The following is a 57,671-nucleotide window of genomic DNA, read 5'->3' as shown; positions in this document are numbered from 1 at the left end:
TCATGACCTGGATGGCCGCTGAAAATTACTTCTTCCGCCCGACGGATTACAGCTTCTCACTCATGGTCGGTGCCGCATTGCTGCTGCTGGCGAATATCGTCTGGTTTATCACCCACTATCGTCGTCGTTACAGCCCGGATAGCGCCATCGTTGCCGCCTGCTACTTTGCCGGTCATTTTATGATCGTGCGTTCTTTGTGGCTCAATTGAAGAAAAAGTAAGCTCCAACGCTTGACTCTGGAGTGCACTCCAGAGTGTAGCATCAGGGTACGGACCTTTGTCCGTCCCTGAATCCGGAGGTTACATGCATCAACATTCCCACGCCTGTCGTTGTGGTAAAAGCCATAGCAAACCGCAGCCACTTTGTGGCATTAGCCGCGCGCGCCCGGTGACATTACAGATTTCCGCCGCACAGCCGGTCACGCCAGACAGCAACTGTAGCTGCTGCGATAACGGCAGTCCCGGCGGTGGCGACGCCGACGAAGAGAGCGACAGGTCCGGCCCTGACACCCAACAATTCCGCTGGCAAATTGCCGGGATGGATTGCCCGAGCTGCGCACGCAAAATCGAAACTGCCGTACAAAAACTGCCGCAGGTGCGCAACGCCCGTGTCATCTTCGCCAGCGAGAAACTGGTGGTTGACGCTGAAAATGATATCCGTCCGGCGATCGAACAGGCGGTAAAAAACGCCGGTTTCCGCCTGACCTCCACCGAGCCACAACCTCAACCAGGCCGTTTACGGGAAAATGCCGGATTGCTGCTGCTGGCGCTATTGATGCTCGCCAGTTGGCTCCTCAGCTTGGTTGCTCCGGTCTGGGGCGATCGCCTGTTTATTGTGACCACCTTAGTCGGCCTGCTGCCGGTGGCCCGCAGCGCATGGCGTCTGCTACGTAGCGGTTCCCCTTTCAGTATCGAAACCCTGATGACCCTCGCCGCTGGCGGTGCGCTGGTGATTGGCGCCCATGCCGAAGCCGCGATGGTCTTGCTGCTGTTCCTGCTGGGTGAACGGCTGGAAGCCTATGCCGCCACTCGCGCCCGTCGTGGTGTGACCGCGCTGATGGCGCTGCGCCCGGATACCGCTACCCGCGTGCGTGGTGCACAGCGTGAACAAGTCGCGCTGGCGGATTTACGCCCCGGCGATGTCATTGAAGTGGCTGCGGGTGGCCGTTTGCCTGCCGATGGCGAGTTACTTGCCAGCGCGGCCAGCTTTGACGAAAGCGCATTGACCGGCGAATCGTTGCCGGTAGCACGCCAACCCGGTGAGACAGTGATGGCCGGAGCCACCAGCGTCGACCGTCTGGTAACGCTACAAGTGATCTCGGAACCCGGCCACAGCGCTATTGATCGTATCCTGCAACTGATCGAGGAATCAGAAAGCCACCGCGCACCGATCGAACGTTTTATCGATCGCTTTAGCCGCCTTTACACCCCGGCGATTATGTTGCTGGCGGTGCTGGTGATGACGTTGCCGCCGCTGTTGGGTGGCGCTGACTGGCTGTCATGGATTTACAAAGGTTTGACGCTGCTGCTGATTGGGTGCCCCTGTGCACTGGTGATCTCTACCCCGGCAGCCATTACCTCTGGGCTGGCTGCTGCGGCACGTCAGGGAGCGCTGATTAAAGGGGGAGCCGCGCTGGAAAGACTCAGCCGCGTCACCATCATGGCGTTTGATAAAACCGGCACCCTGACCGAGGGTAAGCCGCAGGTGACCGACGTGGTACCCTTTGGTGACGCCCAACCTGAAACCTTGCTAACATCAGGCGCAGCGGTAGAACTTGGCTCCAGTCACCCATTGGCAATGGCGATCGTCGCGGAAGCCAGCCGTCGCCAGCTTTCCCTGCCTGAGGCCCGCGATCAGCGCACGTTGCCCGGTGGCGGCATTGCAGCGCAGATTGCGAGCATCAGCTATCAATTGCTGGCCCCGCGCGAAGTGAAAAACCTGCTTGAGGATCAGCAGCAAACCATCGCGCAGCTTGAAGCCGAAGGAAAAACCGTGGTGGTGCTGTTGCAGGATGCCCGCCCGCTGGGTGTGCTGGCGTTGCAGGATAAGTTACGAAGCGAGGCCGCGAGCGCCGTAGCGGCGCTACAACAACTCGATGTCAGCAGCCTGATGCTAACCGGTGATAATCCGCGTGCCGCCGCCGCCATCGCCGCAGACCTGGGGATTGATTATCGCGCGGGCCTGCTGCCTGCTGATAAGGTTGCCGCGGTACGCGATCTGGATGCACAACAATCGCTGGCAATGATTGGCGATGGCATCAATGATGCCCCGGCGATGAAAGCCGCTACCATAGGGATTGCGATGGGCAGCGGCACCGATGTTGCACTGGAAGCAGCCGATGCGGCCCTGACGCAAAACCGGCTGGCGATTCTGCCGCGCACCGTGGCGCTGGCACGCCGTACCCGCCGCATTATCCGTCAGAATATCGCGCTGGCGCTGGGGCTGAAGGCCTTGTTCCTCATCACCACGCTACTCGGCATTACCGGCTTGTGGCTGGCAGTGCTGGCGGATTCCGGTGCCACCGCGTTGGTGACTGCCAATGCGCTGCGGTTGCTGCGTTCACGTTAAGCTGCGCGCGGATGCCCTCAGGCGTCCGCGCCTTTCTGGATCAGGTACTGATACGGCAGGCTTTCCGTCTGCTGTGCCAGCAACGTATGCTCCATAAAACGGCAAAAGCCGGGAATATCACGCGTGGTCGCCGGATCGTCGGCGATAATCAGCAGGGTTTCACCCGCCTGCATCTGGCGCACGGTTTTGCGCACCATCATCACCGGCTCCGGACAGCGCAGGCCAAGGGCATCCAGGGTGTGGTCCGGCGCGGAAAAGGGATCGCTCATGATTCTCTGTCTGTTTTCAAGGGAGGGCGCTCATTCTAGCGCGCTAAATCATCAGCGCAAGGCGATAACGATTGCGTTAATATTAACCATTGCATAAATCGCACAACGCGATAAGATGCCGCCGATTTTTTATTAACCACCGCAGCAAACTGCGGTACTGGGTTCCCTCACCCCAACACTAAAAAGGCTCAACATGATCGCTTTTTCTCCGCGTCAGCGCATGCATGCGCTGTTCTGGCTGTCGCTGTTTCATCTGCTGGTGATCACTTCCAGTAACTATCTGGTGCAGTTGCCGGTGGCCATTTTTGGCTTCCACACCACCTGGGGTGCGTTCAGCTTTCCGTTTATTTTCCTCGCGACCGATCTCACCGTGCGTATTTTTGGCGCGCCACTGGCGCGACGCATTATTCTGGCGGTGATGGTGCCGGCGTTGTTTATCTCTTACATCGTCTCCTGCGTGTTTTATCAGGGCGAATGGCAGGGTTGGGCGTCATTGGAGCAAGTGAACCTGTTCGTGGCCCGAATCGCCAGTGCCAGCTTTATGGCCTATGCATTGGGACAGATTCTGGATGTGCATGTATTTAACCGTCTGCGTCGTCTGCCGCAGTGGTGGATTGCACCCGGCGCAGCCATGTTCCTCGGTAATATCAGCGATACGCTGGCGTTCTTCTTTATCGCCTTCTACAAAAGTCCGGACCCGTTTATGGCTCAGCACTGGGTGGAAATCGCGCTGGTGGATTACAGCTTCAAAGTAATGATCTGCATGCTTTTCTTCCTGCCAGCCTATGGCGTACTGCTGAACGCAACCCTGAAGCGTCTGGCTGAGCGTTCGGCCCAGCGTCAGCTCAATTTCGGTTAATTCTACGTAGTACCCTCGCCGCACCCACGCTAAGATTTCCTGACAAACCGGCGGTTGCTTTTGACCGCCGATTCCGATTTGATAATCGCGGACTGGAATCTTGTTATAGGGAAAAGAATGCGTAACTTAGTGAAATATGCGGGCATTGGCCTGCTGGTGCTTGGCCTCGCGGCCTGTGACCAGAAAAAAGATGACGCGGCAGCGGCGGACAACGGCGCCACTGCCAGCCAGTCAACCCAGACGGTGAGTCTGCTGGATGGCAAACTGAGCTTTACCCTGCCTGCGGGGATGTCGGATAAGAGCGGCAAATTGGGTACAGAATCCACCAACATGCATGTCTACGCCGATCAAACCGGTGCGCGCGCGATTATCGTGATTGCCGGTGACCCAACCAATGAAGCGCTGGATTCTCTCTCCCAGCGTCTGGAACAGCAGCAACGCAACCGCGATCCGCAGTTGCAGGTGGTATCGAACAAAGCGGTAACGCTGAGCGATCAACCGGCCCAGCAGCTGGATACGGTGATTTCTGCCAACCACCAGACCTCCTGGTCTTCGGTGATTCTGGCGAAGGTCGATGGCAAACTGCTGACCCTGCAAATTACCCTGCCAGCGGATAATCAGCAGCAGGCGCAGAGCGATGCCGACAGCATCGTGAAAAGCATCACGCTGAAATAGTTTTTGCGGCCTGGTGCCCTCACCCCGGCCCTCTCCCGCAAGACGGGAGAGGGTGGCGTCCAGCCTTCGTTACAATCTCACTGGCGAAATATGCCAGATCTCATCGGCATACTCCTGAATGGTACGATCCGCCGAAAAATAGCCCATATTAGCGATATTCAGCGCCGCACGTCGTTGCCACTCATCTGGCTGACGATAGAGTTTGTCCACCTTATCCTGGGTATCCACATAGCTGCGATAATCTGCCAGCAATTGATAGTGGTCGCCAAAGTTCACCAGCGCATCGAACAGATTACGATAGCGACCCGGATCTTGCGGGCTAAACAGACCACTGGCAATCTGCGTCAGCGCCTGATGCAGCTCCTCATCCTCTTCGTAGTATTTACGTGGGTTGTAGCCATCTTTGCGCAACTGCTCGACCTGCGGCGTGGTGTTACCGAAGATAAAGATATTCTCCGCACCGACATGTTCGCGCATCTCGACGTTGGCCCCATCCAGCGTACCAATCGTTAACGCGCCGTTGAGCGCAAACTTCATATTACTGGTGCCGGAAGCCTCCGTACCCGCCGTGGAGATCTGCTCGGAGAGATCCGCCGCCGGAATAATGATCTGCGCCAGGCTAACCCCGTAGTTAGGGATAAACACCACCTTCAGCTTGTTTTTCACCTGCGGATCGTTGTTGATCACCTTCGCTACATCGTTGATCAGATGAATGATGTGCTTCGCCATGTAATAGGCGGAGGCCGCTTTACCGGCAAAAATATTCACCCGAGGTACCCAATCTGCATCGGGATCGGCCTTGATGCGGTTGTAGCGGGTGATAACGTGCAACACGTTCAGCAGCTGGCGTTTGTACTCATGAATGCGTTTGATTTGCACATCAAACAGCGCATGTGGGTCCAGCACAATATCGAGGTTTTTTGCTACCCAATCCGCCAGGCGTTTTTTGTTGGCAAATTTGGCATCGGCGATCTGCTCAATAAACGCCGGGAAATCGATTTGCGGCGTCAGGTCGCTGAGTTGGCTAAGGTCGGTGCGCCAGTTGCGGCCAATCGCCTCATCCAGGACTTCTGAAAGTGCCGGGTTAGCCAGAGCCAGCCAACGGCGTGGTGTGACGCCATTGGTTTTATTACAGAAACGTCCCGGGAACAGACGAGAAAAATCGGCAAACAGCGACTGCACCATCAGGTTGGAGTGGAGTTCGGAAACACCGTTAACCTTATGACTGACCACCACCGCCAGCCATGCCATACGGACCTTGCGGCCATTGTTCTCATCAATGATTGAGATACGTGACATCAGATCCCAGTCATCCGGATAGTATTCCTGAATGGTTTTCAGGAAATAATCATTAATTTCAAAGATGATGCTGAGATGGCGCGGCAGGATCTTGCCGATCATATCCACCGGCCAGGTTTCCAGCGCCTCGGTCATCAGCGTGTGGTTGGTGTAGGAGAACACCTGGCAGGTGACTTCAAACGCATCGTCCCAGGAAAATTTCTGCTCATCAATCAACAACCGCATCAGTTCGGGGATCGCCAGCACCGGGTGGGTATCGTTGAGATGGATGGCGATTTTATCCGCCAGGTTTTCCCAGGTTTGGTGCATCTGCCAGTGACGGTTCAGGATGTCCTGCACCGTAGAGGAGACGAGAAAATATTCCTGGCGCAGACGCAGCTCGCGACCGGAATAAGTGGAGTCGTCGGGATAAAGCACACGCGACACGTTTTCCGAATGGTTTTTATCTTCCACGGCGGCAAAGTAATCGCCCTGATTGAACTTACCCAGGTTGATTTCGTTACTGGCCTGCGCGCCCCACAACCGCAGCGTATTGGTGGCATCGGTATCAAAACCGGGCACGATCTGATCATACGCAATGGCCAGGATCTCTTCGGTTTCGATCCAGCGCACCCGGCTGCCTTCGTGTTGCAAACGGCCACCAAAACGCACTTTGTAGCGGGTGTTAAAACGCTGGAATTCCCACGGGTTACCATATTCCAGCCAGTAATCCGGCGATTCGCGCTGCTGGCCATCGACAATATTCTGCTTGAACATACCGTAATCGTAACGGATGCCGTAGCCACGCCCCGGCAGGCCGAGGGTCGCCAGTGAATCGAGGAAACAGGCGGCGAGACGTCCCAGACCACCGTTGCCAAGGCCGGGATCGTTCTCTTCTTCCATCAGTTCGCTGAGATCCAGCCCCATCTCATCCAGCGCCTGATTGAGATCGTCGTAAATACCCATCGCCAGCAGCGCGTTGCCCAGGGTGCGGCCCATCAGGAATTCCATCGACAGGTAATACACCTGACGTACATCCTGCGACAATTGCGCCCGGCTGGAACGTAGCCAACGTTCCACCATGCGGTCGCGCACTGCCAGCAGCGCGGCGTTGAGCCACTCATGCTTATTGGCGATGGAAGGGTCTTTACCGATGGTAAACATCAGTTTATAGGCTATCGAGTGCTTCAGCGCATCAACCGTCAGGGTGGGTGAGGCATAGGTGAAAGGTGCGTTCATATCAAGTATCCCAATCTCTCATTACAGCAAACGTTGATAAAGATCGCGGTAGGCTTGTGCTGCCACCTGCCAACTAAAATCCATCCCCATCGCCTGACGCTGAACATAACGCCAGAGGGAAGGACGGGACCACAGTACAAAAGCGCGCCGAATCGCTCTGAGCAGCGACCAGGCATTACTGTCTTCAAAGCTGAAACCACTGGCGATCCCATCTGCCAGGTTTTCCAGCGAACTGTCATTCACCGTATCCGCCAGACCACCGGTACGACGTACCAGCGGCAGCGTGCCGTATTTCAGACCATAAAGTTGTGTCAGGCCACAGGGTTCAAAGCGGCTGGGCACCAGAATCACATCCGCACCGCCGACAATGCGGTGCGAGAAAGCCTCGTGATAGCCAATCTGCACGCCAACGCTGCCGGGGTGCTCGGCCGCCGCCGCCAGAAATCCCTGCTGTAATTCGGCATCTCCCTGCCCCAACAATACCAACTGGCCGCCCTGCGCCAGTAAACCGGGCAGCGCTTCCAGCACCAAATCCAGACCTTTCTGCCGGGTTAAGCGGCTGATTACACAAAATACCGGTACTTTGTCATCGACCTTCAAGCCCATGGCAATTTGCAGCTGACGTTTGTTCTCCGCCTTGCTCTCCAGCGTGTCCCGGTCGTAACGCGCGGTCAGCAGCAGGTCATGCGTCGGGTCCCAGATCGCCGGATCAACACCATTCAACACGCCACTTAACCGTCCTTCACGCAGACGCTGCGCCAGCAGCGCTTCCATACCATAGCCAAACTCCGGGCGGGTGATCTCCAGCGCGTAAGTTGGGCTGACCGCCGTAATATGATCTGCATAAAACAGGCCAGCTTTGAGATAAGAAATTTGCCCATAAAACTCCAGGCCATGCATGTTGAAGAATGATCGCGGTAACTGGATCTCCTCCATATGACGCGCCGAAAACAGCCCCTGATACGCCAGGTTATGCACGGTAAACACCGATTTCGCCGGGCGGCCTCGCGCCTCCAGATAGGCGCAGGTTAACCCGGCATGCCAGTCATGCGCATGCACGATATCTGGCCGCCAGAAGGTGTCCAGTCCACAGGCGATTTCACAGCCCATCCAGCCGAGCAGCGCAAAGCGCAGATAGTTATCGACGTAGGCAAACTGTGATTCATCGTGGTACGGGCTTCCCGGACGTTCATACAATCCCGGTGCATCAATTAAATAAATGCCAACACCGTTGAAATGTCCAAAAAGTAAGCGAACAAACCCAGCAAAGGTTGGCAGCTCCGCCACCACTTCCGTATCCGGAATCCCTCTACGCAGGTCGGGATACGCGGGAAGTAAGACCCGCGTATCCGTACCACCGGCAATTTGTGCCTGCGGTAAAGCGCCGACAACATCAGCCAACCCGCCGGTTTTCAACAACGGGAAAAGTTCTGAACAGACATGTAAAACCTGCATCCTGGACCCCTTTTGTGATATCGCTCGCGTTCCACGCGTCGATTGTCTGTGTGCTTTTTCGTCACCGCCCGACGGCACCCGCCAGTTTGGCTAACATGGCGCGCGTCACCAGCACGATGCCCTCTTCTGAACGGTAAAAACGGCGGCTGTCTTCATCGGGATTTTCGCCAATCACAATGCCTTCAGGCAGCACGCAGGCGCGGTCAATGACGCAGCGGCGCAGACGGCAGGAGCGGCCAATCACCACATCGGGCAGCAGTACCGAAGAATCGATGTTGCAAAAAGAGTTCACACGTACGCGCGGAAACAGTACCGAGTTCACCACCACGGAGCCGGAGATAATGCATCCGCCAGAAACCAGCGAGTTCATCGTCATACCATGACTACCGGAACGATCCTGCACAAACTTCGCCGGTGGTAGCGGCTCCATATGGGTACGAATCGGCCAGCCGTGGTCATACATGTCCAGTTCCGGTGTGACGGAGGCCAAATCCAGATTGGCGCGCCAGTAGGCTTCGAGCGTTCCGACATCGCGCCAGTAGGGTTCGGCAGCTTCGTCGCTTTGCACGCAGGACAGGGTGAAGGAGTGCGCGTAGGCGTCGCCGCTGGCCACAATTTTCGGCAGCAAATCTTTACCGAAATCGTGATTGGACTCAGGTATCTGGGCGTCTTCTTCCAGCAGCTGGTAGAGATAATCGGCGTTAAAGACATAAATCCCCATGCTGGCCAGCGCCTTGCTGTCATCGCCGGGCATTGAGGGGGGAACAGGCGGTTTTTCTACAAAATCGACCACGTTGTTCTCGGTATCCACCGCCATCACGCCAAAGGCAGTAGCTTCCTCCAACGGCACCGGCAAGCAGGCGATGGTGCATTTGGCACCACGATCGACGTGATCCAGCAGCATGCGCGAATAATCCATTTTGTAGATATGATCCCCGGCGAGGATCACGATGTACTGGGCGTTATACCGACGAATGATGTCGAGGTTTTGCGTTACCGCATCCGCCGTCCCACGATACCAGTGCTCAGTGGAGAAGCGCTGTTGTGCGGGCAACAGATCAACAAACTCGTTCATCTCTTCGTTGAAAATCGACCAGCCGCGCTGGATATGCTGCACCAGCGTGTGTGACTGATATTGCGTGATCACGCCAATGCGCCGGATGCCCGAGTTGAGACAATTGGAGAGCGCAAAGTCGATGATGCGGAACTTCCCACCAAAGTGCACCGCCGGTTTGGCGCGTTTGGCGGTCAGGTCTTTCAGGCGTGTGCCACGTCCTCCGGCGAGGATCAGCGCCACCGTCTGCGTAGGGAGCTGGCGTGCCAGCATCAGATGATCTGTTCTATCTAAATTCACCATGTCTGACTCCTTATGATTGTTTCAGGAACACACACACACCGTGTGCGGGCCCGTGCCAGACAGTTGTCAAAATGGGGTTATCTTCCCCGGCGAAAGGAGGAATGGCACGCCACTCTCCGTCTGGTAAGGCGAGGTCACTCACCGCATCCGTGGCGTTAATTGTTATTAACCAGCGGCCGGAGAGCAGGATCTGCATTCTGTGCGTCCCCTGTTCCCACTCCTCATTCCCCAGTGGTTTGCCGCTGGCATTGAACCACCGTACGTTGCCATCGCCCTCCTGCCACCAGCGATCTGCCGTGAGCGCGGGAATGCGCTTACGCAGATGGATTAACGTGGCAGTGAAGTCGACCAGTCCAGAATCATCCTGTTGCCAGTCCAGCCAGGTCAGCGGGTTGTCCTGACAATACGCATTGTTGTTGCCATGCTGGCTGTGACCACGTTCATCACCCGCCAGCAGCATCGGCGTACCCTGCGCCAGCAGCAACGTCGTGAGCAGCGCATGCACACTGAGCCGCCGTCGCTCGACAACATCGAAACTGACATGCAGCCCTTCATGACCGTGGTTATTGCTGAAATTGTTGTTGCTGCCGTCGCGATTGTCTTCGCCGTTAGCCTGATTGTGTTTATGGTTGAAGCTCACCACATCGCGCAGCGTAAAACCGTCGTGTGCGGTGATCAGATTGATACTGGCGTGCGGCAGACGTGGCGCACGCTGAAAAACATCGCTGGAGGCGGCAAAGCGTCGGGCAAAATCACCGTTGCTCAGCCCGCCGTGTAACCAGAAGCACCGCGTTGCATCGCGAAAGTGGTCGTTCCACTCGGCAAAGGTAGGCGGATAGTTACCGACCTGATAGCCGCCGGGACCGACATCCCAGGGTTCGGCGATCAGTTTCACTTTTGACAAAATCGGACAGGCTTTGATGGCTGCGAATAGCGGCGCATCCTGGCGGAAATCCGGCGTACGCCCCAACACCGAGGCAAGGTCGAAACGAAAACCATCAATATGGCAATCGCGCACCCAGTGGCGCAGCCCTTCCAACACCCATTCCATCACCTGAGCATCGCTGAGATTCAGCGTATTGCCGCAGCCGGTCCAGTTATGGTATTCGCCCTGCGCGTTAAGCCAGTAATAACTGGCGTTATCAATGCCGCGCATCGCGATCACCGGGCCAAGCTCATCCAGTTCGGCGGTGTGGTTGAACACCACATCAAGAATCACCTCAATACCCGCCGCATGCAGCCTTTTTACCGCCTGCTGAAACTCCTGCAACGGCGTCAAACCGTCTTCGCCGGAGGCGTAACGGGGATCGACCGCCCAGAGTGCCACCGGGTTGTAGCCCCAGTAATTGCTGAGTCCCAACCGCAGTAAACGCGGCTCGCTGGCAAAATGGGCAATCGGCAGCAGCTCCAGCGCCGTGATACCAAGGTGGCGTAGATACTTCACCATAACAGGATGACCCAGTGCCGCATAAGTCCCGCGCAGTCTTTCCGGAATTTCCGGATGTAACTGAGTCAGCCCACGGACATGCGCTTCATAAATCACCGTTTTCCCCCAGGGGGTGCGCAACGGCGTGTCTTCATCCCAGTCAAAATCTTCGGCGATGACCAGTGATTTGGGCGCAATGCCAGCATTATCCTGCTTGTCCGGCAGGGTTGTGCCGTTGAAAAAGCGCGGATCGTCCGGCACATCGCCAACCACCGCTCTGGCGCAAGGATCAACCAGCAATTTCTTCGGATTAAAACGATGCCCCTCAGCAGGCGACCACGGGCCATGCACGCGGTAGCCATAGCGTTGACCCGGTTTCAGCCCAGGAAAGTAGCCGTGCCAGATATCGCCACTGCGTTGTGGCAGCGGGAAGCGACGCTCAACGCCGTGCTGATCAAACAGGCACAGCTCCACTTTTTCCGCATGGCGGGAAAACAGCGTGAAGTTGACACCATGACCATCGTAATTCGCGCCCAGCGGTGCGGGCTGCCCGCTCTCCAGCATTATTCTCCCTCCCGCACCAACCAGACTGTCGCCAGCGGCGGCAGGGATAGACTGAGGGATTGTCCCCGACCGTGACTCGGGATGTCGTCAGTGTGTACCTGATGATTACGCACATCGCTACCGTGGTAGTCATGCTGGTCGGTATTGAGTACTTCTTGCCAGCGGCCAGCCTGATTGACGCCAAAGCGGTAATGGGGACGCGGTACCGGCGTAAAATTGCTGATCACAATCACCTCATTGCCGTCACGATCGCGCCGCACGAAGGCAAACACCGAGTTTTCATGGTCGTCGACCACCAGCCACTCGAACCCCTGCGGGTCGAAATCCAGCTGATACAGCGGCGAATAGTGGCGATAGGTATGGTTAAGATCGCGTACCAGCCGCTGCACGCCGTGGTGCCAGTTATCCGCCCCTTCCAGCAGATGCCAGTCGAGGCTGGTGTCGTGGTTCCACTCTTTGCCCTGAGCAAATTCACCGCCCATAAACAGCAGCTTCTTGCCCGGGAAGGCCCACATCCAGCCGTAATAGGCGCGCAGGTTAGCGAATTTCTGCCACGGATCACCCGGCATGCGATCGAGAATCGAACGTTTACCGTGTACCACTTCATCATGCGACAGCGGCAGCACGAAGTTTTCCGTGTAGTTATAGAGCATGCCGAAGGTCATCAACTGGTGATGGTAGCGGCGATGCACCGGGTCGTGTTTCATGTAATCCAGCGTGTCGTGCATCCAACCGAGGTTCCACTTAAACCAGAAACCAAGACCACCCGCTTCCGGTGGACGTGAGACACCGGGATAGTCAGTGGACTCTTCGGCTATCGTGACAGCGCCCGGCGCTGCTCGCCCCAGGGTGCGGTTGGTATAACGCAGGAAGGAGATGGCCTCCAGATTATCGCGGCCTCCATATTGGTTGGGTATCCACTCACCTTCAGCCCGGCTGTAATCGCGGTAAATCATCGACGCCACCGCATCCACACGCAGCCCATCGATACCAAAGCGCTCCAGCCAGTACAGCGCATTGCCGGAGAGGTAATTACTCACTTCGCGGCGACCAAAGTTGTAGATCAGCGTGTTCCAGTCCTGATGGTAGCCTTCGCGCGGGTCGCTGTGTTCATACAGCTCGGTGCCATCAAACTTCGCCAGCCCAAAATCATCGCTGGGAAAATGGCCCGGTACCCAATCCAGCAGCACGTTGATGCCCGCAGCATGCGCACTGGCGATGAACTCGCGGAACTCATCGCGGGTGCCAAAGCGGCGAGTCGGCGCATACATGCCGAGTGGCTGATAACCCCAGCTACCGTCAAACGGGTGTTCATTAATCGGCAGCAGCTCAATATGGGTGAACCCCATCTCTTTGACATACGGGATCAACTGCTCCGACAGCTCCTTGTAGCTGAGCCAGAAGTTGTTCTCGGTATGCCGCCGCCAGGAACCCAGATGCACTTCGTAAATGGAAATCGGCGCATCGAAGGCATTCGCGGCTTTGCGCTGCGCCGTCATCTCGGTTTTTGGCGGCAGGCCGCAGATCATCGACGCCGTTTGCGGACGCATCTGCGCTTCAAAGGCAAAGGGATCGGCTTTGATACGCAGTTGGCCGAAGGCATCGATGATTTCGAATTTGTAGAGCTGCCCGTTGAACGCACCGGGGACAAACAGCTCCCAGATCCCCAGTTCACGGCGGAAACGCATCGGATGGCGCCGTCCATCCCAGTAATTAAATTCCCCCACTACCGACACGCGCCGCGCGTTGGGCGCCCAAACGGAAAAACGCGTACCGTTGACGCCATCAAGGGTGGTGCCGTGTGCCCCCAGGGTTTCATACGGACGTAAATGGGTGCCTTCAGCCAGCAGCCAGGCATCCATCTCTTGCAGCAATGGCCCGAAACGGTAGGCATCATCAATCAGATTTTGCTGGCCGTGCCAGTTCACCGCCAGTTGGTAACGAAACAGATTTTTTCGGCGCGGGATGACGCCACTGAAGAAGCCGCGTGAGTCAAAACACTCCAGCTGAGCGCATTTACGCCCGGTGTTGGTTTCTATCACCCACACCTCTGACGCGTCGGGCAACAAGGCCCGGACTTCCAGACCTTGCTCAGTCTGGTGCATTCCCAGCAGGGAAAAAGGATCGGAATAATTGCCCGCAAACAGGGCATTGATCGCCTGGCGATCGGGAAGCTCTGACATGATTTCTTCCTGTGACATTTGGCAGGCGAACTGCGTCAGACGTGAAAGCCTTATCAGATGCGCTGCTCTTCATTGAGCCATGAGTACACAGCAAGGAAGGAGACCGTCCGTGGAAAAAATCTTTGCTATGTACAACAACCATTCAGTACGGAAAGCAAAACAACCAACTACCGGCACATCATTGTTAAATCATAGCTTGGGGCTGGCAGAAGCCAGGGAGGATCGCAAAAAATTATTTTCGGGAGAGCAAAAAAGGGAAGCCGATCACTTGTCAGGCGAAATTTTGGTTAAGTGTTGCAGCCTGAAATGCAAAAAAGGCCGGGAAAATCCCGGCCATGTTTTAACGTTACGCTTAATCCACCAGCAGACGCAACATACGACGCAGCGGTTCTGCCGCGCCCCACAGTAACTGGTCGCCGACGGTGAAGGCCGACAGGTACTCCGGCCCCATATTCAGTTTGCGCAGACGCCCTACCGGCGTCGTGAGCGTGCCGGTTACCGCCGCCGGTGTCAGTTCACGCATGGTGATTTCACGGTCGTTCGGCACCACTTTGACCCACTCGTTGTGGGCGGCCAGCAGCTGCTCAATCTCCGCCAGCGGCACATCTTTTTTCAGTTTCAGCGTAAATGCCTGGCTGTGGCAACGCAGCGCACCGACGCGTACGCACAGGCCATCAACCGGGATGACTTTCTGCGTGCCGAGGATTTTGTTGGTTTCTGCCTGGCCTTTCCACTCTTCGCGGCTCTGGCCGTTTTCCAGTTGTTTGTCGATCCACGGAATCAGGCTGCCCGCCAGTGGCACACCGAAGTTATCGGTTGGCAACGTGCCTGAACGGGTGAAGTCGGTCACGCTACGTTCGATGTCGAGGATGGCAGAAGCCGGATTCTGCAACGATTTCGCCACATGATCATGCAGCATACCCATCTGCGTCAGCAGCTCGCGCATATGACGCGCACCGCCACCGGACGCCGCCTGATAAGTGGCCACGGAGGTCCACTCCACCAGATCGTTAGCAAACAGGCCACCGAGTGACATCAGCATCAGGCTGACGGTGCAGTTACCGCCGACAAAGGTTTTGATGCCGCTGTCGAGGCCCTGACGAATCACCTGATGGTTGACCGGATCAAGAATAATGATGGCGTCATCTTTCATGCGCAGCGTGGAAGCGGCGTCAATCCAGTAACCCTGCCAGCCGCTGGCGCGCAGCTTCGGATAGACTTCACTGGTGTAATCCCCGCCCTGGCAGGTGATAATGATGTCGAGCGCCTTCAGCGCATCAATATCAAAAGCATCCTGAAGCGCACCGGTCGACTTACTACCGAAGGTCGGTGCAGCCTGGCCAAGTTGCGAAGTGGAGAAGAAGACCGGATTGATCACATCAAAATCACGTTCTTCGCTCATGCGGGACATCAGCACGGAGCCGACCATACCACGCCAACCAATAAAACCTACATTCTTCATTTTCTGTCCGTCTCGGGCGCTTCTTCAGAGGCCCTGTCTGGTGCGAGGGAAAAAACCAACCGGATTAACCTGCTGGTCTGCGTAATAATCAGGTTTACCTATGACCTTCAACTCTACAAAATGCTGCACTTCTGGCAAGTGAATTAATTCGATTGCGCTAACTTTTTCAGCAGCGCAACTAATAACGGCGCATAACGCCGCAAAGGGATGGTTTAACACAAATGACTGAAATGATTTCCGCCACCATATTATTGCTGCTGATTATGGACCCGTTAGGTAACCTACCGATATTTATGTCGGTTTTGAAGCATCTGGAACCTAAACGCCGTCGCGTGGTGCTCATCCGGGAAATGTTGATTGCGCTGGTGTTAATGCTGCTTTTTTTATTCGCCGGTGAACGCATTCTGGCGTTTCTCAATCTGCGCACCGAGACGGTGTCGATTTCCGGCGGTATCATTTTGTTCCTGATCGCGATCCGCATGATTTTCCCGTCGACAGAGAGCAGCAGCACCGGTTTACCCGCCGGAGAAGAACCCTTCCTGGTGCCGCTGGCGATTCCGCTGGTGGCCGGACCGTCGCTGTTGGCAACCCTGATGCTGCTGTCGCATCAGTACCCAAATCAAATGACATATCTGGTCGGCGCGCTGTTGATCGCCTGGGGCGTGACAGTGGTGATTTTGTTGTTGTCCGGCTTGTTCTTGCGCCTGTTGGGCGATAAAGGTGTCAACGCGCTGGAACGTCTGATGGGATTGATTTTGATTATGCTGGCTACGCAGATGTTTCTGGATGGGATTCGCGCTTACCTGAAGATTTAACGTAGCGGCGCAATTTATCGCGCGGTTCGGTGCGCGATGCAGGAAAAACCTTGCGCGATAAATCGCGCCGCTACGGGTGCATGTTTTACTTTTTCTTTATGGGTTTGCCTGACCAGTAACCCGCCAGCAGGGAACCTGACAGGTTGTGCCATACCGAGAACAACGCGCCTGGCAGCGCAGCCAGCGGCGAGAAGTAGAGTTTGCCCAGCGTTGCCGCCAGACCGGAGTTTTGCATCCCCACTTCCAGCGCCAGGGTGCGACAGGTGGATTCGTCAAAGCCGAACAGCTTACCGCCCCAGTACCCGCCGAGCAGACCAATGGCGTTGTGCAGAATCACCGCCACAATCACCACCAGCCCTACCGAACCGATAAAGCCCTGGCTACCCGCCACCACCGCGCTGATGATCAACAGAATACACACCATAGAAAACGCCGGCAGATAAGGTTCTACGCGGCGCACCACGCTATTCATTGAGTGGTGGATAATCAGGCCCAGACCAATCGGGATCACCACGATTTTCACGATGCTGAGCAGCATCCCCACCACATCCACCTGGATATGCGTGTCGACATAGAAACGCGTCAGCAGCGGGGTGGCAAACACCCCCACCAGCGCCGAAACGGAGGAGATGGTCACCGACAAGGCCACATCTCCCTTCGCCAGATAGATCATCACGTTCGACGCGGTGCCACTGGCAACGCTGCCCACCAGAATCATGCCCGCGGCCAGGTCCGGCGGCATCTGGAACAGTTTCGCCAGACCCCATGCCGCCAGCGGCATCACCAGATAGTGCAGAAACGTACCGGCGATAACCGGAGCCGGACGCACCAGCACGCGTTTGAAATCATCAATATTTAGCGTTACGCCCATGCCAAACATAATCAGCATCAGCAGATACGTCACCCACGGACCAATGCCAAGGAACGTGGATGGAGAATAATAGGCAGCGACCGAGAGCAGTACAGCCCACAGTGGGAACAGGCGGGTAATTTTGCCGAGCATGGACGAACTTCCTTATGCAGGTTTTATTATGTCATTGCGGAGTATTGCCACAGATAAAGTGTCGCGCAGGAAACGGCTGCCACGACGGACGCGGGATCATAACATTTCGTTATCGTGAGGTAAGGCTGGAAGTGAAAATGCGGATCGGCTGCTGCCGATCCGGGTAAATTGGCCGAAATTACTCTGCTTTTTCCAGTAAAAAGCGGTAGATCGCACCACCAATTGCACCGCCGATGATGGGCATCAGCCAGAACATCCACAACTGAGACAACGCCCAACCGCCCTGGAACAACGCCACGCCGGTGCTGCGCGCCGGATTCACCGAAGTATTGGTCACCGGAATGCTCACCAGATGGATCAGCGTCAATGCCAGACCAATGGCAATCGGCGCGAACCCTGCCGGGGCGCGTTTATCAGTGGCCCCCATAATCACTATCAGAAACACCGCGCTGAGGACCGTTTCGCTAATCATCCCCGACAGCAAGTTAAAACCACCGGGTGAGTGCTCACCATAGCCGTTAGCGGCAAAGCCACTGGCGGCGACATCAAAATCGGCCTTGCCGCTGGCGATCAGATACAACACCGCCGCCGCTGCAACGGCCCCCAGCAGTTGCGAGACGATATAAGGCACCACCAGGCTGGCCGGAAAACGCCCGCCAATCATCACCCCAACGGTCACCGCCGGATTAAAATGCCCGCCCGAGATGTGCCCGACAGCGAACGCCATTACCAGCACCGTCAAACCAAATGCCAGCGCCACGCCTGCAAAGCCAATACCCAGTTGTGGAAACGCAGCGGCCAACACCGCACTGCCACAGCCCCCTAACACCAGAACAAAAGTACCGAAGAACTCTGCAACGAACTTTTGCATCGCGATTCCCTCAATAAGATTGATGATTTAGCGTCAGAATTGTCATTCTCGGTTGCGGAAGTGCAACCGTTCACAGTGAGCGTAGTGGGCTTTTTACACAATTCCAGTGCAAAACAGGCGCTTGCCGTGCGGGCTTAAGCGAAACGGGAGGAAAAAGTGGTACGGATACGGATAAATTTTGCGACTTAATTAATTATTTAGATTAATTAATCAATAAAAAAGCCGGACCTTGTCCGGCTCGATACATGCTTAAAAATTCTTTTAACAGCCAAAAAGATTTTTATGCAGCGCGCGCACCACTTCTTCTGCGTCGCCGCCCGGCACCAGGAAGCACAGGTTGTAGCTGCTGGCTCCGTAACAGATCATTCGCAGATTAAACGGTTCCAGGGCACCAAACACTTCTTTGCCCACACCGCAGGCTTTAGACAGGTTGTTACCGATAATCGCCACCAGCGCGAGGTTCTCTTCCACTTCGACGCGACACAGAGAAGAGAGTTCGGTCAGCAACGCCTGAGTCAGCAGGCTGTCGCCGGTGGAGGTGGAACCGGTGGTATCCAGCGTCAGCGCCACGCTCACTTCGGAGGTGGTGATCAGATCGACCGAGATACTGTGGCGCGCCAGAATCGCAAACACTTCGGCCAGGAAGCCGCGTGCATGCAACATGTTCAGGCTGTGCAGCGTCAGCAGAGTTTGCTTACGACGCAGCGCCAGTGCGCGGAACAACGGCGGGTTTTGCGTCTCGTTGCACACGCGTGTACCACCAGCCGCCGGATCTTTACTGGAACCGACGAACACCGGGATATCGCTGCGCACTGCGGGCAGCAACGTCGCCGGATGCAGCACTTTGGCACCAAAGGTCGCCATTTCAGCGGCTTCTTCGAAGGTGATTTCATCGATACGCTTGGCGGCAGGCACCACGCGCGGATCGGTGGTGTAGATACCCGGGACATCGGTCCAGATATCGACGCGTACTGCCTGCAACGCTTCACCCAGCAATGCAGCGGTATAGTCGCTACCGCCACGGCCCAGCGTGGTGGTGCGGCCTTTGCTTTCACTACCGATAAAGCCCTGGGTCACTACCAGCGCCTGGGTGGTGCGCGGGGCCAGCAACACAGCGGATTGTTCTTTCAATGCCGCCACATCCGGTTCCGCACGACCAAAGCGGTCGCTGGTGCGCATCACTTTGCGCACATCAAACCACTCGGCGTTGATTTGGCGCTCACGCAGAATTTCCACGAACAGCAGCGTCGACATCAGTTCGCCGTGGCTGACCAGTTCATCGGTCAGTGCATTGGACGTCGCCAGTGCCGCCGCTTCCGACAGCATGCCGATGTTTTCCAGCATGCGATCAATCTCTTCACGGATCACTTCCGGTGATTGCAGACGATCGATGATGGCGTATTGAATACGGCGGATTTCATCCAGCAGAGTCGCGCGCTGCGCTTGTTCTTTGCCTTCAGAGAGGGATACCAGCAGGTTGGTGACGCCAGCCGAGGCGGATAACACCACCAGACGGGTATTGGCATCGGACAGCACCACGTTGGCGCTGCGGTTCATGGCATCAAAATCGGCAACGCTGGTGCCACCAAATTTCGCCACGATCAGAGTTTGAGACATGTAACGAACCTCGTGTCAGGTTATCTTTCTCCCGCTTTGTTGGGACGGGAGACATTCTATCAGCCTTGGCACAAGAGAAGAGCAGAAATGGGCAGACAAGATCATGAGACGAGTCACCCAGAAGCGCTTCACCTTGCGAAACGTCCGACTGTGGACGTTTCTGGTGACAACCCAGAGGATTCAGCCCCTGCAGCCGACAGCACAACACACCGCGTGTTGTCCCACCTCGGCGTCGCACCCCCTGATGTGTTATCCCCGGATACGGTTCCTCCAACACACTGCCTGGGCGACGCGCCTCTTCTGGCTTACGCCCGGAGGCGTAAGTAGCGCGCACATAAATATAGGTTAATTGTTCCGCTGTCAACGCCTGATGTTTGAGGATTTTTCACATTCACGGCATGACGTGCGCATCGCAGAACAAACGGACAAGTGAACTCCCGCCTAAAGTAGTGGCGGGTGGCCAGTCATCTGCCCTTTTCCTGATACGGCACAGGGAATCCACAGCGGATTTTGCTGAAAATGTTTCAGAATCATCGCAGCCCCTCTGCCGGACGAGATGTGGGGACAGCGCGCGAAATCACAATTTTTTTCCTTTCAGTAGCAACTGTGGTCATACTGAAACCCGTCGCGGCAGCACAAGTCGCCGCCAGAATGCTAAACAAGCCGGGCCAGCTGGATGCGCCCGGTTGGAATGACAGTTCTTTTTATTTCAACAAGAGTGTTGCCATGAAAAATATCAATCCGACACAAACCGCAGCCTGGAAAGCGCTGCAGCAGCATTTTGACCAGATGAAATCGGTGCAGATCGCCGACCTGTTCGCTCAGGATGCCGATCGTTTTGCGAAATTCTCTGCCACCTTTGATGATCAGATGCTGGTGGATTTCTCAAAAAACCGCATTACCCAGGAAACCCTCGACAAACTTCAGGCGCTGGCAAAAGAAACCGATCTGGCGGGCGCCATTAAGTCCATGTTTTCTGGTGAGAAGATCAACCGCACCGAAGACCGTGCCGTGCTGCATGTCGCCCTGCGTAACCGCAGCAACACGCCGATCGTGGTCGATGGCAAAGATGTGATGCCGGAAGTAAATGCGGTGCTGGCGAAGATGAAAGGCTTCTCTGAGCGCATCATCAGCGGCGAGTGGAAGGGTTATACCGGCAAAGCCATCACCGACGTGGTCAACATCGGTATCGGCGGCTCTGACCTGGGTCCGTTCATGGTGACCGAAGCGCTGCGTCCGTACAAAAACCACCTGAACATGCACTTTGTTTCCAACGTCGATGGCACCCATATCGCTGAAACGCTGAAAGATCTCAGCCCGGAAACCACGCTGTTCCTCGTCGCCTCCAAAACCTTCACCACCCAGGAAACCATGACTAACGCCCACAGCGCGCGTGACTGGTTCCTGAAAGCCGCTGGCGATCAGCAGCATGTGGCGAAACACTTTGCGGCGCTCTCCACCAACGGCAAAGCGGTCGGTGAGTTCGGCATTGATACCGCCAATATGTTCGAGTTCTGGGACTGGGTCGGCGGTCGTTATTCCCTGTGGTCGGCGATTGGCCTGTCGATCATTCTGTCCATCGGCTTCGACAATTTCGAGCAGCTGCTGAGCGGCGCGCACGCGATGGACAAACACTTCTCCACCACACCCGCCGAGCAGAACCTGCCGGTACTGCTGGCGTTGATCGGGATCTGGTACAACAACTTCTTTGGTGCCGAAACCGAAGCCATTCTGCCGTACGACCAGTATATGCATCGCTTCGCTGCCTACTTCCAGCAGGGCAACATGGAATCCAACGGTAAATACGTCGATCGTGACGGCAACGCCGTGGATTACCAGACCGGCCCCATCATCTGGGGTGAACCCGGCACCAATGGTCAGCACGCGTTCTATCAGCTGATTCATCAGGGCACCAAACTGATTCCGTGTGACTTTATCGCTCCGGCGCAGACCCATAACGCTCTGGCGGATCATCATCAGAAACTGCTGTCGAACTTCTTCGCCCAGACCGAAGCACTGGCGTTTGGTAAGTCTCGCGATGTGGTTGAGAAAGAGTTTACCGATGCCGGTAAATCCGCTGAGTCAGTGGCGCATATCGTGCCGTTCAAGGTGTTCGAAGGTAACCGCCCGACCAACTCCATCCTGCTGCGCGAAATCACGCCGTTCAGCCTCGGCGCGTTGATTGCGCTGTACGAACACAAAATCTTCACCCAGGGCGCAATCCTGAATATCTTTACCTTTGACCAGTGGGGCGTTGAGCTGGGTAAACAGCTGGCAAACCGTATTCTGCCAGAGCTGGAGAACGACGCGAAAATTGCCAGCCACGACAGTTCCACCAATGGCTTAATTAATCGCTATAAGTCCTGGCGTTAATCTTTTTCGGGTTTTGTCATAAGGCGGCAATATGGCCGCCTTTTTTACGTCTAATATGCAATAACCCGGTAGAGTTTGTTATTAATTGGACTATTATTGGTTAGATAATTCTTAAAATGACTTAGGCAAATTCTGAAGATTTTGTGTGAGAATTGAACTAACCTCTAAAAAACATGGATCTATTTACGTTTGATTTTTTCCCTATCATCATGATTAATAGATTCTTTTTATTTACTCATATTAAGGGAATTCTGAATATTCCGATTCCGTACCAATTCTTAATGCAAAAGTGAAAAATCCTGCCCGCAATCTTGCAACCAAACAGTTGTTCCAGTTCAAATAAAAACCCCAATAAAAAAAAGCAGCTATCGCTAATTTGCCTTATTTTCCACCAGAACCGTTCGTTATTTTCGCCCCCTTCCCCTCGCGCTGAACTCTGGTAATTTGTTGCCCTATACTGAACGCGCCCTATAAAGGGTAAATCCTTCATTCATATAGATGCAGGAAAGCTGTTATGAAAAAACTTATGGTTGCCGGTGCAGCCTTACTTTACGTTGCCGTTTCTTCCGCTGCGATTGCCGCACCGGAAGAAGCTGGTGCCGCAGCAGGTGCGCAGGCGGGTGCTATGTCCGCTGGTGCATCAACCGCTGTGGGTATCGGTGCGCTCGGTGCGTTGGTAGGTCTCGGCATTGCCGCTTCCGGCGGTGGTGACGGTGCAAATACCGGTACAACAACCACGACCACAACGGGCACCACTCGTTGATGTAGCACCTTTAAACATAACCACACATCCGTGTGGTTATTTTTTGCTTTGATTCGATTTGATCAGGGACACACAGTGCGCCGACTTCCTTTGCTGCTTCTCTGCCTGTTGTTGCAGGCCTGTACTCAAACGCAAAAAGGTCTGGAACAGACCGTAATGCTGGCTATCAATGGGCCGGATGATGTCACGGTAACCAATGAGCAGGTTGCCAGCCTGCCTTACGCCAGCCTTTATGCCCGCATCAACGCTGGCCAGCGCATCTTTGTGGTGCTGGGCTACAACGAAAATGGTCAGCAGAAATGGATAACCCAGGACCGGGCGATGCTGGTGATGCAGCACGGCCGTCTGGTGAAAACCCTCGGCCTGACCGACAACCTGATTGATGTCAGCAATCTGGCGCAGGACCCGCTGGCCGACCCATTACACCTGCAAAACGGCGCCAGCTGGACCCGCGTGGTGCAGTGGCGTGAGAAAGATAAGCAACGCGCCGCTACCGCTGTCTCCCAATTTCAGCGCGGTGATGATGAAGTGCTGACTATTGCCGGTAAGGCCGTGCCCTGCCGGGTATGGCACGAGACGGTGCGTATCGACAGCATGGGTCGTGAGTGGCAGAACACCTTCTGGCTCGATAACCGCGACGGCACCGTGATGCAAGCCACGCAGATGCTGGCAGCAGGCGAATTCCCGATTGAAACCACCATTCTGAAACCGGCGAAATCATGAAAAAAATAACGTCTTTGCTGGCGGGACTGGCGCTGTTCACTGCGGGCAATGCGCTGGCCGATAGCCAGGTTATCGTCCACGACGGACAACAACGCGCGACCTTGCAGGTCGATCATGCACAAAACCTCAGCCAACTGGTGACCAATCCGGCTATCCACACCTGGTGGCCCGGTACGGTGATTGCCGAACGCGGCGCTACCGCTGTGGCAAAACAGCAGCAACAACAATTGCTGGCCGATTTGCGCGCCTGGCAGGCGGATAGCAGCGGCGATCGTGCCGCCGCCATTGGTACGGTTATCCAGCAGCTAGCCGCCGTCCCGGTGACGGGCCGTCAGTTTACTTCGCTCGACCCCGACTGGGTACGTATCCGCCCGGAAGCCAATCGTCGCTTGCAGGGCAGCTATGACCTCTACACGCTGGCACCGCCGACTCAGGTACTGGTGCTTGGTGCGCTGGCGCATCCCGGCAAAGTGAGCTGGCAACCTGGCCGCACGGTGCGCAGCTATCTGGCCGATCACGATCGTCTTTCCGGTGGTGAACGCAGCTTTGCCACGGTGATTGCCCCCTCCGGCGAGACGCAGCAGGTCCCGATTGCGTACTGGAATCATCGTCATGTGGAAGTGGAGCCTGGCAGCATTATCTGGCTCGGTTTTTCATCGTGGAGCCTGCCCTGGGGCCAGAGCGACCTGAATGACCGCATGATTTCTGTTCTGACTCACCGGATTCCAGACTGATGAAAAAACACTATCTTCTCAGCCTGCTGGCTGTTGCTGTTTCCGCGGCCTGTAACGTACAGGCGGCAAGCTATGACGATCCGATTGGCCCGTCACAATCTGACTTCGGCGGCGTCGGCCTGATGCAGGTGCCGACTGCGCGTATGTCGCGTGACGGGGAGTTCAGCCTCAACTATCGCAACAACGACCAGTACCGCTACTATTCGGCGTCGCTGCAACTGTTCCCGTGGCTCGAAAGCACCGTGCGTTATACCGACGTACGCACCCGTCGCTACAGCGCCAGCGAGAGTTTCAGTGGCGACCAGAGCTATAAAGACAAAGCCTTCGACCTGAAGCTGCGCCTGTGGCAAGAGAGCTACTGGCTGCCGGAAGTGTCGGTTGGCACGCGCGATTTGGGCGGTACCGGCCTGTTCGACAGCGAATATCTGGTGGGCACCAAAGCCTGGGGACCGTTTGATTTCACCTTCGGTATCGGCTGGGGCTATCTCGGTAACAGCGGCAGCATCAAAAACCCATTCTGTTCCTACAGCGCCAGTTTCTGTAGCCGTACCACAGGCGGCGAAGCCGGTTCGATCAACGGTTCGCAAATGTTCCACGGCCCGGCTGCGTTGTTTGGGGGTATCGAATATCAGACACCCTGGCAGCCGCTGCGTCTGAAAGTCGAATATGAAGGCAACAACTACCAGGATGACTTCGCCGGACGTCTGGAGCAGCGCAGCAAAGTTAACGTCGGGGCGATTTACCGTGTGACCGACTGGGCGGATATCAACGCCAGCTACGAGCGCGGCAATACCTTTATGTTTGGCTTCACCATTCGCACCAACTTTAACGATTTACGCCAGGAACATATCGACAGCGCCAAACCGGCTTACAATCCGCAGCCGCAGGGCGATTTGTTGCAATCGACCGTGGTGGCAAACCAGCTGACCGACCTGAAATATAACGCTGGCCTGGATGGCCCACGAATTCAGACCAAAGGCGATACCTTGTATGTCTCTGGCGAGCAGACCAAATACCGTGATACCGCCGAAGGCGTCGACCGTGCCAACCGCATTATCATGAATAATCTGCCGGACGGCATTAAGACGATTGATGTGACCGAGTCGCGCTTCAATATGCCACAGGTGACCACCCGCACCGACGTCGCCAGTCTGCACAACGATCTCGCCGGTTACCCGCTGGGTCAGGAAAAACCGTTGCAACAGCAGCGTATCGATCCGGTCGATCCGGGTGAAGCCGAACAGGGTTACTTCATCCGTAAAGATCGTCTGAACTACAGCCTGTCGCCGGTGCTGAATCAGTCGGTCGGTGGGCCGGAAAGTTTCTATATGTACCAGGTCGGCGTGATGGGTAACGTTGATTACTGGCTGACGGATCACCTGCTGGTCGGCGGTAGCCTGTTTGGCAACATCGCCAACAACTACGATAAGTTTAATTACAATGGCTTATCGGCCAGCAACGGCCTGCCGCGTGTACGTACCCATATTCGTCAGTACGTTGAGAACAACGTTTATATCAATGACCTGCAAGCCAACTACATGCATTACCTCGGCAATGGCTTCTACGGTCAGGTGTACGGCGGTTATCTGGAAACCATGTATGGCGGTGTCGGTGGCGAGGTGTTGTATCGTCCGGTCGACAGCAACTGGGCGTTTGGCGTCGATGCCAACTACGTCAAGCAGCGCGACTGGGACAACATGATGAAGTTCACCGATTACAAAGCGCCTGTGGGTAATCTGACCGCTTACTGGCGTCCGTGGTTTATGGAGAACGTGTTGGTGAAAGCCAGCGTAGGTCAGTATCTGGCGAAGGATAAAGGTGTGACGGTCGATATGTCGAAGCAGTTCGACAGCGGTGTGATCGTCGGCTTCTACGCCACCAAAACCAACGTTTCCGCAGAAGAGTATGGCGAAGGTAGCTTCACCAAAGGCTTCTATATCTCAATTCCGATGGACCTGTTTACCGTGACGCCAACGCGTGGTCGTGCGCAGGTGAACTGGGTACCGTTGACGCGTGATGGCGGTCAGATGCTGGGACGTAAATACCAGCTGTATGATATGACCTCTGATCGTGATGCGCGGTTTAATTAACCGCCATAAAAATGGGCGGCCCGGTGGGTCGCCCAAATATGCGCGATAAATCGCGCAGCAAAGACTAGTCTGCGTCGTAGCCGAGGTTCGGCGCTAGCCAGCGCTCCACCTCACTGATGCTCATCCCTTTACGCACCGCGTAATCTTCCACCTGGTCGCGCTGAATCTGCGCCACGGCGAAATAGCGGCTGTCAGGATGGCTGAAATACCAGCCGGACACTGATGCCCCCGGCCACATAGCGAAGGACTCGGTCAGCTTCATGCCGGTATGGGTTTCCACATCCAGCAGTTGCCAGATCTGCGCTTTTTCGGTGTGCTCCGGGCATGCGGGATAACCCGGTGCCGGACGGATACCCTGATAATTCTCACGAATCAGTTCGTCATTGCTGAGGTTTTCATGAGCAGCAAAGCCCCAGATCACCTTACGCACTCGCTCATGTAAATATTCCGCGAACGCTTCAGCCAGACGATCCGCCACCGCCTTGATCATGATTTTGTTGTAGTCGTCATGCTGCTGGTCATAGGCTTCGGCCAGTGCATCTTCTTCGAGGCCACCGGTGACCGCAAAAGCACCAAGGTAATCCGCCTTGCCGCTCGATTTCGGTGCCACGAAGTCAGCCAGACAATAGTTAGCAAAGTCGGTTTTTTCCGTCTGTTGACGTAAGTGATGACTCACACACAACACCTGGTTGCGGTTTTCATCAGTGTAAATTTCGATGTCATCGCCCACGCGGTTAGCCGGGAAAATCCCCACCACACCGCGTGGCTGAAGCGTACCTTTCTGGCTCAGCATATCGAGCATCGCGTTAGCATCATGGAACAGACGCTGTGCCTCTTCACCCACGACTTCATCTTGCAGAATGCGTGGGTATTTCCCGGCCAGTGACCAGGTCATAAAGAAGGGTGTCCAGTCGATGTAGTTACGCAGCGTTTCAATGCTAGCCTCTACCGGACTGGCGCCGAGACGGTGTGCCACCGGCGGCGTATAGCTTTCCCAGTCAAATGAGAAATCATTGTCACGCGCGATTTGCAGGCTGACCGGCGGAGTACGCGGCTTTTTGCGCGCATGCTGAATACGCACGGTGTCGTACTCTTTGCGCGTACGTGCCACAAAATCATCTTTCAGCGTCGGTGACAGCAGCGAAGAAACCACGCCAACGGTGCGCGAGGCGTTCTGTACGTACACCGTCGGGCCGCTGTAGTTCTGCTCGATTTTGACTGCGGTATGCGCTTTAGAGGTGGTTGCGCCGCCAATCAGCAGCGGCAGGGTGAAACCCTGACGCTCCATCTCTTTCGCCACGTTGACCATCTCATCCAACGATGGCGTGATCAGCCCGGAGAGGCCGATAATGTCGGCCTTCTGCTCAATCGCGGTTTTCAGAATTTTGTCACTCGGCACCATCACGCCAAGATCGATGATTTCGTAGTTGTTACATTGCAGCACCACGCCAACGATGTTTTTGCCGATGTCATGCACATCGCCCTTCACCGTCGCCAGCACAATTTTGCCGTTGCTGCTGCCCGCTTCTTTACTCGCCTGGATAAAAGGCTCGAGGTAAGCCACCGCCTGCTTCATCACGCGCGCGGATTTCACCACCTGCGGCAGGAACATCTTCCCTTCGCCAAACAGATCGCCCACCACGTTCATGCCGGACATCAGCGGCCCTTCAATCACCTCAATCGGCCGCGCAGATGCCTGGCGCGCTTCTTCGGTGTCCTGCTCGATAAACTCGGTGATACCTTTAACCAGCGAATATTCGAGACGTTTGACCACATCCCAGCTGCGCCATTCCGCCTGCTGTTTTTCCTGCTCGCCGTCGCCTTTGGCACCACGGTACTTCTCCGCCAGCTCCAGCAGACGCTCGGTGCCGTCGTCACGGCGGTTGAGGATCACATCCTCCACCGCATCGCGCAGTTCAGCGGGTAAGTCGTCATAAATCGCCAGCTGCCCGGCGTTGACAATACCCATGTCCATTCCGTTGCGAATTGCGTAGTAAAGGAACACCGCGTGGATCGCTTCACGCACCGGTTCGTTACCCCGGAACGAGAACGATACGTTGGAGACACCACCGGAGATCATCGCATGCGGCAGCTCGCGTTTGATGTCTTCACAAGCACCGATAAAGTCCATCGCGTAATTGTTGTGTTCTTCAATACCGGTAGCGACGGCAAAAATGTTCGGGTCGAAGATGATATCTTCCGGCGGGAAACCGACTTCTTCGGTGAGGATCTGGTAAGCACGACGGCAGATCTCAATTTTGCGTGCGCGGGTATCCGCCTGACCGACTTCGTCAAACGCCATCACCACCATCGCCGCACCGTAACGACGCACCTTACGTGCGTGATCGATAAACGGCTCAATCCCCTCTTTCATCGAGATCGAGTTGACGATGCCTTTGCCCTGGATGCATTGCAGCCCTTTCTCAATCACCTCCCATTTGGAGGAGTCGATCATGATCGGCACGCGCGCGATATCCGGTTCACCGGCAATCAGGTTGAGGAAGCGCACCATCGCCGCTTCCGCATCCAGCATACCTTCGTCCATGTTGATATCGATGATTTGCGCGCCGCTTTCCACCTGCTGACGCGCCACATCCAGCGCTTCGTTGTATTTCTCTTCTTTAATCAGACGCTTAAATTTCGCCGAACCGGTTACGTTGGTACGTTCGCCCACGTTAACGAACAGCGAGTCAGCGCTGATATTCAGCGGTTCCAGCCCGGACAAGCGACACGCCACCGGGATCTCCGGCAATTGACGTGGGGCAACGCCGTCCACTACCGCGGCCATCGCCGCAATATGCTCCGGCGTGGTGCCGCAGCAGCCACCGATAATATTCAGAAAGCCGGAACGCGCCCATTCACCAATCTGCTGTGCCATAGTGGCGGCATCGAGATCGTATTCGCCAAAGGCGTTGGGCAGACCGGCGTTAGGGTGTGCGGTGACGTAACCTTCGGCAATGCGCGACAATTCAGCGACATACTGACGGAGTTCATCGGGTCCCAATGCGCAGTTAAGACCGAAGGAGAGCGGCTCAGCATGGCGCAGCGAGTTATAAAAGGCCTCCGTCGTCTGACCGGACAGGGTACGGCCAGAGGCATCGGTGATGGTGCCGGAGATCATCAGCGGCAGCTTGACCCCCATCGCCTCCATCTCGGCCTGCACTGCGTAAATCGCGGCTTTGGCGTTCAGGGTATCGAACACCGTTTCGATCATGATCAGGTCAGAACCGCCTTTGATCAGCGCGTGGGTGGATTCACGGTAGGCGTCCACCAGCTGATTAAAGGTGATATTACGGAAAGCGGGATCGTTCACGTCCGGTGAGATGGAACAGGTGCGGTTGGTCGGGCCAAGCACCCCGGCCACGTAGCGTGGGCGCTCAGGGGTTTTTGCACTCCATTCGTCGGCACAGGCACGCGCCAGTTTCGCGGCCTCGAAGTTAATCTCCGCCGACAACGCCTCCATCTCGTAATCCGCCATCGCAATGGTGGTGGCATTGAAGGTATTGGTTTCCAGAATATCAGCACCTGCCGCGAGGTAAGCGTCATGGATCTCGCGGATCACCTCAGGCCTGGACAGCACCAGCAAATCGTTGTTGCCCTTCAGATCGCATGGCCAGTCGGCAAAACGGCTGCCACGAAAATCCTGCTCGTCCAGTTTATAACTCTGGATCATGGTGCCCATGCCACCGTCCAGAATCATGATGCGTCGCGCGAGCTGCTGATGCAGCGCTTCTATTCTGTTGCTCACTCTTGCCCCGTCCACGTCATTACGTTGGCTGAAATGCCAGCCAGACATACTGGCATAACTTTACGGTGGGTAAAAGTTATGCCAGTTGAGACATTTTCAGAGTGTGACTTTACAGATCCGACCAGTAAGCCAGCGTTTGCATTCACCAGACGAAAAACGAAAATGGTTTCCATATTTGGAGCAATTCTGGAGACGTCATGGTTACCCCTGCACCCGCCAAACGCGGCAAAAAACCCCGTACCGCTGCGGCCAGCTCGGCCCCGGCTGGCGGCCAGGTCCAATCCCTGACGCGCGGCCTGCGCTTGCTGGAACTGATTGCAGAATCACACGGCAGCGTGCCGTTGACTGAACTGGCACAACAGGCCGGTTTACCCAACTCCACCACCCATCGCCTGCTCACCACCATGCAGCAGCAGGGCTTCGTCCATCAGGTGGGTGATCTCGGTTTCTGGGCGATTGGTTCGCATGCGTTTGTTGTCGGCAGCAGCTTCCTGCAAAGTCGCAATCTGCTGGCGATTGTTCATCCAATTCTGCGCAAGTTAATGGAAGATGCCGGGGAAACCGTCAATCTGGCGGTGCTGGATCTCAGTGATTATCAGGCGGTGATTATCGACCAGGTGCAGTGCACTCAACTGATGCGTATGTCTGCACCGATTGGCGGTAAGCTGCCGATGCACGCTTCCGGCGCTGGCAAAGCCTTCCTCGCGCATCTGAGCGACGATCAGGTGACGGCGTTGCTGCATCAAAAAGGGCTGCATTACTACACACCGAAAACCCTGATGTCGCCGCATAGCCTGAAAGAGAATCTGGCGCTGATTCGCAAGATGGGTTTTTCTCACGATGATGAAGAACACGCGCTGGGTCTGCGTTGCGTGGCAGCACCGATTTATGACGAACATGGTGAACCCTTTGCGGCGATCTCCATTTCCGGCCCGATTGCGCGTATGACTGATGACCGCATCACCGAATTAGGTGCGCTGGTGATCCGCGCCGCGAAACAGGTGACTCAGGCTTACGCCGGACGTTAAGCAGGGAGCAGAGCATAGCGCACGCTAAAGCGCTGTGCCGCCCGCCACGCGATCACTTCCTCAATATGCCCCTGACGAATACGCGCTTGTTGGGCGCGCCACCAGCCCGCATCGAATAACTCAGGATGCAGCGCCAGCAGCAATTTCCCGGTGGCCGGTTCGCTACATAACGCATAGCGAAACGTTTCCGGGAACACATCATCTGGCCCGACGCTATACCACGGCTCGGCCTGGAGTTCATCCTCTTCGTAACGCGCGGGCGGTACGTCACGGAACTGTAACTCAGTCATCGGGCGGATTTCGTCGTAATCGTAAAACACCACCCGACCGTGGCGCGTCATGCCGAAGTTTTTAAATAACATGTCCCCCGGAAAAATGTTCGCTGCCGCCAACTGGCGTATGGCATCGCCATACTCTTCAATGGCATGGCGGCGCTGCGCAGCATCGGCCTGTGCCAGCCACAAGTTGAGCGGCTGCATACGGCGCTCCAGCCACAGATGCCGAATAATCACCACGTCATCTTCAATGCAGATTTTTTCCGGGATTTCACGTTCAAACTCGGCCATCAGCGCCGCCGGGATACGTGCACGCGGCAGCGCGAAGTGTTCAAACTCCTGGGTATCCGCCATGCGACCGACACGATCATGCTCTTTCACCCGTTGGTAGCAGTCGCGCACCTGCGCTTCCGTCACCTCCTTCTGCGGGGCAAAACGGTCTTTGATCACCTTAAAAACCCGATCAAATCCTGGCAGCGTGAACACCAACATCACCATGCCGCGAACGCCTGGGGCAATGGTGAACTCTTCCTCGCTGTGCGCCAGATAGTGCAGATATTCGCGATAACATTCGGTTTTGCCATGCTTCTGGCAGCCAATCGCCATATAACGTTCAGCGGTGGTTTTGCCGGGCAGAATGGGTGCCAGCCAGGCCACCAGCGCAGCAGGCACCGGGGCATAAACCATAAAGTAGGCGCGGGCGAAACCGAACACGATGCTGGCGTCGTTGCTGTCAGTCAGACAGGTATCAATCCACAACCGCCCGGCTTCATCACGCTGGATCGGTAACAGGCACGGGAAAGTGGCATCGGCCAGTCGCAGGCGCGCCACTATCCATGCGGTTTTATTGCGGTAAAACAGCTCGCAGGCCACATCCAACGTCGCCGTCGCTAACTGCGTTGCGCTGAATTGTTCGTGCAGATGGCGCACCACCCAACTGATATCACGCGCCTGATCCTGCCACGGCAGACGCAGCGGGATATCGTTGAGGATCTGCCGTAATGTCTCCTGCCACCCCTGCTGGGGCCGGTACAGACGCGACAGCGGGCGCGGTGATTCCGGGGCGGAGGCATACGGCTGCGACGGAAAGATAAACAGCCGCTCAGGCGACAGATGGCTATGGCCCTGTAAGCGGCAATACACCGAGTTAAAGAAGCTTTCGGCAATCTCATGGCGCGGATAACCCGGCAACAGCGTTTCGTAGTGGCTTTTCACCCGCAGCCAGAAGGCCTCATCCCAGTCTGCCGCACCGTTGATGATCCGTAGCTGGTTTGCCACCAGACCGACATGGTGATCGTAAAGGTGAATACGCGCCTTCATCGCCTGCTGTACCGCATGCCAGTCGGCCTGTTCAAAACGCTGCTGGGCACCGGCGGTAATGTCGAGAAAGCGGCCATACTGCGCGTCAAAACCTTGCAGGATGGTATGGGCGATCAGGGATTCTCTCGGCGGCATAGGCACGTCTCCCGGCAATATGGCCCCTCCGTGGGCCAGGGATCACAACTCAGAACTGTGCAGCTTCCGTGGAACCGGTCAGCGCCGTCACCGACGACTGGCCCCCCTGAATCACCGTGGTGATACGGTCGAAATAGCCGGTACCCACTTCCTGCTGATGGGACGAGAAGGTGTAGCCCTTCTCACGCGCCGCGAATTCTGGCTGCTGTACTTTCTCCACGTAGTGGCGCATCCCCTCGCCCTGCGCATAGGCGTGCGCCAGGTCGAACATGTTGAACCACATGCTGTGAATACCTGCCAGGGTGATGAACTGGAAGCGGTAACCCATCTCGCTCAACGCCTGCTGGAAGCGGGCGATGGTGCGATCATCGAGGTTTTTCTTCCAGTTAAACGACGGCGAGCAGTTGTAGGCCAGCAGCTTTCCGGGATATTGCGCATGGATCGCGTCGGCAAAACGCTGCGCCAGCGCCAGATCCGGCGTCGAGGTTTCGCACCACAACACATCCGCATAAGGGGCGTAGGCCAGACCGCGACTGATCGCCTGCTCAATCCCGGCGCGAGTGCGGAAGAACCCTTCCGAGGTGCGCTCACCAGTAATAAAGGCGCGATCATATTCATCGCAGTCCGAGGTGATCAGGTCAGCAGCATCCGCGTCGGTGCGGGCGATCAGCACCGTCGGGACATCCATCACATCTGCCGCCAGTCGTGCCGCCACCAGTTTTTGAATCGCCTCCTGCGTTGGCACCAGCACTTTGCCGCCCATATGGCCGCATTTCTTTACCGCCGCCAGTTGATCTTCAAAATGCACCGCCGCCGCACCTGCCTGGATCATCGACTTCATCAACTCAAACGCGTTGAGCACCCCGCCAAAGCCCGCTTCAGCATCCGCCACGATCGGCAGGTAGTAATCAATAAACCCTTCAACGTCCGGCGACATTCCGCTGGCCCACTGAATCTGATCGGCACGCTGGAAGCTTTGATTGATACGTTCCACTACCGCCGGTACCGAGTTCACCGGATACAGCGACTGATCCGGGTACATTTGCCCGGCAAGGTTGGCATCCGCCGCCACCTGCCAGCCGGAGAGATAAATCGCCTCAATACCCGCTTTCGCCTGTTGTACCGCCTGACCACCGGTCAATGCCCCCAGGCTATTGATGTAACCCTTTTGCGATTCGCCATTCAGCAGCGACCACAGCTTTTGCGCGCCGCGTTCGGCGAGGGTGCAAGCCGGATTCACCGAACCGCGTAAATTCACCACATCCTGCGCGCTGTAAGGACGGGTAATGCCCTGCCAGCGCGCGTCGCGCCAGGTGGTTTCCAGTTGTTTGATTTGTTGTGCACGAGTCGTCATGGCAATGTCTCCTGGGTCATGGCAGCAGGCGGTAACCTGGCAGGGTGAGGAAAGGAACCAGTTCATCATCGGTGGTGATTTGCGCCATCAGCGCAGCGGCATCAGCAAAACGTCCATGACGGAAGCGCTCTTCACCGAGGCTGTGCTGTAACGCATGTAACTCTTCATCCAGCAGTTGTTCAAACAATGCAGCCGTCACCAGCTGACCATCGCTGAGGATTTGCTTGTGGTGAATCCATTGCCAGATCGAGGTACGGGCAATTTCGGCAGTCGCGGCGTCTTCCATCAGACCATCAATGGGGACACAGCCGTTGCCACTGATCCACGACTCCAGATATTGCAGCGCCACCCGGATGTTGGCGCGCATCCCGGCTTCGGTACGTTTGCCGCGACAGGGAAGTAATAAGCGCTCGGCGGTGATCGGATTGTCTTGCTCGCGGCTGACATGCAACTGGTTAGGTCGATCGCCCAGTTGGCGATTAAATTCTGCCATCGCAATATCCGCCAGACCAGGATGTGCCACCCAGGTGCCGTCGTGGCCGTTTGCCGCTTCACGAGCCTTGTCCTCCCGTACCTTCTGCATCACCCAGGCATTACGCTCTTCATCCTTGCTTGGGATCAGCGCCGACATGCCACCCATTGCCAGCGCGCCGCGCCGATGGCAGGTTTTGATCAGCAGACGCGAGTAGGCATCCAGGAAAGGTTGATCCATGCTGATTTGCTGACGATCTGGCAGGATGCGTTCACCATGCTGCCCCAGCGTTTTGATGTAGCTGAAGATATAATCCCAGCGACCACAGTTCAGACCGACCACATGATCGCGCAGCTCCCACAGGATCTCATCCATCTGGAATACCGCCGGTAACGTCTCGATCAACACCGTGGCTTTAATGGTGCCGCGTGGCAGATCAAGCCGATCTTCGCTGAAACGGAAGATTTCACGCCACCACGCCACTTCCGAGGCATGTTCGGTTTTCGGCAGATAGAACCACGGCCCATGACCTTTCTCCAGCAGCGCATCGACGTTGTGAAACAGATACAACGCAAAATCGAACAACCCACCGGGGATGGCACGATCACGCCATTCCACATGCTTCTCATCCAGATGCAGACCGCGCACACGGCACATCAGCAATGCCGGATCGGATCGTAACTGGTAGATCTTGCCTGCTTCACTGGTGAAGCTCAGCGTACCTTTTACCGCATCACGCAGCGCCAGCTGACCATCAACCAATTTTTGCCAGGTGGGTGCCAGCGAATCCTCAAAATCCGCCATAAAGACTTTTACGTTCGCATTCAATGCGTTGATCACCATTTTGCGATCCGGTGGTCCGGTGATCTCAACGCGGCGATCGCGCAGTAACTCGGGAATGGGGCGCACCTGCCATGCATTTTCACGAATGGAAGCCGTTTCCGAATCAAAGCCTGGCAATGCGCCTTGGTCATAACGCTGCTGCCGTTGCTCGCGAGCTTTCAACAGGCGATCGCGTTCCGGGGCGAAACGTGCCACCAGGGAGTGCAGGAAGTCGATCGCTTCCGGGGTGAGCAGCTGCTTTTCCGCGTGGGTAAAGGGCTGGCTGAAGGTTAGCGTACTGCTGATAACCGAGTCTGTCATGCGGGCTGCCTCCTGTGTTGATCCCTGATTGCGTTGCGGGATCCGGCTGTAGGGTATTTTTTGACCTGCAAGATCAGAGCATAATGATTTTTATTTTATTTTCAAAAACAATTTCCATTTTTGATTGCAATGCAATTCAACCACATGATTTAAATGTAATTTAAAGTCTCGAATTAAAGGCAATAACTTCCACGACATCTCGCAGGCATAAAAAAGCCGTGGTTACACGAGGCAACCACGGCAAGGTCAAATGAGTTGGAACGGTTACTCGAGTGTCGGATTCATATGTCGTAGATCAAACGGCGTGATCTGGTAAACGTAATAGTTCAGCCAGTTTGAGAACAACAGGTTGCCATGACTGCGCCAGGTAGCGCGTGGCGGCAACTCCGGGTTGTCGTGAGGGAAATAGTTAAATGGCACCTCGGGATGCAGGCCGGCATCGTAATCACGATGGTATTCACCGGATAGCGTCAGCGCATCGTACTCCGGGTGTCCGGTAACAAACGCCAGGCGCTTATCTTTGCTCGCCATCAGGTAGGCCCCGGTGGTTTCCGATTCGGCAAACAGCTCCAGATCGGTGTAATCACGGATCAGCTGGCTGGGAAAGTCGGCATAGCGCGAATGCGGGGCGAGGAAGTTGTCATCAAAACCACGCGTCAGCAACGCATGCGGATGCAGGATTTGATGCTCATACACGCCAGACAGCTTGTGCTGGCGCGTCTGTTTAGGAATGCCGTAGAGAATATTCAACGCGGCCTGTACCGCCCAGCAGACAAATAACGTCGAGGTGACATGTTCCTTTGCCCAGTGCAGCACACGCTGAATCTGCGGCCAGTAGGCGACATCATTGAAATCAACCAGACCCAGCGGCGCGCCGGTAACAATCAGTCCATCGAAGTTATCATCCTGAATATCCTCAAAATTGCAGTAGAAATTATTCAGGTGCTCGGTGGGGGTATTACGTGACTCGCGGCTGTCGATACGCAGTAGCTGAATATCAATCTGCAATGGCGAGTTGGATAACAGGCGCAGGAACTGGTTTTCGGTCTCAATCTTTTTCGGCATCAGGTTGAGGACCAGCACTTTCAACGGACGGATCTCCTGAACACTGGCGCGCGACGAGGTCATCACAAAGACATTCTCGTTGCGCAAGAAATTCACTGCCGGTAACTCGTCGGGGATCCTGATTGGCATAACCTGCTTACCTCTTACAACCGTATAAACGTTTAGACATCCAGATGCCTGACATTAGCCTGGAGTATCGTGAATGTCGAGTCTTCATGCGATTTATGAAAATGTTTCAGCTTAATGTGTCTTAAGGATCTGGCGAAGAAAGAATCTCTGACAGCCTGAAATTAATTAACTGCGGGCCAATTTAAATAATCAAAGCGGAGGGAAAACATTCTACCCATATTTATTTGGTTTATAATCCAGACTTTTTAGGTTGTATAAATGCCAGCGATAAAAGTGAGGCAAATAATTAAATCCTTATGAAATTTAAATATAAATACGATTAAATTCATTATGTTATGAATTTTATTGTTCTCAATCAAAACCGCCAGATAAATATTTATAAAATTTAAATCACGTCAGGTGTATAAGTCACTTCTGTTATAAAAACAGACCACACTATTAATTCCAATTTTGAAATATCCCTTTATTTAACTTTTTGGCTCGGAAATTATATCTGTAAGGTTTTTTACTATGCATAAACTCAAAATTGCACACCTGATCGTACCAGGCATGCTGGTCATGGCGTCACCCTACGGGTTTGCGGCTGCCGCACCCTTCTCCAGTGATTCACCGTGGATGTTAGGTGACTGGGATGGTCAGCGTACCGCCCTTCAACAACAAGGCATTGATTTTAATGTTAATTATGTGATGGAGAGTGCCGCGAATCTGGCAGGTGGCTATCAATCCTCCACTACTGCACGTTATACCGATCAATGGATGTTCAGTACCCATCTCGATCTGGAAAAATTGCTGGGGTGGCAGGACACTGATTTCCAGGCCACAGTGACCGATCGTAATGGGCAGAACCTGTCGGAACAGGTGGCAAATCCTAAAGCCCCGATGCTTTCTTCTGTTCAGGAGGTTTATGGCCGCGGTCAGACATGGCGACTGACACAGTTCTGGTTGCGTAGCGGTTTTTTCAACGACCATGTCAATCTTAAGCTGGGTCGTGCAACGGTAGGGGAGGATTTTGGCACCATCGAGTCGCATTTCCAGAACCTGGCGCTCGGACCGGGTATTCCGGGTAAATCTCGTAGCGATCGCTGGATGAACTGGCCGGTATCTCAGTGGATGGGGCGTTTACAGCTGAATATCACGCCGGATGTCTATGTTAAGGTGGGATTTTATAATCAGAACGATGATAACGATAATCGCGGCAGCGGTTTTCATTTCTCGGTCAATCACTCCGATGGCAATCTGGTTCCGGTAGAAATTGGCTGGCAGCCAAAGCTTGGTGCTGATGCACTACAGGGAAATTATCGCCTGGGTGCTTACTACTCTTCGGCTCAGGGTGGGGTTTATCACAGCTGGCAACACGGTCAATATGGCGATACCGCGCATGGCTACGGCGCTTATGCCATTGTTCAGCAGCAATTATTTTCCCTGCAACATGATAATCATCGCAGCTTGTCTCTGACGCTGAGCCAGGTGATGCATGATAAGCGCACCTCAAAACTCGATTATACCCAAACGGTGGCACTGAGCTGGAAGGGGCTTTTTGCTACGCGTCCCCAGGATGAAATTGGTTTAGGTATGGCGCGTTTGCATGTGAATTCGGCATACAGCCGCATGCTCGAGCGGGAGAATGAAGAGAACGGTGCGCAAAGCGTGAATGATGCTACTTATCTACCAGTGATCAGAGGCTCTGAATACGACTATGAACTCTACTATTCCTGGAACGCCAGCTCATGGCTTACATTGCGTCCTAATCTGCAATATGTTGTCGCGCCAGGCGCAGACAGCAGCGTAAAAAATGCATTTGTTGGGGGAATTACAGCGAGCTTAACGTTCTAACAGTTAAGCTGTAATGGTGCGATTTATCGCATCATTACCCGTTGCGGTGCGATTTATCGCGCGGGTTTTATTGTTCCGGACGCAGAAAAATGCGCGATAAATCGCGCCGCGACGAAATGCGCAGACGTAAAAAAGCCCTGAACTTTCGTTCAGGGCTTCTTCACTTAATTGATGCCTGGCAGTTCCCTACTCTCGCATGGGGAGACCCCACACTACCATCGGCGCTACGGCGTTTCACTTCTGAGTTCGGCATGGGGTCAGGTGGGACCACCGCGCTACAGCCGCCAGGCAAATTCTGTTTATCCGTACCGCCCTCACAGGCCATACGAATCAATCCGTTCGAACAAAGCTGAAAATTCTCGCGTCTCTCAACCAAAACGCCTCTGGCGTTGTAAGGTTAAGCCTCACGGGTCATTAGTACCGGTTAGCTCAATGCATCGCTGCACTTACACATCCGGCCTATCAACGTCGTCGTCTTCAACGTCCCTTCAGGACTCTCAAAGAGTCAGGGAGAACTCATCTCGGGGCAAGTTTCGTGCTTAGATGCTTTCAGCACTTATCTTTTCCGCACTTAGCTACCGGGCAATGCCATTGGCATGACAACCCGAACACCAGTGGTGCGTTCACTCCGGTCCTCTCGTACTAGGAGCAACCCCCCTCAATTCTCCAGCGCCCACGGCAGATAGGGACCGAACTGTCTCACGACGTTCTAAACCCAGCTCGCGTACCACTTTAAACGGCGAACAGCCGTACCCTTGGGACCTACTTCAGCCCCAGGATGTGATGAGCCGACATCGAGGTGCCAAACACCGCCGTCGATATGAACTCTTGGGCGGTATCAGCCTGTTATCCCCGGAGTACCTTTTATCCGTTGAGCGATGGCCCTTCCATTCAGAACCACCGGATCACTATGACCTGCTTTCGCACCTGCTCGAGCCGTCACTCTCGCAGTCAAGCTGGCTTATGCCATTGCACTAACCTCCTGATGTCCGACCAGGATTAGCCAACCTTCGTGCTCCTCCGTTACACTTTGGGAGGAGACCGCCCCAGTCAAACTACCCACCAGACACTGTCCGCAGCCCGGATTACGGGCCTACGTTAGAACATCAAACATTAAAGGGTGGTATTTCAAGGTTGGCTCCATGCAGACTGGCGTCCACACTTCAAAGCCTCCCACCTATCCTACACATCAAGGCTCAATGTTCAGTGTCAAGCTATAGTAAAGGTTCACGGGGTCTTTCCGTCTTGCCGCGGGTACACTGCATCTTCACAGCGATTTCAATTTCACTGAGTCTCGGGTGGAGACAGCCTGGCCATCATTACGCCATTCGTGCAGGTCGGAACTTACCCGACAAGGAATTTCGCTACCTTAGGACCGTTATAGTTACGGCCGCCGTTTACCGGGGCTTCGATCAAGAGCTTCTCCTTACGGATAACCCCATCAATTAACCTTCCGGCACCGGGCAGGCGTCACACCGTATACGTCCACTTTCGTGTTTGCACAGTGCTGTGTTTTTAATAAACAGTTGCAGCCAGCTGGTATCTTCGACTGGCTTCAGCTCCGGGAGCAAGTCCCTTCACCTAATGCCAGCGTGCCTTCTCCCGAAGTTACGGCACCATTTTGCCTAGTTCCTTCACCCGAGTTCTCTCAAGCGCCTTGGTATTCTCTACCTGACCACCTGTGTCGGTTTGGGGTACGATTTCGTGTTACCTGGAGCTTAGAGGCTTTTCCTGGAAGCAGGGCATCAGTTACTTCACCACCGTAGTGGCTCGTCATCACGCCTCAGCCTTAAAGCATTCCGGATTTGCCTGGAATGCAAGCCTACACGCTTAAACCGGGACAACCGTCGCCCGGATAACCTAGCCTTCTCCGTCCCCCCTTCGCAGTAACACCAAGTACAGGAATATTAACCTGTTTCCCATCGACTACGCTTTTCAGCCTCGCCTTAGGGGTCGACTCACCCTGCCCCGATTAACGTTGGACAGGAACCCTTGGTCTTCCGGCGAGCGGGCTTTTCACCCGCTTTATCGTTACTTATGTCAGCATTCGCACTTCTGATACCTCCAGCAGACCTCACAGTCCACCTTCAGCGGCTTACAGAACGCTCCCCTACCCAACAACACATAGTGTCGCTGCCGCAGCTTCGGTGCATGGTTTAGCCCCGTTACATCTTCCGCGCAGGCCGACTCGACCAGTGAGCTATTACGCTTTCTTTAAATGATGGCTGCTTCTAAGCCAACATCCTGGCTGTCTGGGCCTTCCCACATCGTTTCCCACTTAACCATGACTTTGGGACCTTAGCTGGCGGTCTGGGTTGTTTCCCTCTTCACGACGGACGTTAGCACCCGCCGTGTGTCTCCCGTGATAACATTCTCCGGTATTCGTAGTTTGCATCGGGTTGGTAAGCCGGGATGGCCCCCTAGCCGAAACAGTGCTCTACCCCCGGAGATGAGTTCACGAGGCGCTACCTAAATAGCTTTCGGGGAGAACCAGCTATCTCCCGGTTTGATTGGCCTTTCACCCCCAGCCACAAGTCATCCGCTAATTTTTCAACATTAGTCGGTTCGGTCCTCCAGTTAGTGTTACCCAACCTTCAACCTGCCCATGGCTAGATCACCGGGTTTCGGGTCTATACCCTGCAACTTAACGCCCAATTAAGACTCGGTTTCCCTGCGGCTCCCCTATACGGTTAACCTTGCTACAGAATATAAGTCGCTGACCCATTATACAAAAGGTACGCAGTCACACCCGAAGGTGCTCCCACTGCTTGTACGTACACGGTTTCAGGTTCTGTTTCACTCCCCTCGCCGGGGTTCTTTTCGCCTTTCCCTCACGGTACTGGTTCACTATCGGTCAGTCAGGAGTATTTAGCCTTGGAGGATGGTCCCCCCATATTCAGACAGGATACCACGTGTCCCGCCCTACTCATCGGACTCACAGAATGTGCATTTTCATGTACGGGGCTGTCACCCTGTATCGCGCGACTTTCCAGACGCTTCCACTAACACACAAACTGATTCAGGTCCTGGGCTGTTCCCCGTTCGCTCGCCGCTACTGGGGGAATCTCGGTTGATTTCTTTTCCTCGGGGTACTTAGATGTTTCAGTTCCCCCGGTTCGCCTCGTTAACCTATGTATTCAGTTAACGATAGTGCACAAGTGCACTGGGTTTCCCCATTCGGACATCGTCGGCTGTTGCGGTTCATATCACCTTACCGACGCTTTTCGCAGATTAGCACGTCCTTCATCGCCTCTGACTGCCAGGGCATCCACCGTGTACGCTTAGTCGCTTAACCTCACAACCCACAGACGTTTTCACGCATGCAGACTGCAAGCATTTGAGAGACTCGAACACATCGCTTTCATTTCTTATTACGGAGAAATGAAACAACGTGTCGTTTCAAATTTTCAGCTTGTTCCGGATTGTTAAAGAGCAAATATCTCAAACATGACTCGTAAGCCAGTTTTGAGATACTGAGCAGCGACACCTTTCACCTGTCACCAAGCAAGTGGCGTCCCCTAGGGGATTCGAACCCCTGTTGCCGCCGTGAAAGGGCGGAGTCCTAACCGCTAGACGAAGGGGACACATGAAGTGTCACGACTTCGCAGCCGTCTTGCTCATTACGTTTTCATCAGACAATCTGTGTGAGCACTTCGAAGGAAAGTATCTTCAGGTAAGGAGGTGATCCAACCGCAGGTTCCCCTACGGTTACCTTGTTACGACTTCACCCCAGTCATGAATCACAAAGTGGTAAGCGCCCTCCCGAAGGTTAAGCTACCTACTTCTTTTGCAACCCACTCCCATGGTGTGACGGGCGGTGTGTACAAGGCCCGGGAACGTATTCACCGTAGCATTCTGATCTACGATTACTAGCGATTCCGACTTCATGGAGTCGAGTTGCAGACTCCAATCCGGACTACGACGCACTTTATGAGGTCCGCTTGCTCTCGCGAGGTCGCTTCTCTTTGTATGCGCCATTGTAGCACGTGTGTAGCCCTGGCCGTAAGGGCCATGATGACTTGACGTCATCCCCACCTTCCTCCGGTTTATCACCGGCAGTCTCCTTTGAGTTCCCGACCGAATCGCTGGCAACAAAGGATAAGGGTTGCGCTCGTTGCGGGACTTAACCCAACATTTCACAACACGAGCTGACGACAGCCATGCAGCACCTGTCTCAGAGTTCCCGAAGGCACCAAAGCATCTCTGCTAAGTTCTCTGGATGTCAAGGCCAGGTAAGGTTCTTCGCGTTGCATCGAATTAAACCACATGCTCCACCGCTTGTGCGGGCCCCCGTCAATTCATTTGAGTTTTAACCTTGCGGCCGTACTCCCCAGGCGGTCGACTTAACGCGTTAGCTCCGGAAGCCACGCCTCAAGGGCACAACCTCCAAGTCGACATCGTTTACAGCGTGGACTACCAGGGTATCTAATCCTGTTTGCTCCCCACGCTTTCGCACCTGAGCGTCAGTCTTTGTCCAGGGGGCCGCCTTCGCCACCGGTATTCCTCCAGATCTCTACGCATTTCACCGCTACACCTGGAATTCTACCCCCCTCTACAAGACTCTAGCCTGCCAGTTTCGAATGCAGTTCCCAGGTTAAGCCCGGGGATTTCACATCCGACTTGACAGACCGCCTGCGTGCGCTTTACGCCCAGTAATTCCGATTAACGCTTGCACCCTCCGTATTACCGCGGCTGCTGGCACGGAGTTAGCCGGTGCTTCTTCTGCGGGTAACGTCAATGATGATGCGTATTAAACATCATCCCTTCCTCCCCGCTGAAAGTACTTTACAACCCGAAGGCCTTCTTCATACACGCGGCATGGCTGCATCAGGCTTGCGCCCATTGTGCAATATTCCCCACTGCTGCCTCCCGTAGGAGTCTGGACCGTGTCTCAGTTCCAGTGTGGCTGGTCATCCTCTCAGACCAGCTAGGGATCGTCGCCTAGGTGAGCCGTTACCCCACCTACTAGCTAATCCCATCTGGGTTCATCCGATGGTGTGAGGCCCGAAGGTCCCCCACTTTGGTCTTGTGACGTTATGCGGTATTAGCTACCGTTTCCAGTAGTTATCCCCCTCCATCGGGCAGATCCCCAGACATTACTCACCCGTCCGCCACTCGTCACCCAAGGAGCAAGCTCCTCTGTGCTACCGTTCGACTTGCATGTGTTAGGCCTGCCGCCAGCGTTCAATCTGAGCCATGATCAAACTCTTCAATTTAAGTTTGATGCTCAAAGAATTAAACTTCGTAATGAATTACGTGTTCACTCTTGAGACTTGATATTTTTTAAGTCCGTAGACTTTTGATATCAATCCTGCGAGTGCCCACACAGATTGTCTGATAAATTGTTAAAGAGCAGTGCGAGCAGCGGGTTAACCGTCTGTCGCGAGGTGGCGTATATTACGCTTTCCTCCTTCAGAGTCAATCTCTTTTTTCAGCGATTTTCTCTGCCGAGAGTTCCTTCAGAACTTCTCTCTCAACACCGCACTTCGTAAACCGTTGTGCCGTGTCGATGGAGGCGCATTATAGGGAGTTGTTCGGCGCACGCAACCGCTAATTTCAATAAAAACAACCGTTCGCTGCATTCCACAGCAAAACCCCGCCTTATACCCACTTACACACAAAGTTATCCACATCTCACGACAGAAATGAATTTAGGCGAGCATCGCGCAAACGTTTTCGCTACAATGCCCCGCGACATGAAGGATGCCCCTTTTGGGGCGTTACCTGAGGCCAACGTTTCTTCTATATAGAAGAAAAACGCTAAGCTTGATGTAACGCTCTTATTTACGCGAAACAAAGCCAAGGGATAAAACCACCATGCAACAACGTCGTCCAGTACGCCGCGCTCTGCTGAGTGTCTCAGACAAAGCCGGTATCCTCGAATTTGCTCAGGCACTCTCCAGCCGTGGTGTTGAGCTGCTCTCCACAGGTGGCACTGCACGCCTGCTGGCAGATGCGGGCCTGCCGGTCACTGAAGTGTCTGACTACACCGGTTTTCCGGAAATGATGGATGGACGTGTCAAAACGCTGCACCCGAAAGTGCATGGCGGCATTCTTGGTCGTCGCGGCCAGGATGATGCCATCATGGCGCAGCACGCTATCAATCCTATCGACATGGTGGTCGTTAACCTTTATCCCTTCGCCCAAACCGTGGCGAAGTCGGGCTGTACGCTGGAAGATGCGGTTGAAAACATTGATATCGGCGGCCCGACCATGGTGCGCTCCGCCGCGAAGAACCATAAAGACGTGGCAATTGTCGTTAAGAGCAGCGATTACCACGCCATCATTGCCGAGCTGGACGCCAACGAAAACTCTCTGACGCTGGAAACCCGTTTCGACCTGGCGATTAAAGCCTTCGAACACACTGCCGCCTACGACAGCATGATTGCTAACTACTTTGGTAGCCTGGTGCCGGCCTATCACGGCGAGAGCAAAGAACCTGCTGGTCGTTTCCCGCGTACCCTGAACCTGAACTTCATTAAGAAGCAGGATATGCGTTACGGCGAGAACAGCCATCAGGATGCCGCTTTCTATATAGAAGAGAACGTGGCGGAAGCCTCGGTTGCCACTGCCCAGCAGGTGCAGGGTAAAGCGCTGTCCTACAACAATATCGCTGATACTGATGCTGCTCTGGAATGTGTCAAAGAGTTCAGCGAAGCCGCCTGCGTGATTGTGAAGCACGCCAACCCGTGCGGTGTGGCTGTGGGCAGCTCGATTCTGGACGCGTATGAGCGCGCATACAAAACCGATCCTACCTCCGCATTTGGCGGTATCATCGCTTTCAACCGTGAGCTGGACGAAGCCACCGCACAAGCCATCATCAGCCGTCAGTTCGTGGAAGTGATTATTGCCCCTTCCGCCTCTGAAGCCGCGCTGAAAGTCACCGCCAGCAAACAGAACGTCCGCGTTCTGGTGTGTGGTCAGTGGCAGGATCGCGTTGCCGGTCTGGATTTCAAACGTGTAAACGGTGGTTTGCTGGTACAGGACCGAGATCTGGGTATGGTCGATGCCAGCCAGCTGCGCGTAGTAAGCAAACGCCAGCCAACTGAACAGGAACTGCGTGATGCGCTGTTCTGCTGGAAAGTGGCGAAATTCGTTAAATCCAACGCCATTGTCTATGCGCGTGACAACATGACCATCGGTATTGGCGCAGGCCAGATGAGCCGCGTCTATTCCGCGAAAATCGCCGGTATTAAAGCAGGTGATGAAGGTCTGGAAGTAAAAGGTTCTGCAATGGCCTCTGACGCCTTCTTCCCGTTCCGCGATGGTATTGATGCTGCGGCTGCCGTCGGTGTCACCTGTGTGATTCAGCCAGGTGGTTCGATTCGCGATGATGAGGTGATTGCCGCCGCCGATGAGCACGGCATCGCGATGATCTTTACCGACATGCGTCATTTCCGCCATTAATCGTTGGGAGCGTAACAGATGAAAATTTTAGTCATTGGCAATGGTGGACGTGAGCACGCTCTGGCGTGGAAAGCTGCGCAGTCACCGCTGGCAGAAACCGTGTTTGTCGCACCTGGTAACGCAGGCACCGCACTGGAACCGGCATTGCAAAATGTCGCTATCAGCGCCACCGACGTTGCCGCGCTGCTGGCCTTTGCTCAGCAGGAGAAAATTGACCTGACCATCGTCGGCCCGGAAGCGCCGCTGGTGATTGGTGTCGTTGATGCGTTCCGTGCCGCGGGTCTGAAAATTTTTGGCCCGACGCAGGCAGCCGCACAGCTGGAAGGCTCCAAAGCCTTCACCAAAGATTTCCTCGCACGTCAGCAGATCCCAACCGCTGAATACCAGAACTTTACCGAGGTAGAACCGGCGCTGGCGTATCTGCGTGAGAAAGGCGCACCGATCGTCATCAAAGCCGATGGTCTGGCCGCCGGTAAAGGCGTGATCGTGGCGATGACGCTGCAAGAAGCGGAAGACGCGGTACAGGATATGCTGGCAGGCAACGCGTTCGGCGATGCCGGCCACCGTATCGTGATCGAAGAGTTCCTCGATGGCGAAGAAGCCAGCTTTATCGTGATGGTTGATGGCGACAACGTGCTGCCGATGGCCACCAGCCAGGATCATAAACGTGTCGGTGACGGCGATACCGGCCCGAATACCGGAGGCATGGGTGCCTACTCTCCGGCACCGGTGGTGACCGATGAGATCCACCAGCGCGTGATGGATCAGATCATTTGGCCAACCGTGAACGGCATGAAAGCCGAAGGTAACACCTACACCGGCTTCCTGTATGCCGGTCTGATGATCGATAAAGCCGGTCAGCCTAAAGTGATCGAGTTCAACTGCCGCTTTGGCGATCCGGAGACCCAGCCGATCATGCTGCGTTTGCAGTCCGATCTGGTGGCGCTGTGTCTGGCGGCCTGTGACGGCAAGTTGGATCAGCAGACGTCACAATGGGATCCGCGTCCGTCACTGGGTGTGGTGCTGGCTGCCGGTGGTTATCCGGGCAACTACAACACCGGCGACCAGATTCACGGCCTGCCGCTGGAAGAAGTTGCAGATGGTAAAGTGTTCCACGCCGGTACTACGCTGAAGGATGACCTGGTGGTCACCAATGGGGGTCGCGTACTTTGCGTCACCGCGCTGGGCGCAGATGTTGCTGCCGCACAGCAGCGAGCATACGAACTGGCGAAGTCTATCTCCTGGGAAGGCAGCTTCTGCCGCCACGATATCGGCTATCGCGCCATCAACCGCAAATAATCAGCAGGGGCACGCACAGTGCCCCTTCTTCATTCCCGGTCAGAAGTCGCTCTCTTTCGGCTGCCAACTACATTCGTCCGTGGGCGTGATATGCAATAGCTGCACCCCTTCAGGCGCTTCCAGCCAGGCCACCATCAACGGTGAGGATGTATTACGCTGCTGCTGTGCCAGCGTTGCCTGGATGCTGCTATCGAAAGGCGCATTCACCACCTTCCCTTCGCAGTTGCGCACCTGAGTATCGCCCAGCCAGTGCCCCTGGCTTAGCAATACACGGCCATTCAGCAAGGCATTGCTCTGCGCCAGCATGCGCTGCGCATCAAAGCGATACAGCTCGATACTGTCGCTACTTACCGCCTCACGACGCCCAGCCAGTTGTCGCTGCATAAAATTGAGGTTGCCCTGCTGATCAAAACGTAACGTAACGTCATCCGTCTGCTCGCCCGCGACCTGACGTTGCACGCTGATAAGATTGTTGTCCAGCCAGCTGTAGTCCGTTGTCTCCATTGCATCACCATTGAATGGCGTGAAGACCGTACGCATGTGAATTGATTGATGGTCGCTATTTTTGCGCCAGATACGCACCACGCCACGATCGGCAAGATAGCCGCTGGCGGTAAAGGCAGGAAGATCAGGAGTCGTGCTACAGCCCGTCAGCAGCGCACCACATAACAGGGCGCAGACGCGCTGATAATTACGTTTCAGCATGGCAGGCCCCGGAAACAAAAAGGGGCGATGTCGCCCCTCTTTTAAAGCTATACCGCGTCGCGGAAACTTACTTAACAGCGTCTTTCAGCGCTTTACCAGAGACGAACGCCGGTACGTTTGCCGCAGCGATTTTGATCTCTTTGCCAGTCTGCGGGTTGCGACCGGTACGCTCAGCGCGGTGGTTCACTTTAAAAGTACCAAAACCAACCAGTTGTACAGCATCACCATCTTTCAGAGACTCAGTGATCGCAGCCAGGGTAGATTCCAGAGCAGTTTTAGCCTGGGTTTTTGACAGGTCTGCTTTTTCCGCGATCACATCAATCAGTTGAGTCTTGTTCATAAGTTATCCTTAAAGTGTATTTATCGCTTGCTAAGCAACGAGTGCGAGGGAAAAGCCATATTCTGGCACTCTTCAGCCTGCACGCACCGATAGCCACAATTTTCAGCCCCCCAAATGTAGACCAGACAGGGGGCTGATGTGAAGCCTCCAGGCGCGCTAATTCGGGCCTGAAGTCACGTTTTCTCGCCTTATTGCTGAAAAATTATACCGATGTTACTGATTCCCGCTTCGCGCAGGTCAGAACGTAACCCTTTAATCAGCTCGAGGTCGCGCTCTTCGCATTCTGCCAACAGGCGGAAAATCTCCCACTGCATATCCCATTCGTCAATAATCGCCTGGTTTTCGCGCAGCTCTTCATCGCTCATTTCGCGTCCAGCCTGGGTCATTTCGAGGATAGCGACAGTGGTCACTGAGGTGCGGCTCACTTCAACCGCATGTTCCAGGGTTTCGCCACTGAGCTGAGCATGCAGCACTTCACTCAGTGCCACGCAGGCATCAATCGCCGGATGCACGCCATAGATATCGAAATCGTCGCCATTGGGAATGACCGCTTCCAGCTTCTCCAGTTGGCTGTCGAAATTGATTTTAGCGCCTTTGACCGTCAGGCTTTCCCAGACTAAATCGAGAATACGGCGATAAAGCTGCGGATCGGCGAATTCGGTCTGCTGACAGAAGGCCCAGTAGTTAGGGAACATACGTTCACACAGACAGGCCATAAAGGTGACGTGCTGCCAGCTTTCCAGCTTCGCCAGGCGCAAATGGACGGGGTTCTGTAACATCAAACTTGCTCTCAATAATTTAGCTGGCGGCAGTGTACCGCAAAAGCCGCGCGCAAACAGCGTTAACGCGCATTTTGCCTGCGCAGAAAGGCCGGACGACCAGAAGCTACCGCATCGGCCCAGCGTGTCGGCTCAGGCAGGCGATAACCCGCCATGCAATTTTCCACCCACTGCAATGCGCTGTCGGTACTGACACGATGGCCGGTGGAGATAAAAAGTGGGTTGCAGCGCGCCTTGCTGCGCCACACCCAACCCAACTGCTCGCCTTTATCCAGCAACGGCTGACGGCTGCCCGGCGCTTCATCCAGCGTATCAAACTGGCCACACAGGCGCCGCTTTGCCACACCAATGGTCGGTACATCCACCAGCAAGCCAAAATGCGCCGCCACACCGAGCCGACGCGGATGCGAGATGCCATGCCCATCGACAAATAACAGGTCCGGTTGATGCTGGAGTTGTTGCCAGGCAGCCACCAGAGCGGGCACTTCGCGGAATGATAAAAAACCGGGGATATAGGGCATGGTGGTGCTGATGCGGGCAATTTGATGCTCCACCAGTTGCAACGAGGGGTACTCAAGAATCACCAGCGCGGCGCGTGTCACTTCTCCGCCCTGTTCAAACCCGACATCGGCACCGGCAATCAAACGGGGCGGCAGCACCTCAAAATCGTCCTGCCGCACCACGTCAGCTGCGCGCTGTTGCTGTTCCGTGCGTAGCGCCGCTAAATCCATCGCTAGCCCTGATGATAAGGACGTGACAAACGATGCACCGCCTCAACAAAGGCACCGGCATGCTCTGGCGGTACATCCTGATGGATACCGTGGCCCAGATTGAAGACGTGGCCTTCACCCTTGCCAAACCCTTCAAGGATGCCAGCCACTTCCTGCTCGATACGGGCCGGTGGGGCGTAGAGCATTGACGGGTCCATATTGCCCTGCAACGCCACTTTGTGACCGACGCGACGACGGGCATCGGCAATATCGGTGCTCCAGTCCAGGCCCAGCGCATCACAGCCAGTTTCCGCAATCGCTTCCAGCCATTGCCCGCCACCTTTGGTGAACAGGGTGATCGGCACACGGCGACCTTCGTTCTCATGCAGCACGCTATCAACGATTTTGTGCATGTAGTAAAGCGAGAACTCGCGATAATCACGTCCGGTCAGCACGCCGCCCCAGGTGTCGAACACCATGATCGACTGCGCACCGGCTTTGATCTGCGCGTTCAGATAGAGGATCACGCTGTCGGCCAGCTTATCCAGCAACGCATGCAGCGTTTGTGGCTCGGCGTACATCATCTTTTTGATTTTGGTGAAGGCCTTGCTGCTACCCCCTTCAACCATGTAGGTAGCCAGCGTCCACGGGCTACCGGAGAAACCGATCAGCGGCACTTCGCCTTTCAGGTTATGGCGAATGGTACGCACCGCATTCATCACATAACCCAGCTCTTGCTCCGGGTCAGGTACCGGCAGTTTGTCGACGTCAGCGCGGCTGGTAATCGGGTGAGAGAAACGGGGGCCTTCACCGGTTTCAAAGTACAGGCCCAATCCCATGGCATCCGGGATGGTGAGAATATCGCTGAAGAGGATTGCCGCATCCAGCGCATAGCGACGCAGCGGTTGCAGCGTGACTTCACAGGCCAGCTCAGCATTTTTACACAGCGACATAAAGTCACCGGCCTCGGCGCGTGTGGCTTTATATTCCGGCAGATAACGCCCGGCTTGTCGCATCATCCAAACCGGGGTGACATCCACCGGCTGACGTAACAGGGCGCGCAGATAACGATCGTTCTTCAGTTCACTCATAATTGGCTCTCTCACTGACAGGGCGCCAGTGTAGCATTTTCACAGCGCGCTGGCGCGACAGTGGGCAACGGTATCTTCAATCAGACGTCGCGCGACGGTACCCGGCGGCGGTAATAAAGGTAACGCATCGTAGCGGAACCAGCCGGCATCCAGCAGTTCTTTGCCGTCATGCTGTAGCTCCCCGCCATCGTATTCCGCCATATAGGCCATCATCAGCGAATGGGGGAATGGCCAGGGTTGTGAGGTGACGTAACGTACGTTTTTCACTCGTACATTGCTCTCTTCCATCACCTCACGCGCCACTGCCTGTTCGAGGGTTTCCCCCACTTCAACAAAACCGGCCAGTACGGTGTAGACGTTGTTACGATGCTTTGCGTGGTTCGCCAGCAGGATCTCATCTCCGCGCCGAATCGCCACGATGATGCAGGGCGCGATTTGCGGGTAATAGCGTTCACGGCAGTGACCGCACAGGCAAGCAAACTCACGCTTGCTCAAATGCATTTCGTGGCCGCAATAGCCGCACCAGCGATGCGAACGAAAGAATTCCGCCAGTTGCACGCCACGTCCGGCAAGCTGGAACAGGCCGACATCTTCGTCGATCAACTGGCGTACTGAGCCCATATTGTCAGAACGTGATTCGCGCACCAGCCAGACGTTTTCACCCTGCCATTCGCCAATCACCATGCCGCTGCTGCCCGCCAGATCGAATTGTTCCGCCGTCCCGTGCGGCAGCTCACCCTGTGGCAGCCAAAGTTTTTGTTCATGGCTGACAATCCACCAGCCAGCGTCTACGCTTGAGATCTCACGTTGCATTTAAATCGTCATCCTTAGCGTCTATTCGCAGAATGAACCACTATAACCCACATGGAGCCTTGTATGCTTACTCAGTTAGATGACCTGACCGAGCGTGTAGGCCGCGGTAACGAATTGGTCGATTCATGGCTACACGCGCGTCGTCAGCTACTTGTGACTTACTACCAGTTGGTTGGCATGAAGCCCAAAAAAGATGCGTTGAGTGCCCTGGACGAACAGGCGCTGGATGCCTTTTGTCATAACCTGGTGGATTATCTCTCCGCCGGCCATTTCAGCATTTATGAACATATTATCAGTGAGATGCAAGGTGACAGCCCGATGATCGCCGCCGCGCAAATCTACCCGTCACTGGAAGCCAATACCGAACGAATGATGCAACTGTATGACGGCCATCTGCAACAGGCCATCACCGATGACAACTGCGTCACCTTCCAGCAGGCGCTGTCTGAAGTGGGTGAAGTGCTGGAGTCACGTTTTACGCTGGAAGATAAGCTCGTGCATCTGGCATGGGACAATCAGCTGGCGCATACGCCGGTAGCGAATGAAAGCATCATCGCCCGCCCTGCTTAGCCGCCCGCATTTGTAAAAGACTTGTTATTCGTAAAAAGCCCTTCTATGCTACGAGGGCTTTTTTACTTTACGGTTTAACACCGTAAATATTTTCTTGTCGGAGTGCCCATTTCGGGCTGAGACCGTTAATTCGGGATCCGCGGAACCTGATCAGGTTAGTACCTGCGAAGGGAACAAGAGTAAATATCACAGCCGGTGCGCGCGCCGTTTCTGTTACTCCTTCCGGACTCCGGACAAGCAACTTCCATCATTTACAGGAAACTTGCTATGTCTGTTGTAAAAACTTCTCGTCGTGAACAACGCGCCCAGGCGCAGGAATTTATTGATTCCCTCCAGGGCACTGCCTTCCCCAATTCTAAACGTATCTGGATCACCGGCAGTCGTGATGATATTCGTGTGCCGATGCGTGAGATTCAGCTCAGCCCGACCCTGACCGGCGGCAGTAAAGATAATCCGCAATACGAAGCCAACGAACCGGTGCCGGTGTATGACACGGCCGGGGCTTACGGCGATCCGCATGCATCGATTGATGTTCATCGGGGGTTGAGCAAACTGCGCGCCAACTGGATCGCGGAGCGCGGCGACAGTGAAACCATCGACCAGCTCAGCTCCAGCTATACACAGCAACGCCTGGCAGATGAGGGGCTGGATCACCTGCGTTTTGAACATCTGCCCCAACCGCGACGTGCCAAAGCAGGCCACCGTGTTACCCAGTTGCATTATGCGCGTCAGGGCGTCATTACCCCGGAAATGGAGTTTATTGCACTACGTGAAAACATGGGGCGCGAGCGCATCCGTGGCGAAGTGTTGCTACAACAACATCCTGGCCATAGCTTTGGTGCGCATCTGCCGGAAAATATCACCGCCGAGTTCGTGCGTCAGGAAGTCGCCGCAGGGCGAGCCATCATCCCATCCAACATTAACCACCCTGAATCTGAGCCGATGATCATTGGCCGCAATTTTCTGGTCAAAGTGAATGCCAACATCGGCAACTCGGCGGTCAGCTCCTCAATTGAAGAGGAAGTGGAGAAGCTGGTGTGGTCGACACGCTGGGGGGCTGACACGGTGATGGATCTCTCGACCGGCCGTTATATCCATGAAACACGCGAGTGGATTTTGCGTAACAGCCCGGTGCCGATTGGCACCGTACCGATTTATCAGGCGCTGGAGAAGGTAAACGGCATTGCGGAAGATCTGAATTGGGAAATTTTCCGCGACACCTTGCTTGAGCAAGCCGAACAAGGCGTTGACTACTTCACCATCCACGCCGGCGTGCTGCTGCGTTATGTGCCGATGACGGCGAAACGTCTGACCGGCATCGTTTCGCGTGGCGGTTCAATCATGGCGAAGTGGTGTTTGTCGCACCATCAGGAGAGTTTCCTGTATCTGCACTTCCGTGAGATTTGCGAAATCTGTGCTGCCTATGATGTTGCTCTGTCGCTGGGTGATGGACTGCGTCCGGGTTCGATTCAGGATGCCAACGATGAAGCGCAGTTTGCCGAGCTACATACGCTGGGTGAGCTGACCAAAATCGCCTGGGAATATGATGTGCAGGTGATGATCGAAGGTCCGGGGCATGTGCCGATGCAGATGATTCGCCGCAATATGACCGAACAACTGGAACATTGTCACGAAGCCCCGTTCTATACCCTCGGCCCACTGACCACCGATATCGCCCCCGGCTACGATCATTTCACTTCTGGCATCGGTGCCGCGATGATTGGCTGGTTCGGCTGTGCGATGCTGTGCTACGTCACCCCGAAAGAACATCTGGGTTTGCCGAATAAGGAAGATGTGAAACAGGGATTGATCACCTATAAAATTGCCGCTCATGCCGCCGATCTGGCGAAGGGCCATCCTGGCGCCCAGATCCGCGATAACGCCATGTCGAAAGCGCGTTTTGAGTTTCGCTGGGAGGACCAGTTCAATCTGGCGCTCGACCCACATACCGCGCGCGCTTATCACGATGAGACACTGCCGCAGGAGTCGGGCAAAGTGGCACATTTTTGTTCCATGTGCGGCCCGAAATTCTGCTCCATGAAAATCACCCAGGAAGTGCGTGACTTTGCCGCCCGTCAGCAGGCGGAAGCCCAGCCGATTGAAATCGGGATGGCGCAGATGTCAGATGCCTTCCGTAGCCGTGGCGGTGAGCTTTATCATGCCGCCGATGCCCTGAAAGAGGAAAATGTATGACCGCCGCCTTCCCCAGTACCGCCCCACGTTTAGGGCTTTACCCGGTTGTCGATAGCGTTGAGTGGATTGCCCGTTTGCTGGAAGCGGGAGTACGCACCATTCAGCTGCGTATTAAAGATTGCGAAGACCATGAAGTGGAAGAGGCGGTGCGGGAGGCTATCGCACTTGGCAAACAATATCGCGCCCGCCTGTTTATCAATGATTACTGGCGCCTGGCGATTCGCTACAACGCCTATGGCGTGCATCTCGGCCAGGAAGATCTGGATGTGGCCGATTTGGAGGCAATTCGTCAGGCGGGCTTGCGCCTCGGCTTATCCACCCATGATGATGCCGAACTGGATCGGGCACTGGCGCTGCGCCCCTCCTATATCGCGCTGGGGCATATTTTCCCGACACAAACTAAAGAGATGCCATCAGAACCGCAAGGCATTGCAGAGTTAACACGTCATCTGGCGCGGCTGGAAGGCATTTCAACGGTAGCCATTGGCGGTATTTCGTTGGCGCGCGCACCAGAGGTGCTGGCGACCGGCGTGGGTAGCATCGCGGTGGTTAGCGCCATCACTCAGGCACCCGACTGGCTGGCGGCCACGCGAGAGTTGCTGGCGCTGACGGAACCCACCGTCACGGCGTAAAACACGGCTGACGACGCGATTTATTACGCACTAAATTGCGCGATAAATCGCGCCGCTACCGATCAGGCACAGACCAACATCGCGCGTTCAATCGCAGCACCCACCAGCGCAATCGCCTGTTCGGTGGCATCGGTAATCGGCAGCGCATAGTTGAGACGCAGGCAGTTGCGATACTTACCCGATGCGGAAAACAGCGAGCCCACCGCCACCTGAATCTTCGAGGCGCGGAGTTCCGTGTTGAGGCGCACCGCGTCGAAGGCTTCCGGCAGTTCGATCCACATCAGAAAGCTACCCTGTGGGCGTGACACACAAATACCACACGGGAAATAGTGGCGTACCCAGCAGCTAAAGGTCTCGTAATTGCGTTGATAAACCTGGCGCATACGCCGCAAGTGCGGCCCGTAATGACCCAGACGAATAAACTCCGCCACCACATGCTGCGTCATGGTCGCGGAAGATCCGGTACCGATATATTTCATGTGCAGCACCCGCTCGCGATAACGCCCCGGTGCAACCCAGCCGACACGCAGGCCAGGCGAGAGCGTTTTGGAAAACGAGCTGCACAGCAGCACTCGCCCATCCATATCCAGCGACTTAATACTGATGGGGCGCGGATACTCCCACGCCAGCTCTCCATACACATCATCTTCGATGATGGCGGCGTCAAAGCGTTGTGCCAGCGTCAGCAGCGCTCGTTTACGCGCTTCCGGCATGATAAAACCCAACGGATTATTACAGTTAGGTACCACCACCACCGCTTTAATGGGCCACTGCTCGAATGCCAGCTCCAGCGCTTCAAGGCTGATACCCGTCACCGAGTCAGTCGGGATCTCAATGGCGCGAATACCAAAACCGCGCAAGGTTTGCATAGTGCCGTGGAACGTGGGTGATTCCACCGCAATGATATCCCCTGGCTGACAAACGGCGCGGATAGAAACCGACAATGCTTCGTGGCAACCGGTGGTCACCACAATGTCGTCAGCGCTAAGCTGGCAACCGCTATCAATCGTCAGGCGTGCGATTTGTTCCCGCAACGATGTCAGGCCCAACAGGGTGTCGTAGCTCAGCAGGTTGATATCCTGCTTCTGCGCCATACGACTCTGGATTTTCCACAGCGGTTTCAGCGTTGGCTGCGTCAGATCCGGGATGCCACTGCCCAGTTGGATCACGTCCCCCTCGATGCGACTGCTGAGCAGCTCCAGCACCGATTCCCACTGGGTGATCTCCACCGGGCGTTGAGCGGGACGGGTGATGGCAGGAACAGGCGGCGTGGCTTTACGTGTCGCCACAAAATAGCCGGAGCGAGGCTGCGGCACGATCAGCTGCTTCTCCTCCAGCAAATGGTAAGCCTGCTGGACAGTGCTGATACTCACACCATGTTCAATGCTGAGCGTACGCACCGATGGCAAGCGCTCTCCACTGCGATATAACCCTTGCTCGATGCGGTCTGAGAGCAAGCCCGCCAGATGCTGGTAACGCGTCATCGTATGCCTCACATGATTTCCAACAGGAAAAAACCAATACAGATTGGATTAATTTTTACCATTCAGATCGGTCACAGCGCAATCTGTATGTTTAATAAATGTGTTTATTGAATCTGTATTGGAATAGGTGGAAAACGGACAATGCTTCTCAGACATCATACCGAGGGCAGGATTATGGAATTCGATCAAAACCGGGCGGCAAAACCCTTCAATATCACCTTACTGGATATCTTCCGCGCGGTGCGGCAGTTGGTGAAATCCTGGCATTTACGTCGGCAGACCCGACGCATATTGTCGCGCCTCAGCGATACCCAGTTACGAGATATTGGGCTGACGCGCGGCGATATCGACCGCAGAAACTGAGAATACAGATGAAAAAAAACCCTGCCGAAGCAGGGTTTTTTATTGGCTAACTGACGAACGATTACTCGTCGTCGCTACCGCCGAGACCGGCGTTCAGCAGTTCAGCCAGGCTGGCAGAGGCTTCATCCGCAGTAACCTGCGGTGCAACCGGTGCTTCACCCGCCTGACGGCGACGCATACGATCCTGATGGTAAGCGTAACCGGTACCGGCCGGGATCAGACGACCCACGATAACGTTCTCTTTCAGGCCGCGCAGTTCGTCGCGCTTGCCTGCAACCGCAGCTTCGGTCAGGACACGCGTGGTCTCCTGGAACGATGCAGCAGAGATGAACGACTCGGTTGCCAGAGACGCTTTGGTGATACCCAGCAGGTCGCGCATGTAGGTGGCACCCAACTTGCCGTTCGCTTCCAGATCACGGTTAGAGATCTTGATGCGAGACACTTCAGCCTGCTCACCTT

At 55.2% G+C, this 57,671-nt stretch carries 42 protein-coding genes, 1 tRNA gene, 3 rRNA genes and 2 riboswitches (2 of these 48 cut by a window edge); of the genes, 19 read left to right on the top strand and 27 right to left on the bottom strand.

Going from position 1 to position 57,671, the window contains the following annotated elements; all coding sequences use genetic code 11:
- Window positions 1–209 carry the 3' end of a lysoplasmalogenase gene (locus AC6I8N_RS01535; protein WP_208724587.1) on the top strand. 421 nt of this gene lie to the left of the window's left edge, so only the last 209 of its 630 coding nucleotides appear in the window; the start codon falls outside the window, past its left edge; its stop codon occupies window positions 207–209.
- A gap of 94 nt (window positions 210–303) precedes the next feature.
- Window positions 304–2,568, top strand: a complete 2,265-nt coding sequence (locus AC6I8N_RS01530) for a zinc/cadmium/mercury/lead-transporting ATPase (RefSeq protein WP_497829902.1) — start codon at window positions 304–306, stop codon at window positions 2,566–2,568.
- Between the two features lie 17 nt (window positions 2,569–2,585).
- Here AC6I8N_RS01530 and tusA read toward each other — a convergent pair whose 3' ends face one another.
- Window positions 2,586–2,837, bottom strand: coding sequence for a sulfurtransferase TusA (gene tusA, locus AC6I8N_RS01525; protein WP_021186275.1), 252 nt, complete (start codon window positions 2,835–2,837; stop codon window positions 2,586–2,588).
- Between the two features lie 193 nt (window positions 2,838–3,030).
- On the opposite strand from tusA, the gene AC6I8N_RS01520 reads away from it, so the two are divergent.
- Together AC6I8N_RS01520 and AC6I8N_RS01515 are read left to right on the top strand one after the other, a co-directional pair.
- Window positions 3,031–3,696, top strand: coding sequence for a 7-cyano-7-deazaguanine/7-aminomethyl-7-deazaguanine transporter (locus AC6I8N_RS01520; protein ID WP_021186274.1), 666 nt, complete (start codon window positions 3,031–3,033; stop codon window positions 3,694–3,696).
- A 117-nt stretch (window positions 3,697–3,813) separates the two neighbouring features.
- Window positions 3,814–4,371, top strand: coding sequence for a DcrB family lipoprotein (locus AC6I8N_RS01515; protein WP_497829901.1), 558 nt, complete (start codon window positions 3,814–3,816; stop codon window positions 4,369–4,371).
- Window positions 4,372–4,440: 69 nt separating this feature from the next.
- On the opposite strand, the gene glgP is transcribed toward AC6I8N_RS01515, so the two are convergent.
- From glgP to glgB, 5 genes are all read right to left on the bottom strand, one after another.
- On the bottom strand, window positions 4,441–6,888 hold the full coding sequence (gene glgP, locus AC6I8N_RS01510; protein ID WP_497829900.1) for a glycogen phosphorylase: 2,448 nt from the start codon (window positions 6,886–6,888) through the stop codon (window positions 4,441–4,443).
- A gap of 21 nt (window positions 6,889–6,909) precedes the next feature.
- Entirely contained in the window at window positions 6,910–8,343 is a 1,434-nt protein-coding gene (gene glgA / locus AC6I8N_RS01505) for a glycogen synthase GlgA (RefSeq protein ID WP_021186271.1), read from the bottom strand.
- Window positions 8,344–8,404: 61 nt separating this feature from the next.
- The gene (gene glgC, locus AC6I8N_RS01500; RefSeq protein WP_021186270.1) at window positions 8,405–9,700 is read right to left on the bottom strand and encodes a glucose-1-phosphate adenylyltransferase; all 1,296 of its coding nucleotides are present in this window, start codon (window positions 9,698–9,700) and stop codon (window positions 8,405–8,407) included.
- 10 nt (window positions 9,701–9,710) lie between these two features.
- A complete protein-coding gene (glgX, locus tag AC6I8N_RS01495) occupies window positions 9,711–11,690 on the bottom strand; it encodes a glycogen debranching protein GlgX (protein ID WP_497829899.1) in 1,980 nt (659 codons plus the stop codon).
- Window positions 11,690–13,873, bottom strand: a complete 2,184-nt coding sequence (gene glgB, locus AC6I8N_RS01490; protein ID WP_497829898.1) for a 1,4-alpha-glucan branching enzyme — start codon at window positions 13,871–13,873, stop codon at window positions 11,690–11,692. The genes glgX and glgB overlap by 1 nt, the downstream gene beginning before the upstream one ends.
- 109 nt (window positions 13,874–13,982) lie before the next feature.
- On the opposite strand from glgB, the gene AC6I8N_RS01485 reads away from it, so the two are divergent.
- Window positions 13,983–14,282, top strand: coding sequence for a hypothetical protein (locus tag AC6I8N_RS01485; protein ID WP_208724582.1), 300 nt, complete (start codon window positions 13,983–13,985; stop codon window positions 14,280–14,282).
- Here the strand turns inward: AC6I8N_RS01485 and asd are convergent.
- The gene (asd, locus tag AC6I8N_RS01480) at window positions 14,226–15,335 is read right to left on the bottom strand and encodes an aspartate-semialdehyde dehydrogenase (protein WP_497829897.1); all 1,110 of its coding nucleotides are present in this window, start codon (window positions 15,333–15,335) and stop codon (window positions 14,226–14,228) included. The two genes, AC6I8N_RS01485 and asd, sit on opposite strands and share 57 nt — an antisense overlap.
- Before the next feature lie 221 nt (window positions 15,336–15,556).
- On the opposite strand from asd, the gene AC6I8N_RS01475 reads away from it, so the two are divergent.
- Complete coding sequence (locus AC6I8N_RS01475; protein WP_021186266.1) at window positions 15,557–16,150, top strand: YhgN family NAAT transporter; 594 nt, start codon at window positions 15,557–15,559, stop codon at window positions 16,148–16,150.
- Window positions 16,151–16,235: 85 nt separating this feature from the next.
- Here the strand turns inward: AC6I8N_RS01475 and panS are convergent, their stop codons facing one another.
- The 3 genes from panS to lysC all read right to left on the bottom strand — a co-directional run bounded on the left by panS (window position 16,236) and on the right by lysC (window position 19,641).
- Complete coding sequence (gene panS / locus AC6I8N_RS01470; protein ID WP_021186265.1) at window positions 16,236–17,153, bottom strand: ketopantoate/pantoate/pantothenate transporter PanS; 918 nt, start codon at window positions 17,151–17,153, stop codon at window positions 16,236–16,238.
- A 178-nt stretch (window positions 17,154–17,331) separates the two neighbouring features.
- Complete coding sequence (gene aqpZ, locus AC6I8N_RS01465) at window positions 17,332–18,024, bottom strand: aquaporin Z (protein WP_208724581.1); 693 nt, start codon at window positions 18,022–18,024, stop codon at window positions 17,332–17,334.
- 261 nt (window positions 18,025–18,285) lie between these two features.
- Window positions 18,286–19,641, bottom strand: a complete 1,356-nt coding sequence (gene lysC / locus AC6I8N_RS01460; RefSeq protein ID WP_497829896.1) for a lysine-sensitive aspartokinase 3 — start codon at window positions 19,639–19,641, stop codon at window positions 18,286–18,288.
- Window positions 19,642–19,754: 113 nt separating this feature from the next.
- A riboswitch (Lysine riboswitch) is annotated at window positions 19,755–19,949 on the bottom strand.
- Between the two features lie 418 nt (window positions 19,950–20,367).
- Here lysC and pgi point away from each other — a divergent pair.
- The 5 genes from pgi (at window position 20,368) to AC6I8N_RS01435 (ending at window position 26,324) form a co-directional block, all read left to right on the top strand.
- The gene (gene pgi / locus AC6I8N_RS01455) at window positions 20,368–22,014 is read left to right on the top strand and encodes a glucose-6-phosphate isomerase (protein WP_497829895.1); all 1,647 of its coding nucleotides are present in this window, start codon (window positions 20,368–20,370) and stop codon (window positions 22,012–22,014) included.
- A 514-nt stretch (window positions 22,015–22,528) separates the two neighbouring features.
- The gene (gene yjbE, locus AC6I8N_RS01450) at window positions 22,529–22,777 is read left to right on the top strand and encodes an exopolysaccharide production protein YjbE (protein WP_021186261.1); all 249 of its coding nucleotides are present in this window, start codon (window positions 22,529–22,531) and stop codon (window positions 22,775–22,777) included.
- Window positions 22,778–22,852: 75 nt separating this feature from the next.
- Window positions 22,853–23,500 (top strand): YjbF family lipoprotein, encoded by a 648-nt coding sequence (locus AC6I8N_RS01445; protein WP_497829894.1) that lies wholly within the window; start codon window positions 22,853–22,855, stop codon window positions 23,498–23,500.
- Window positions 23,497–24,234: a capsule biosynthesis GfcC D2 domain-containing protein gene (locus AC6I8N_RS01440; protein ID WP_497829893.1), complete on the top strand. Its 738-nt coding sequence runs from the start codon at window positions 23,497–23,499 to the stop codon at window positions 24,232–24,234. The genes AC6I8N_RS01445 and AC6I8N_RS01440 overlap by 4 nt, the downstream gene beginning before the upstream one ends.
- Window positions 24,234–26,324, top strand: a complete 2,091-nt coding sequence (locus AC6I8N_RS01435) for a YjbH domain-containing protein (protein WP_497829892.1) — start codon at window positions 24,234–24,236, stop codon at window positions 26,322–26,324. The genes AC6I8N_RS01440 and AC6I8N_RS01435 overlap by 1 nt, the downstream gene beginning before the upstream one ends.
- A gap of 64 nt (window positions 26,325–26,388) precedes the next feature.
- Here the strand turns inward: AC6I8N_RS01435 and metH are convergent, their stop codons facing one another.
- Window positions 26,389–30,120 carry a methionine synthase gene (gene metH / locus AC6I8N_RS01430; RefSeq protein ID WP_497829891.1) on the bottom strand — a complete coding sequence of 1,244 codons (3,732 nt, stop codon included), beginning with the start codon at window positions 30,118–30,120 and terminating at the stop codon, window positions 26,389–26,391.
- A 149-nt stretch (window positions 30,121–30,269) separates the two neighbouring features.
- Between metH and iclR the strand changes: the two genes are divergently transcribed.
- Window positions 30,270–31,100, top strand: a complete 831-nt coding sequence (gene iclR, locus AC6I8N_RS01425) for a glyoxylate bypass operon transcriptional repressor IclR (RefSeq protein WP_021186256.1) — start codon at window positions 30,270–30,272, stop codon at window positions 31,098–31,100.
- Here iclR and aceK read toward each other — a convergent pair.
- The 4 genes from aceK to metA all read right to left on the bottom strand — a co-directional run bounded on the left by aceK (window position 31,097) and on the right by metA (window position 36,993).
- Window positions 31,097–32,830, bottom strand: coding sequence for a bifunctional isocitrate dehydrogenase kinase/phosphatase (gene aceK, locus AC6I8N_RS01420; RefSeq protein WP_497829890.1), 1,734 nt, complete (start codon window positions 32,828–32,830; stop codon window positions 31,097–31,099). The genes iclR and aceK overlap by 4 nt on opposite strands.
- Before the next feature lie 49 nt (window positions 32,831–32,879).
- Window positions 32,880–34,184 (bottom strand): isocitrate lyase, encoded by a 1,305-nt coding sequence (aceA, locus tag AC6I8N_RS01415; protein ID WP_021186254.1) that lies wholly within the window; start codon window positions 34,182–34,184, stop codon window positions 32,880–32,882.
- 16 nt (window positions 34,185–34,200) lie between these two features.
- The gene (aceB, locus tag AC6I8N_RS01410) at window positions 34,201–35,799 is read right to left on the bottom strand and encodes a malate synthase A (RefSeq protein WP_021186253.1); all 1,599 of its coding nucleotides are present in this window, start codon (window positions 35,797–35,799) and stop codon (window positions 34,201–34,203) included.
- 264 nt (window positions 35,800–36,063) lie between these two features.
- Window positions 36,064–36,993, bottom strand: a complete 930-nt coding sequence (metA, locus tag AC6I8N_RS01405) for a homoserine O-acetyltransferase MetA (RefSeq protein WP_021186252.1) — start codon at window positions 36,991–36,993, stop codon at window positions 36,064–36,066.
- Between the two features lie 510 nt (window positions 36,994–37,503).
- Between metA and AC6I8N_RS01400 the strand changes: the two genes are divergently transcribed.
- Entirely contained in the window at window positions 37,504–38,826 is a 1,323-nt protein-coding gene (locus tag AC6I8N_RS01400) for a carbohydrate porin (protein ID WP_497829889.1), read from the top strand.
- 173 nt (window positions 38,827–38,999) lie between these two features.
- On the opposite strand, the gene rrf is transcribed toward AC6I8N_RS01400, so the two are convergent.
- The 4 genes from rrf to AC6I8N_RS01380 form a co-directional block, all read right to left on the bottom strand.
- Window positions 39,000–39,115 (bottom strand): 5S ribosomal RNA (gene rrf / locus AC6I8N_RS01395).
- A 104-nt stretch (window positions 39,116–39,219) separates the two neighbouring features.
- Window positions 39,220–42,121 (bottom strand): 23S ribosomal RNA (locus tag AC6I8N_RS01390).
- Window positions 42,122–42,335: 214 nt separating this feature from the next.
- Window positions 42,336–42,410: transfer RNA gene (locus AC6I8N_RS01385), tRNA-Glu, on the bottom strand.
- A gap of 90 nt (window positions 42,411–42,500) precedes the next feature.
- Window positions 42,501–44,042: ribosomal RNA gene (locus AC6I8N_RS01380) — 16S ribosomal RNA — on the bottom strand.
- The 16S, 23S and 5S rRNA genes sit together here with 1 tRNA gene alongside, the layout of an rRNA operon.
- A gap of 601 nt (window positions 44,043–44,643) precedes the next feature.
- Here AC6I8N_RS01380 and purH point away from each other — a divergent pair.
- Window positions 44,644–46,233 (top strand): bifunctional phosphoribosylaminoimidazolecarboxamide formyltransferase/IMP cyclohydrolase, encoded by a 1,590-nt coding sequence (gene purH / locus AC6I8N_RS01375; protein ID WP_497829888.1) that lies wholly within the window; start codon window positions 44,644–44,646, stop codon window positions 46,231–46,233.
- 18 nt (window positions 46,234–46,251) lie between these two features.
- Window positions 46,252–47,532, top strand: coding sequence for a phosphoribosylamine--glycine ligase (gene purD, locus AC6I8N_RS01370; protein ID WP_021186412.1), 1,281 nt, complete (start codon window positions 46,252–46,254; stop codon window positions 47,530–47,532).
- A gap of 39 nt (window positions 47,533–47,571) precedes the next feature.
- Here purD and AC6I8N_RS01365 read toward each other — a convergent pair whose 3' ends face one another.
- From AC6I8N_RS01365 to nudC, 6 genes are all read right to left on the bottom strand, one after another.
- Entirely contained in the window at window positions 47,572–48,237 is a 666-nt protein-coding gene (locus AC6I8N_RS01365; RefSeq protein ID WP_208724571.1) for a DUF1481 domain-containing protein, read from the bottom strand.
- A gap of 67 nt (window positions 48,238–48,304) precedes the next feature.
- Window positions 48,305–48,577, bottom strand: a complete 273-nt coding sequence (gene hupA / locus AC6I8N_RS01360; protein ID WP_013507416.1) for a nucleoid-associated protein HU-alpha — start codon at window positions 48,575–48,577, stop codon at window positions 48,305–48,307.
- Between the two features lie 188 nt (window positions 48,578–48,765).
- On the bottom strand, window positions 48,766–49,356 hold the full coding sequence (locus tag AC6I8N_RS01355; RefSeq protein WP_021186414.1) for a YjaG family protein: 591 nt from the start codon (window positions 49,354–49,356) through the stop codon (window positions 48,766–48,768).
- Window positions 49,357–49,418: 62 nt separating this feature from the next.
- Complete coding sequence (gene nfi, locus AC6I8N_RS01350) at window positions 49,419–50,087, bottom strand: deoxyribonuclease V (RefSeq protein ID WP_021186415.1); 669 nt, start codon at window positions 50,085–50,087, stop codon at window positions 49,419–49,421.
- A 2-nt stretch (window positions 50,088–50,089) separates the two neighbouring features.
- Window positions 50,090–51,157, bottom strand: coding sequence for a uroporphyrinogen decarboxylase (gene hemE, locus AC6I8N_RS01345; RefSeq protein ID WP_021186416.1), 1,068 nt, complete (start codon window positions 51,155–51,157; stop codon window positions 50,090–50,092).
- A 39-nt stretch (window positions 51,158–51,196) separates the two neighbouring features.
- Window positions 51,197–51,970 (bottom strand): NAD(+) diphosphatase, encoded by a 774-nt coding sequence (gene nudC, locus AC6I8N_RS01340; RefSeq protein ID WP_021186417.1) that lies wholly within the window; start codon window positions 51,968–51,970, stop codon window positions 51,197–51,199.
- A gap of 63 nt (window positions 51,971–52,033) precedes the next feature.
- Here nudC and AC6I8N_RS01335 point away from each other — a divergent pair, with 63 nt between their 5' ends.
- The 3 genes from AC6I8N_RS01335 to thiE all read left to right on the top strand — a co-directional run bounded on the left by AC6I8N_RS01335 (window position 52,034) and on the right by thiE (window position 55,365).
- On the top strand, window positions 52,034–52,540 hold the full coding sequence (locus AC6I8N_RS01335; RefSeq protein ID WP_021186418.1) for an Rsd/AlgQ family anti-sigma factor: 507 nt from the start codon (window positions 52,034–52,036) through the stop codon (window positions 52,538–52,540).
- A gap of 88 nt (window positions 52,541–52,628) precedes the next feature.
- A riboswitch (TPP riboswitch) is annotated at window positions 52,629–52,730 on the top strand.
- A 77-nt stretch (window positions 52,731–52,807) separates the two neighbouring features.
- Complete coding sequence (gene thiC / locus AC6I8N_RS01330; RefSeq protein ID WP_497829887.1) at window positions 52,808–54,733, top strand: phosphomethylpyrimidine synthase ThiC; 1,926 nt, start codon at window positions 52,808–52,810, stop codon at window positions 54,731–54,733.
- On the top strand, window positions 54,730–55,365 hold the full coding sequence (gene thiE, locus AC6I8N_RS01325; protein WP_497829886.1) for a thiamine phosphate synthase: 636 nt from the start codon (window positions 54,730–54,732) through the stop codon (window positions 55,363–55,365). Before thiC ends, thiE begins: the two co-directional genes overlap by 4 nt.
- A 62-nt stretch (window positions 55,366–55,427) precedes the next feature.
- On the opposite strand, the gene AC6I8N_RS01320 is transcribed toward thiE, so the two are convergent.
- Window positions 55,428–56,849 carry an aminotransferase-like domain-containing protein gene (locus AC6I8N_RS01320; protein WP_021186421.1) on the bottom strand — a complete coding sequence of 474 codons (1,422 nt, stop codon included), beginning with the start codon at window positions 56,847–56,849 and terminating at the stop codon, window positions 55,428–55,430.
- A 174-nt stretch (window positions 56,850–57,023) separates the two neighbouring features.
- Here AC6I8N_RS01320 and AC6I8N_RS01315 point away from each other — a divergent pair, with 174 nt between their 5' ends.
- On the top strand, window positions 57,024–57,212 hold the full coding sequence (locus tag AC6I8N_RS01315; protein WP_497829885.1) for a DUF1127 domain-containing protein: 189 nt from the start codon (window positions 57,024–57,026) through the stop codon (window positions 57,210–57,212).
- Between the two features lie 61 nt (window positions 57,213–57,273).
- Here the strand turns inward: AC6I8N_RS01315 and rpoC are convergent, their stop codons facing one another.
- Window positions 57,274–57,671, bottom strand: the 3' end of a protein-coding gene (rpoC, locus tag AC6I8N_RS01310) for a DNA-directed RNA polymerase subunit beta' (protein WP_021186423.1). Its footprint extends 3,826 nt past the window's final position; 398 of the gene's 4,224 nt are visible here — the last part of the coding sequence; the start codon falls outside the window, past its right edge — the gene reads right to left on this strand; it ends in the stop codon at window positions 57,274–57,276.

It is taken from the genome of Pantoea sp. X-Soil-TKNS-1279 (genome assembly GCF_059730565.1).
Note: the sequence above shows the minus strand (reverse complement) of the source record. Positions and strands in the feature narration are given on the sequence as shown.

Excerpts from the sequence above, each read along its gene's own strand:
- AC6I8N_RS01530 (WP_497829902.1), top strand. The coding sequence starts at position 304 with ATGCATCAACATTCCCACGCCTGTCGTTGTGGTAAAAGCCATAGCAAA.
- tusA (WP_021186275.1), bottom strand. The coding sequence starts at position 2,837 with ATGAGCGATCCCTTTTCCGCGCCGGACCACACCCTGGATGCCCTTGGC.
- AC6I8N_RS01520 (WP_021186274.1), top strand. The coding sequence starts at position 3,031 with ATGATCGCTTTTTCTCCGCGTCAGCGCATGCATGCGCTGTTCTGGCTG.
- AC6I8N_RS01515 (WP_497829901.1), top strand. The coding sequence starts at position 3,814 with ATGCGTAACTTAGTGAAATATGCGGGCATTGGCCTGCTGGTGCTTGGC.
- glgP (WP_497829900.1), bottom strand. The coding sequence starts at position 6,888 with ATGAACGCACCTTTCACCTATGCCTCACCCACCCTGACGGTTGATGCG.
- glgA (WP_021186271.1), bottom strand. The coding sequence starts at position 8,343 with ATGCAGGTTTTACATGTCTGTTCAGAACTTTTCCCGTTGTTGAAAACC.
- glgC (WP_021186270.1), bottom strand. The coding sequence starts at position 9,700 with ATGGTGAATTTAGATAGAACAGATCATCTGATGCTGGCACGCCAGCTC.
- glgX (WP_497829899.1), bottom strand. The coding sequence starts at position 11,690 with ATGCTGGAGAGCGGGCAGCCCGCACCGCTGGGCGCGAATTACGATGGT.
- glgB (WP_497829898.1), bottom strand. The coding sequence starts at position 13,873 with ATGTCAGAGCTTCCCGATCGCCAGGCGATCAATGCCCTGTTTGCGGGC.
- asd (WP_497829897.1), bottom strand. The coding sequence starts at position 15,335 with ATGAAGAATGTAGGTTTTATTGGTTGGCGTGGTATGGTCGGCTCCGTG.
- AC6I8N_RS01475 (WP_021186266.1), top strand. The coding sequence starts at position 15,557 with ATGACTGAAATGATTTCCGCCACCATATTATTGCTGCTGATTATGGAC.
- panS (WP_021186265.1), bottom strand. The coding sequence starts at position 17,153 with ATGCTCGGCAAAATTACCCGCCTGTTCCCACTGTGGGCTGTACTGCTC.
- aqpZ (WP_208724581.1), bottom strand. The coding sequence starts at position 18,024 with ATGCAAAAGTTCGTTGCAGAGTTCTTCGGTACTTTTGTTCTGGTGTTA.
- lysC (WP_497829896.1), bottom strand. The coding sequence starts at position 19,641 with ATGTCTCAAACTCTGATCGTGGCGAAATTTGGTGGCACCAGCGTTGCC.
- pgi (WP_497829895.1), top strand. The coding sequence starts at position 20,368 with ATGAAAAATATCAATCCGACACAAACCGCAGCCTGGAAAGCGCTGCAG.
- yjbE (WP_021186261.1), top strand. The coding sequence starts at position 22,529 with ATGAAAAAACTTATGGTTGCCGGTGCAGCCTTACTTTACGTTGCCGTT.
- AC6I8N_RS01440 (WP_497829893.1), top strand. The coding sequence starts at position 23,497 with ATGAAAAAAATAACGTCTTTGCTGGCGGGACTGGCGCTGTTCACTGCG.
- AC6I8N_RS01435 (WP_497829892.1), top strand. The coding sequence starts at position 24,234 with ATGAAAAAACACTATCTTCTCAGCCTGCTGGCTGTTGCTGTTTCCGCG.
- metH (WP_497829891.1), bottom strand. The coding sequence starts at position 30,120 with ATGTCTGGCTGGCATTTCAGCCAACGTAATGACGTGGACGGGGCAAGA.
- iclR (WP_021186256.1), top strand. The coding sequence starts at position 30,270 with ATGGTTACCCCTGCACCCGCCAAACGCGGCAAAAAACCCCGTACCGCT.
- aceK (WP_497829890.1), bottom strand. The coding sequence starts at position 32,830 with ATGCCGCCGAGAGAATCCCTGATCGCCCATACCATCCTGCAAGGTTTT.
- aceA (WP_021186254.1), bottom strand. The coding sequence starts at position 34,184 with ATGACGACTCGTGCACAACAAATCAAACAACTGGAAACCACCTGGCGC.
- aceB (WP_021186253.1), bottom strand. The coding sequence starts at position 35,799 with ATGACAGACTCGGTTATCAGCAGTACGCTAACCTTCAGCCAGCCCTTT.
- metA (WP_021186252.1), bottom strand. The coding sequence starts at position 36,993 with ATGCCAATCAGGATCCCCGACGAGTTACCGGCAGTGAATTTCTTGCGC.
- AC6I8N_RS01400 (WP_497829889.1), top strand. The coding sequence starts at position 37,504 with ATGCATAAACTCAAAATTGCACACCTGATCGTACCAGGCATGCTGGTC.
- purH (WP_497829888.1), top strand. The coding sequence starts at position 44,644 with ATGCAACAACGTCGTCCAGTACGCCGCGCTCTGCTGAGTGTCTCAGAC.
- purD (WP_021186412.1), top strand. The coding sequence starts at position 46,252 with ATGAAAATTTTAGTCATTGGCAATGGTGGACGTGAGCACGCTCTGGCG.
- AC6I8N_RS01365 (WP_208724571.1), bottom strand. The coding sequence starts at position 48,237 with ATGCTGAAACGTAATTATCAGCGCGTCTGCGCCCTGTTATGTGGTGCG.
- hupA (WP_013507416.1), bottom strand. The coding sequence starts at position 48,577 with ATGAACAAGACTCAACTGATTGATGTGATCGCGGAAAAAGCAGACCTG.
- AC6I8N_RS01355 (WP_021186414.1), bottom strand. The coding sequence starts at position 49,356 with ATGTTACAGAACCCCGTCCATTTGCGCCTGGCGAAGCTGGAAAGCTGG.
- nfi (WP_021186415.1), bottom strand. The coding sequence starts at position 50,087 with ATGGATTTAGCGGCGCTACGCACGGAACAGCAACAGCGCGCAGCTGAC.
- hemE (WP_021186416.1), bottom strand. The coding sequence starts at position 51,157 with ATGAGTGAACTGAAGAACGATCGTTATCTGCGCGCCCTGTTACGTCAG.
- nudC (WP_021186417.1), bottom strand. The coding sequence starts at position 51,970 with ATGCAACGTGAGATCTCAAGCGTAGACGCTGGCTGGTGGATTGTCAGC.
- AC6I8N_RS01335 (WP_021186418.1), top strand. The coding sequence starts at position 52,034 with ATGCTTACTCAGTTAGATGACCTGACCGAGCGTGTAGGCCGCGGTAAC.
- thiC (WP_497829887.1), top strand. The coding sequence starts at position 52,808 with ATGTCTGTTGTAAAAACTTCTCGTCGTGAACAACGCGCCCAGGCGCAG.
- thiE (WP_497829886.1), top strand. The coding sequence starts at position 54,730 with ATGACCGCCGCCTTCCCCAGTACCGCCCCACGTTTAGGGCTTTACCCG.
- AC6I8N_RS01320 (WP_021186421.1), bottom strand. The coding sequence starts at position 56,849 with ATGACGCGTTACCAGCATCTGGCGGGCTTGCTCTCAGACCGCATCGAG.
- AC6I8N_RS01315 (WP_497829885.1), top strand. The coding sequence starts at position 57,024 with ATGGAATTCGATCAAAACCGGGCGGCAAAACCCTTCAATATCACCTTA.